Origin of the sequence: Arthrobacter woluwensis (assembly GCF_900105345.1) — a bacterium.
GTDB lineage: Bacteria > Actinomycetota > Actinomycetes > Actinomycetales > Micrococcaceae > Arthrobacter_E > Arthrobacter_E woluwensis.
The window spans coordinates 1,305,956-1,361,750 of record NZ_FNSN01000003.1 but is presented as its reverse complement, the minus strand read 5'-3'; the positions used below and the strand labels follow the sequence as shown (position 1 = coordinate 1,361,750).

Genomic DNA, 55,795 nt, shown 5'->3' with positions numbered 1-55,795 from the left:
TGGCCGTACTGGGGAGCCTGCGGCGGCTGCTGCGGCTGGCCGCCGTTGTTGTTGTTCTGCCAATCGGGTTGCTGCGTCATGGTCCTGTCTTTCCCTCAACTGGGTGCGCTTGATGCTTCTTTACCGTACAGTGTCCACCACTTCCGCCCTTCGCTCAATGGGGAAAACTCCCCATTGAACAGGCTTAATATCCGTACTTCATCCCTTCGGGGCTGCTCTCCATGGCCAGGAGCGCCAGGATGATCACCGAACCGAACGGCGCGAGGCTCAGCAGGATGAACCAGCCGCTGTAGCCGGCATCATGCAGGCGGCGCACCCGCAGGGCCAGCCCGGGGATGAGCAACGCGAGCGCCACGACGACGAAAAGGACGCCCAACACGATTCCGGCCACGAGTGGAGCGCTCCAGATGAAGTCGACATCCCGGCTGCGGTACCCGGTCCGCGAGTAGTCCGACAACGCCCCGCCCAGCGACGTCATGAAGCCGACGAACAGGAAGAAGTACGCCACGTAGCCGAGGATCCCGAGGACCAGGTACTCGAAGACGAACCACCACCAGAATTCGGAGTTGACGGCCCGGCCGTTGAAGGTGGCGTAGTTCCGGAAGCCGGACTTGATGGCGTCCACGAACCCCACCTTAGGGCGGATCACGAAGGGAGCGGGCTGGCCCCAGCCCGGCGCCTGCCATGCCGGAGGCTGCCAAGCGGGGCCGGCCTGGGGGTATGCCGGCGGGTGAGGCTGCGGATACGGCTGCGCGCCGGGCTGGGATGGGAAGTCGCCGGAGTGGTTCGGAGGCTGGCTCATGATCACGCTTTCGCTGGAGGTGTCCTGTTCTCCCGCCAGTCTCGCCCACCATCCGTGTCAGGGAAAGTAACGGCCGCCACGGACAAACTCCGTGGCGGCCGTTCCAGGCTCAGTTCAGATTGTCGACGACGGCGTCAGACGCGGACGTCGAAACGCGCGCCTTCCGGCTTGGGCGCCTGAGCCCACAGGAACAGGAGCACCAGGTTGCCGATCGGGACCAGGTAGAGGAAGAGGAACCAGGCGCTGAAGTTGGCGTCGTGCAGGCGCCGGGCCCCGACAGCGATGGTCGGCACGAGGACCGCCAGCGAGAACAGCCCCGCGATGCCCCAGAAGATGAACCCGATGATCATCAGGGCATTGGTGTTCACCTGGGCCTGGCCGGTGCCCGGGATCTCCGTGTAGTCACCGTCGGCGACCGCCTGCGACAGGCCGGTGCCGAAGAAGATCGCCGCAAGGGTGCTGAGGACCGCCGCGATCACGGCCACGAAGACGAACCACCACCAGAATTCCGGACGGCCCGCACGCCCGGTGAACGTGGCGTACTTCCGGAACACGGTCTTGATGGCGGCCATGAAGCCGAGGTTCGTTCCCGGATCGAGGGGGCCGGGCAGCGCGGCGGACTGACCGCCGTAGACCGGCTGCTGCTGATTGCCATACTGCGGCTGAGCATACGATCCGCCGGCCTGTCCGTACTGCTGAGGCGCGGCCTGGCCCGGCTGCTGGTACTGGCCCTGCTGCTGCGCGTACCCCTGCTGGGGGGACTGCTGATACTGCTGCGGGTACCCCTGCTGCTGAGTGGGCTGGCCCTGCCCGTACTGCTGTTGGTTGTACTGCTGGCCGTACTGCTGCTGGTTGTACTGCTGGGGCTGGTTGTACTGCTGAGGCTGACCGTACTGCTGCTGGTACGGACTCTGAGCCTGCTGCTGCCCGTACTGCTGGGGCTGTCCGTACTGCTGCTGGGCCTGGTTCCAGTTCTGCTGACCAGACTGCTGCCCCTGCTGGGTCGGCTGCTGGGTCGGCGCACCCTGCGGGGGCTGCGGGGGACCGGCGGCTGCTGGGGATTCGGCTGATGGGACTCGGGCTGATTCGTCATGGCTTGCCCTGCTCCTGACTGGCCACTGACGGCCGTGACACGCGGTGATGATTTTGCAGTCAGTATGCCAGAAGCGGGACTCGGCGGGATGTCGGAGAAGCCGGGAGACCGCCCGGGGGCTAGCCTGTGAGCGTGACGAACACATGGATCCCCAGTGGCGCCCAGGGCGTTCAGGACGGTCTCGCCGAGGCGCTCACCGCACTGCGCGAAGAACTCGAAGTCCCCCGGGCCTTCCCGCCTGACGTCCTCGACGAGACCGAGCGCGTCATCCGCACCCGGGAACTGCCGTCCTGGGACCGCACCGATCTGGACCTCGTGACCATCGATCCGGCGTCCTCCACGGACCTGGATCAGGCCGTGTTCATAGAACGTCACGGCGACGGATACACCGTCTACTACGCCATCGCGGACGTGCCCTCCTTCGTCACACCCGGCGGGGCGCTGGATGCCGAATGCCGGCGTCGAGGGCTCACCCTGTACGCGCCGGACGGCCGCATCCCCCTGCACCCTGAAGCGATATCCGAGGACGCGGGCAGCCTGCTGCCCGACGTCGACCGGGGCGCCTTCCTCTGGGAGTTCACGCTCGACTCCACCGCCGCCGTCGTGAACGCCACGGTCCGCCGGGCCCGCGTCCGATCGCGCGCCAAGCTGAGCTACCAGGGTGTTCAGGAGGCCATCGACGACGGGACCGCCAGCGAGTGCCTGCGCCTCCTCAAGGAGGTGGGGCTGAAACGGATCGAGCTCGAACGCCTCCGGGGCGGCGCCTCCCTGAAACTCCCGGCGCAGGTGGTCGAACAGGACCCCGAGACCGGGGCCTACCGCCTCATCACCGAAGTCCCGCTCCCGGTGGAGGACTGGAACGCGCAGATCTCCCTCATGACCGGGATGGCCGCCGCGGACCTGATGGTGCGCGGCTCCGTAGGCATCCTGCGGACCATGCCGGCTCCGGACGCGCGGTCCCTCGAGACCTTCGAACGCCAGACTGCCGCTCTCGGCAAGCCCTGGAGCGCCGACGGCCCAGGTGGCATGAGCTACGGCCAATACCTCAGGACACTCGACCCCGCCCAGCCGAAAGACCTCGCGATCATCCACGCGGCGGCCGCCCTCTTCCGCGGGGCGGGCTACGTGGCCTTCGACGGCGAGGTCCCTGCCGACACCGTCCAGGCCGCCATCGCAGCCCCGTACTCCCATGCGACCGCGCCGCTGCGACGGCTCGTCGACCGGTGGGTGCTCGTGGTGTGCGAGGCGCTCAGCCAGGGCACCGAGGTCCCCGCGTGGGCGAGAGAGAGCCTGCCCCAGGTGCCGGACCTCATGAAGGCCGCCGAGCAGCGCTCGTCCCGTCTGGACCGTGCCGCGATCGACACCGTCGAGGCCGCCGTCATGCTGCCCCGGCTCGGGGAGGTCTTCGACGCCGTGGTCATCTCGACCGGCAACGGCAAGAACGCCACCGCCCCGGTCGCCACCGTCCAGTTGCTCGATCCCGCCGTGTCGGCGCGGTGCACCGGCGCCATGGAACCCGGGACGCGGGTGAAGGTGCGCCTGGACGCCGCCGACGTCCAGCGCCGTACGGTCACGTTCAGTCTGGCCGGGGAGGCGCCTTCGGGGTCAGCCCAGGGAGGAAATCCAGGGAATCAGCCCTCCATCCCCTAGAATGAGGGGGTAGTCATGGATGCCCGGTCGTTGATTGACCATTGATTTCCCCCGCCCCGCCCGTTCTTCACGGGCCCGGCACCCCTGATGGCCGCCAGTGCGGCCCACGCAGACCGCGATCGGCTTCCACCCGTACTCCGCCTTCTCCGGGACCTTTCCTGGAACGACCGGTGCCGTCGCCAAGGTTGGCAGACGCCCGTCCCGGCGCTGGCGGAGCAATGCCAAGGAGGCACGCGTGAGCGAAACCCACAGTCATGAAGTCCTGGTCGACACCAGCGGCACGGAGAGTGTCGAGCCGGAGGAGACCATCACCACCACGGCGGAACCGCATGCCGAGGTCCAGAAGACCTTCGCGGACTTCGGTGTCCGCACCGAGATCGTCGATTCCCTGGCCCAGGCCGGGATCATCCACCCCTTCCCCATCCAGGCGCTGACACTCCCCGTCGCTCTCGGCGGGCACGACATCATCGGCCAGGCGAAGACCGGCACCGGCAAGACCCTCGGCTTCGGCGTCCCGGCGCTGGAGCGCATCGTGACCAGCGATGACCCGAAGTACTCGAAGCTGCAGGTCCCGGGCGCTCCGCAGGCCCTCGTGATCGTCCCGACCCGCGAGCTCGCGGTGCAGGTCGCGAACGACCTCGCCACCGCCAGCCGGCTGCACCAGGTCCGCATCGCCACCATCTACGGCGGCCGTGCGTACGAGCCGCAGATCGAAGCGCTCCAGAACGGCGTCGACCTGGTGGTCGGCACGCCGGGCCGCCTGATCGACCTCTACAAGCAGCGCCACCTGAACCTCTCCAACATCAAGATCGTGATCCTGGACGAGGCCGACGAGATGCTGGACCTCGGCTTCCTGCCGGACGTCGAGACGCTGATGGCCGCCACCCCGGCCGGCACGCGTCAGACGATGCTCTTCTCCGCCACCATGCCCGGCCCGGTCATCGCCATGGCCCGCCGGTACATGACGCGCCCCACCCACATCCGCGCGGCGGACCCGGACGACGAAGGCCTGACCAAGCGGGACATCCGCCAGCTGGTGTACCGCGCGCACTCGCTCGACAAGATCGAGGTCGTCTCGCGGATCCTGCAGGCCCGTGGCCGTGGCCGCACCGTCATCTTCACCAAGACCAAGCGCACCGCCGCGAAGGTCGCGGAGGAGCTCGTGGACCGCGGATTCGCCGCTGCCGCGCTGCACGGTGACCTGGGCCAGGGCGCCCGCGAACAGGCCCTGCGCGCCTTCCGCAACAACAAGGTGGACGTCCTGGTCGCCACCGATGTCGCCGCCCGCGGCATCGACGTCGACGATGTCACCCACGTCATCAACTACCAGTGCGTCGAGGACGAGAAGATCTACCTCCACCGCGTGGGCCGCACGGGCCGTGCCGGCAACAAGGGCACCGCCGTGACCTTCGTGGACTGGGAGGACATGCCCCGCTGGGCCCTGATCAACAAGGCTCTGGGCCTCGACTTCGCCGAGCCGGTCGAGACCTACTCCTCCTCCGCCCACCTCTACACGGATCTGGACATCCCGGAGGGCACCAAGGGCCGCCTGCCCCGCGACAAGCGCGTCCTGGCCGGCGTGGATGCCGAAGTTCTCGAGGATCTGGGCGAGACCGGAAAGCGCGTGACCAAGCGCCCGTCGTCGTCCTCCCGTGGTGACCGTCAGCGCAGCGGCGAGCGCCGCTCCGAGGGCCGGCGCAGCGAGGGGGCTTCCGGAGACGGCGAGGGCCGCCGTCGTCGGACACGTCAGCCTGCCGCGGAGACCACCGAAGCGCCTGCCGCCGAGAAGAAGAGCGACGACGACTCCCGTCGCCGCCGCCCGCGCAACCGCACCCGCCGCCGCAACGGCGAGGTCGTGGCCCGCGAGGCCGGCGCCCCCGCCCAGGAATCCTGACGGGATCCATGGCCCGGACCGCTGAACAGCTCTGGCAGCCGGACGGCGGGAACCTGGTGGTCCAAGCGGACAACGCCGGGTTCCTGCCGTCCCTGCCGGATGACTCGTTCACGCTCATCTACATCGATCCCCCGTTCAACACGGGTCGCACCCAGCGCCGCCAGCAGACCACCATGGTCCGCAGCGCGGAGGGCGAAGGTGACCGGATCGGCTTCCAGGGGCGCTCGTACCAGACGCTCCGGGGGGACCTGCATCGCTACGACGACGCCTTCGAGGACTACTGGGCGTTCCTTGAGCCCCGCTTGCGTGAGGCATGGCGTCTCCTGGCCCCGGACGGAACGCTGTACCTTCACCTGGACTACCGCGAGGTGCACTACGCCAAGGTGATGCTCGACGCGATCTTCGGGCGCGAGTGCTTCCTCAACGAGATCATCTGGGCCTACGACTACGGCGCCCGCGCCCGTCGCCGCTGGCCCGCCAAGCACGACAACATCCTGGTCTACGTCAAGGACCCGGAGGCGTATCACTTCGACGCGGCCGAGGTGGACCGCGAACCGTACATGGCCCCCGGTCTCGTGACCGAGGAGAAGCGCCAGCGCGGGAAGCTCCCTACGGACGTCTGGTGGCATACCATCGTCTCCCCCACGGGCAAGGAGAAGACGGGCTATCCGACGCAGAAACCGGAAGGGCTCCTGCGCCGCATGGTCATGGCGTCCACCCGGCCTGGCGATTGGTGCCTGGACTTCTTCGCGGGCTCCGGAACCCTCGGCGCGGTGGCCGCGAAGACCGGTCGCCGCTTCGTCTGCGTGGACGAGAACCCGTCCGCCGTGTCGGTCATGGCGACCCGGCTCGCGGACTCCGCCACGGTTCACACGCTGGACTGAGTCCTGCGGCGCGCCCTCAAGGCTTGCCGGCGAGTGCGTCGAGGAGACGCCCCAGCCCTGCGGGGTCCTCCAGATGCGCAAGGTGACCCACTCCGGCGAGCTCGTGGACCCGCGCGCCCGGCACCCGGCCCACGACGGCGTCGAACGCCGTTCCATAGGGCTCGCCGTGTCGGTTGAGTTCCCCGACGATGAGATCCACTCGGTCGGCTTTCCGCGCCAGTGTCTCCGGCAGCGCCACTGCGTTCAGCGCCGTCAATTCGGCGGCCAGGGGCGCACTGAACCGCCGGAGTTTCTCCCAGACGGCGGGATCCGCCCGGAGCCCCGCGACATAGTCGGCCGTGAAGCCTGAGATGTCTCGGTTGACGATCTCGACGCTCCGGTCCCAGTCCTGTGCCTGCTCCGCCGTCCGCAGGCCCGGAAGGGCCTCCGCGGCGAACGGTCGACCGACAGGCTCGTAGGCGATCACCTGCTCCATCGTGTGCCGGCCGGCGGCGAGCAGGGCGATCAGGCCCCCGTAGCTCCAGCCGAACACGGCCTTCACGGGACCGAGGACTTCCAGCACCGCCAGCAGATCGCCCACCTCGACGTCCAGGGAGTAGTCCGCGGTGAGCGGTCCCGACGGCGCTCTCCCCCGGCGATTCAGCACCGCGACCGAAGGCCAGGCCGTGATCGCCCGCGCGACGGCGCCCCAGGAGTGCGCGTCGCTCATCACGCCCGGCACCATCACGAGACCGGGCGCGCCGGGGTCGCCGTAGACATCGACCGTCAACCAGCTGCCGTCGTCACGCTTCACTGTTTTTTGAATCGTTTGCTCCATAAATCAATTATGGAGCAAACGATCTATAATTCCAGGGTGTCTTCCACCACCCGGGGCCGTCCCTCGACGTTCAGCCGCGATCGCGCCATCCTGGGTGCCGCGCGCCTCTTCTGGCGCCACGGCTATTCCGGGACCTCCACGCGGGCGCTGACCACGGAACTGGGGATCTCGACGTCGAGCCTCTACGCCGCGTTCGGCAGCAAGGCCGGCCTCTTCGAGGAGGCCGTGCGGACCTATGCCGAGCGCTACCGCGAGATCTATCAGAGCGCCGTGACCGAACCGGAGGCTCTGGGGGTCATCGAGCGGGTGCTCGTCGATTCGGTGGGCGAGTTCACCCAGAGCAGCGATGTTCATCCCGGCTGCCTCATCAGCAGTGCCGCTCTGGCGGACAGCACGAGCACCCTCGACGCACGGGCCTATGTCGCGGACCTACAGGCCTCCAATGCGGAGGCCCTGCTCACGCGGCTCCGCCAGGCGGCAAACGACGGTGAACTGCGCCGCGGCATCTCACCGGAAACGCTGACCTCCTTCATTCAGTCGGTGTGGCACGGGCTGTCCGCGCAATCGAATCTCGGAACGGGACGGGACGAACTCCTGGAGACGGCTCGCCTCGCCCTCCGGCTGATCGCCGGGCAAGCACTCAGCGCACCTTCCCGGGGCTGACCCCTCAGCCCCGGATCACGCTGCCGCGGCCCTGGTCCTCGATCCGGGCGAACTGCTCCGGCGACGTGAGGTTCTCGCCCAGCAGATTGGGTTTGCCCTTGCCGTGGTAGTCGCTGGAGCCGGTGACGATGAGGTCGTGCTTCGCGGCGAGGCCCAGCAGGTATTCGCGGCCTTCGCGCGGATTGTCCCGGTGCCAGACCTCCAGGCCGCCGAGTCCGGCGTCGATCATCTCGTGGAAGGTCTGCTCCCCCACCACACGGCCGCGCGCGCTGGCCACCGGATGAGCGAACACGGGAACGCCGCCTGCGTCCCTGACGAGCTCGACGGCGAGTGCCGGTTCCACGGCGTAATGCTGCACGTAGTACCGCGAATGCGACGTCAGGATGGTGGCGAAGGCCTCGGTCCGGTCACTCACGATTCCCGCGGCCACCAGAGCGTCCGCGATGTGCGGCCGTCCCACGGTGGCGCCCGGCGCCAGGTGCTGGGTGACGTCGTCCCAGTTGAGCGGGTAGTCCTCCGCGAGCAGCGCGACCATGTGCTCGGCCCGGCTGAGCCGTGCGTCGCGGGCCTTCGAGATCTCCTCCAGTAGGCCGGGGTGGGTGGGATCGTGCAGATAAGACAGCAGGTGGACGCTGATGCCCTCGGAGGTGCGGCAGCTGATCTCCATACCCGGCACGAGGGCGACGCCCAGAGCCTTCGCCGCTGCGGCCGCCTCAGCCCACCCGTCGGTGGTGTCATGGTCCGTCAGCGCGACGACGTCGAGCCCGGCCTGCGCGGCGGAGGCCACGAGGTCGGCGGGCGGCTGAGTGCCGTCCGAGATGTTCGAGTGTGCATGCAGGTCGATCCTCACGCTCCCAGCGTAGTCCCGGCGGACCCGCGGAGCTCACCCGTCGCCGTCGTCGCCCCTCGCAGGGCGGGGCTCTCCCGCTTGGCCGGTCTCCCGGGTGAGCCACCACGCGACGCCACAGAGGACAACCGCGATCACCCCCGACACGATCAGCGCCGGACGCGCCCCGAAGAACCCCACCGACCAGGCGGCGGCCAGCAGGACGATGATTCTCAGCGCGTTGTCCACCGACACGTCCAGACCCTCGACGCGCCCCAGGAACTTCTCCGAGATCGACTTCTGGAACAAGGTCGTGACGGCCACGTTGTACGGGGCATTGACGCTCGCGCTCACCGCCACGCCCACCAGCAACAGGATCACGTTCGGCGACAGCCCCATGATCACTTGGGAGGTGGCGAGCAGGAGCAGACAGGCGAGGAAGCACCGGCGCAGGGCCTCGGTGCGCAGGAAGACGCCGGTGAGAACCGCGGCGGCCACGGCCACGATGCCATTGAGTGACAGCACGAAGCCGAAGACCTCGGCGGGTAGCCCGAGATCGGATGCGATCAGGAAGATCAGGCTGAACGAGTTGACGGCGGCGGTGATGGTGACCCCATAAGAACCCAGGAGTATCCCGAGAGCTGGACGGTGTCCTGCCAGATACCGCACCGCGGGAGGAATGCCCAGCACCAGTTCCCGCAGCTCCTCCCTGAAGACCCGGAGCCGGTCCGCCAACGGCACGCGTTCAGTCCCCGCTTCAGGCGTCTTCCGGACGACTTTGGAGAACAGGTACGCGGCGGCCATGAAGGACACCCCATCGATGAGGAAGGCGGGCGCCGCACCCCAGAGCGCGAAGGCGCCCGACGCCAGGGCAGGCCCGACCGAGCTCACGGCCCAGGTGGCCGACTCGAGGTAGCCGTTCGCCCGGGAGAGCAGACCTTCCTTGACCAGCCGGGGAAGGAAGACGAACGCCGACGAAGCGAAGAACACCGACGAGATCGCCGAGGCGGTCACGATCAGCACGGCCAGATACCCCGGCCCGGCGAGCCATGCCGGAGCGGCAAGTCCGAAACTCAGAAACCCTCGCAGCACGTTGGTGACGAGGAAGGTCCGCCGCAGGTCCCACCGGTCCGCAACGGCGCCGGCGAGAGGGCCCAGCACCAAAGCCGGGAGGATCGTCATCAGCAGCAACGTGACCCGGGCTGCCTCCTTGTCCGCTGATGCCTCGTAGAACCACAGATCAAGGGAAAGCGACCGGAAACTGTCCCCGATGTTCGAGATGCTGACCGCGGTGAGGAAGCCGAAGAAGGCAAGGGGCAGCCCGGCGCTGCGGGCCGAATCCGTGATTTCCGCGCTCATCGATGACCTGACCTCGAAGGGTGTGGCGGGCTGAGCACACCGGGGATCGGCGTGAAGTACGACATATACAGCGGACTCCGCCGTGAAGCGAGTCAAGCCCCCGGAGCGGCACTCCCCGGCCCGGCTCCTGCCTTCCCCGGATCAGTGAGACGATAGGAGGGTGAATGACGCAGAACACACCACTGATGCCAGCACCCAGCCGTTGGAGGACCGTGTGAACAACCGTTCGCAGCGCCCCTCCTCCGATGCCTTCAAAGCCTTCATGGCCAGCAGCTGGGCTCCCGCCTCGCAGGAGCTCCCGGCCGAGGAAGCCGTCGCCGCACACGCCGCCCGCCGTCGTCGTGCGATCTCGGAGCAGTTCAAGGGCGAACGCCTGGTGATCCCCGCCGGTCCGCACAAGGTCCGCAGCAACGACACCGACTACCGCTTCCGCCCTCACTCGGCCTTCGCGCACCTGACGGGCCTGGGCGTGGACCACGAGCCGGATGCGGTCCTGATCCTCGAACCCACCGATGACGGCCAGGGCGACGACGGCGGCCACCACCACGCCACCCTGTACTTCCGTCCCATGGCCGGCCGCGACACCGAGCAGTTCTACGCGGACGCACGGTCCGGCGAGTTCTGGATCGGCCCGCGCCCGAGCCTGGCCGATCTGAAGGCCCGCCTCGACCTGGCGACCGCGCACCTCGACGAGCTCGAGGTGGCGATCACCAAGAACGTCGGCGCGTCCGAGATCGGCGGCATCTCCATCCGTCTGCTCCGCAAGGTCGACGAGAACATCGACGCCCTGGTGGACACCGCCCGCTACAACACCGCCCAGGACCCCGAGAACCTGGATCTCTCCCAGCTCGACGCCCTGGACGAGAAGCTGGCCGAGGCCCTGTCCGAGCTCCGCCTGATCAAGGACGAGTGGGAGGTCGAGCAGCTCAAGCTGGCCGTCGCCGCCACCGTCGAGGGCTTCCACGAGGTCGTCAAGGCTCTGCCGCGCGCCGTCGCCCACCACCGTGGTGAGCGCGTCGTGGAAGGCGCGTTCTTCGCGAAGGCCCGCGAGGAAGGCAACGACCTCGGCTACGACACCATCGCCGCCTCCGGCAACAACGCCACCATCCTGCACTGGATCAACAACAACGGTCAGGTGAAGGAGGGCGACCTCCTCCTGCTCGACGCCGGCGTCGAGGCCGAGAGCCTCTACACCGCGGACATCACCCGCACCCTGCCGGTCAACGGCACCTTCTCCGAGGTGCAGCGCCGCGTCTACGAAGCCGTGCTGGACGCCGCCGACGCGGCCTTCGCGGCGGCCCGTCCGGGCCTGAAGTTCCGCGAGCTGCACCAGATCGCCACCCGCGTCCTGGCCGAGCGCCTGGCCGAGTGGGGTCTGCTGCCCGTGACCGTGGAGGAGGCCGTCTCGGAGAGCGGTCAGCAGCACCGCCGCTGGATGCCGCACGGCACGAGCCACCACCTCGGCATGGACGTCCACGACTGTGCCCAGGCCAAGCGTGAGCTGTACCTGGATGCCGAACTCGCCGAGGGCATGGTGTTCACCATCGAGCCGGGCCTGTACTTCAAGTCCGAGGATCTCGCGATCCCGGAGGAGTACCGCGGCATCGGCGTCCGCATCGAGGACGACATCCTCGTGACCGCGGACGGCGCCGTGAACCTGAGCGCCGCACTGCCCCGCACGGCCGACGACGTCGAGGCCTGGATGGCGAGCCTGCGCGCCTGAGCGTCACGCATCGCCGTCGTGGCGCGCTGAGCGCGACAGCGTGAGCACCGCGCCCCGGGCATGAGAATGGCCCCGCACCGGAATCCCGGTGCGGGGCCATTCGTCCTTCCAGACCCGTGCGACGCACGGCGTCACACTTCGCGGTCCCGGCGGAACCGGCCGGGACTACTCGCCCCGGGGATCCTTGGTGGGCTGCTCGCCATGCTGGTCCTGCTGCGGCTCGTCGTGCTGCGCCTGGCCGTCCGAGTGCTGGCCTTCACCGTGCTGGCGCTCCTGGTGCTGCCCGTGCTCACCCTGCTGCTCCGCCTGCGGAGCGCCGTCGTGGGGCTGCTCGGCGTCGTGCGGCCGGTCGGCCCCGTGCTGCGGCTCAACGTGCTGCGGCTCAACGTGCTGCGGCTCTCCCTGCTGCTGTTCCTGAGCCGGCGCGGCGGGAGCGGCCGGGGGTGTCTGGTTCAGGCGGACGCCGTACTGCGGGCGACCGTCCGGAAGATCACGGTAGTCCGAGGACACGGTGGACGGGGCCTGCTGTTCCGGAGCCTGAGCCTGCTGGCCGGAGTCCTCGGCGCGCTGTCCGTACGGGTTGCCCCAGCCCTCGGGCCGCTGCGGTTCCTGCGGCGCCTGAGGCTGGCCGTAACCCTGCCCGTAGCCGGGGTGCTGGCCACCCTGCGGACCCTGCTGCTGACTGTGCTGGCGGGCGCCGCCGTCGTTGCCCCGCATGGGAAGCTGCAGGAGCAGCCGGCTCGCCTCCCCCGCGACCTCGGGGGCCACGATGACGTCATAGCTGCTGGCCAGCACCTGGCTGGTCGAGGTGAAGTCACGCTTGCCCCGCTGCATGGCGTAGCTGACGATGCCGAAGAGCGCGAAGAAAGCAGCGCCCATCAGCACCGAGGTCACCACGGAGAACGCGCCGCCGGGAGAGAACAGGGACAGCAGCAGACCGATGAAGAGACCGAACCACACGCCGCTGAGCAGGCCGGACATGGCCACGCGCGGGTAGCTCAGACGGCCGGTCACGCGCTCCACGAGTTTCAGGTCGTTGCCCACGATCGAGACGTACTGGACGGGGAACTGCTGGTCCGCCAGGTAGTCCACGGCCTTCTGGGCATCGAGGTAGGAGTTGTAGGAGCCCACCGTCACGCCCTGCGGCACGGAACGGAGCTCCTCGGGAATCCTGGGTGCACCAAACAAGTTCGACATACCCACATTCTTGCCTATTCAGCCGGGCTGCAACCGGAATTCAGCCAAACGTGGACGAAGTGGATAGCCTAGTCGGGTGAGCAACCCTACTTCCCGCGTCTTCGTTGCCCGCCTCCTCGGTCTGGATGTCTTCGACCCTTTGGGTGACCGGCTCGGACGCGTCCGCGACGTCGTGGTGCTGGCCCGCGCCAACAACGCGCCTCCGCATGCGGTCGGCCTGGTGGTGGAAGTCCCGGGCAAGAAACGCGTGTTCGTGCCGATGACGCGCGTGACGAGCATGGACCAGGCCCAGGTCATCAGCACCGGGCTGGTCAATCTGCGCCGCTTCGAACAGCGCGGCATGGAGACCCTCGTGGTCGCCGAGATGTTCGACAGCCGGGTCACCCTCACGGACGGCTCGGGCTCGGCCACGATCGAGGACATCGCGATCGACCAGCACCGCTCCGGCGACTGGTTCGTCTCCAAGCTCTTCGTGCGCCGCGGGCACTCGTTCTCCCCGCTCGCCCGGCTGCGCCGCAACGAGACCATGATCATCAACTGGACGGACGCCGTCCCGGCCGCGGCCACCGAACCGCAGGCCGCCACGGCCTTCGTCGCCAGCCACGAGGACCTCAAGGCCGCCGACTTCGCCGAGGCCCTGCAGGAGATGAGCGACAAGCGCCGCTTCGAAGTGGCCAGCGAGCTTCAGGACGAACGTCTCGCCGACGTCCTCCAGGAACTCCCGGAGGAGGACCAGGTGGAGATCCTGTCCTCCCTGGACCGCGAACGCGCCGCCGACGTGCTCGAGGAGATGGACCCGGACGACGCCGCCGACCTCCTCTCCGAGCTCCCCGAAGCGCAGCAGGAGGAACTCCTGCAGCTCATGGAGCCCGAAGAGGCCGAGGACGTCCGCCGCCTCCTGGAGTATGACGAGGACACCGCCGGCGGTCTCATGACCCCGGTCCCCGTGATCCTCCCGCCGGAGGCCACCGTGGCCGAGGCCCTGGCCCACGTGCGCCGCGAAGAGCTGACCCCGGCCCTCGCGTCCTCCATCTTCATCGCCCGCCCGCCGCTGGAGACCCCCACGGGCCGGTTCCTCGGCGTCGTGCACATCCAGCAACTTCTGAGGTATCCCCCGCCCGAACCGATCGGCAATCTCGTGGACAAGAACCTGGAGCCCGTCCAGGATCAGGCCCACATCAGCGAGGTGGCCCGCATCATGGCGGTCTACAACCTCAACGCCCTGCCCGTGGTGAACGACACCGGCCGCCTGGTCGGCGCCGTCACCGTCGATGACGTCCTGGATCACCTCCTACCCGAGGACTGGCGCGCCCACGCCGAGGACGTCCCGTTCAAGAAGCTGAGGGGTCGCAATGGCTGACAACAGGGATCGCCGCCCCGGAGCGGAGAAGAACAGCCTGGACACCCCCCGCGCCGCACGGGGCCGGTTCTTCCCCCGGTTCTCCCCCAACCCGGACGCGTTCGGCAAAGCCACGGAAGGCTTCGCCCGCTTCATGGGCACCCCGCAGTTCCTCGTCTACATGACGATCTTCTGTGTGTTCTGGCTGGCCTGGAACACCTGGGCCCCTGCGGATCTCCAGTTCGACCAGCAGGCGCTCGGTTTCACCCTCCTGACGCTCATGCTCTCCCTTCAGGCCTCCTACGCGGCCCCACTGCTCCTCCTCGCCCAGAACCGGCAGGACGACCGTGACCGCGTGGCCCTGGAACAGGACCGCCAGCGCGCCGAGCGGAACCTCGCCGACACCGAGTACCTCACCCGTGAGCTTGCCGCGCTGCGCGTCGCGCTGCGCGAGGTCGCCACCCGTGACTACGTCCGCGCCGAGATGCGGTCCCTCCTCGAGGACATCATCGAGGCCCAGGAGGAGTTCCACTCGGGTGAGGACGGCGCCGGCGACGGTGAGACGACGGCGGACAAGGTCAAGGAGAAGATCCGCGACAAACGGGACCGTCAGCGCGGTCCCCGCACTCAGCAGATCCCGAAGATCAAGAAGCCCAGCCGGGAACCGGGAGCATGACACCTCCCGGCACTGAACAGCTGCAGCGCGCCCTGGACACGGTGATCGACCCGGAGCTCCGGCGCCCCATCACGGAGCTCGGCATGGTCGACGCGGTCTCGATCGACGACGACGGCGCGGTCCGCCTGCGCGTGCTCCTCACCATCCAGGGCTGCCCCCTGCGGGACACCATCACGGCCGACGCGACGGCGGCGCTGCTGACCGTCCCCGGGGTGACGTCCGTCGACGTGGAGCTCGCCGTCATGACCCCGGAACAACGGCAGGCGCTCAAGGATCAGCTCCGCGGTCCCGGCGACACCCGCGGCATCCCGTTCAACCAGCCGGGCAACTTCACCAAGGTGTTCGCCGTGACGAGCGGCAAGGGCGGAGTCGGCAAGTCCTCGGTGACCGTGAACCTCGCGTGCGCCCTGGCCGCCCGGGGCCTCCGGGTGGGCATCGTCGACGCCGACGTGCACGGATTCTCCGTCCCCGGCCTCATGGGCATCACGCAGTCCCCGACCCGCGTGGACGAGCTGATCCTGCCGCCCGTGGCCCACGGGGTCAAGGTCATCTCGATCGGCATGTTCGTGGAGGGCAACGCCCCCGTCGCCTGGCGTGGCCCCATGCTGCACCGCGCCCTGGAGCAGTTCCTCTCCGAGGTGTACTTCGGCGACCTGGACTACCTGTTCCTGGACCTGCCCCCGGGCACCGGCGACATCGCCATCTCCGTCTCGCAGCTCCTGCCGTCCGCCGAGGTCCTCGTGGTCACCACCCCGCAGTCGGCGGCGGCCGAGGTCGCCGAACGATCCGGCACAGTCTCCACACAGACCGGCCAGCGGGTGGTCGGCGTGGTCGAGAACATGTCGTACCTCGACACCCCCGGCGGTGAGCGGCTCGAAGTGTTCGGCTCAGGAGGCGGTGAGACGCTCTCCCAGCGCCTCACGGAAGCTCTGGGCTACCAGGTCCCACTCCTCGGAAAATTGCCGCTGGAGATCGCGCTCAGGGAGGGTGGGGATTCCGGGATGCCGGTCGTCCTGGCCCACCCGGACGCCGCGGTCTCGCGGGCACTCCTCTCGGTGGCGGACGCTCTGGCCGCCAAGCCACGCGGGCTGAGCGGGCTCTCCCTCGGCGTCACCCCCCGGGGGTGACCGAGAGCCCACCCTCGGCCACGGCTCACCCCGGAGACGACGACGGCGCGCCGACCATCGGATGGTCGGCGCGCCGTCGTCGTACGGCAGCTGTGCTCAGGTGGCCTCGGTGTCGAAAGGCGCGCTCTCGCCCTCGGCCAGTCGCGGGATCTCCCGCTCCGGCATGGCGGTCGCGACGGCGGCCGCACCCACGGCGGCGGAGGCAGCGGCCGGGGCCTCCGGCTCCAGCAGGGCTTCGCGGATGATGCGGCGGGGATCGTACTGACGGGGGTCGTACTTGCGCCAGTCGACCTCGTCGATGTCGATGCCGACCTCGTCCTTGATCTGTTCCCGGGCGCCCGACGCCATCTTCCGGACGCCACGGACCAGATTCATCAGGCCCTGGGTGTATTCGGGCAGACGCTTGGGGCCGATCACCAGAACGCCGATGATCAGCAGGATCAGGAATTCTGGCCCATTAATACCGAATATCACGTTGGAAAGACTACCCTCTCCCCCGCCTCCCGGACGATCCCGGACGTGGGGCCGATCTTCAGTGACACGGAGCGGATCCGGTCAGTGGATTCCCGCCACGCGAGGGAGCTTGAGCTGGGGCCGTCCGGTGGCCGGGCGACGCGGATCACGGTCCGCCAGTGCGGTCCGCAGAAGCGCACGACCACGGTGGATCCGGGAACGCACGGTGCCGAGCTTGATGCCGAGCGCGGTGGCGACCTCGTCGTAGGAGAAACCCTCGATGTCACACAGGATCACGGCCGTGCGGAACTCGATCGGCAGCTTGTCCAGCGCGGCCTGGATGTCGGAGTCCAGGTTGTTGAATTCGAAGCTGCGTTCCGGGCTGGTCTCGTTGCCGGGGATCCGCTGATCGGCATCCTCGGGCAGTCCGTCGAAACGGATGCGGGCCTTGCGGCGCACCTGGTCCAGGAAGAGGTTCGTGGTGATCCGGTGCAGCCAGCCGTCCAGGGTGCCCGGCTTGAACTTGTCCAGCGATTTGAAGGCACGGACGAAGACCTCCTGCGTGAGGTCCTCGGCGTCGTGACGGTTTCCCGTGAGACGGAAGGCGAGACGGAACACCTTGGCGGAGTGGTTGGTGACCACTTCCTCCCAACTGGGGCGCTTCCATTCCTCCAGCGGCGTCTCCACCTGGCCGGAGTCCTCGACTGCCACCGCGGTGGCAGGATTGTCAGCCATGTTCAGCATGTCCTGCTCCCTTCCGATCCATCCCCCGATGGCGGGTATGCGCCATACCGAGCCCCGGCTTCAATCGCCAGCACTTTGACCGTTATCATGTCAAGGTTCCCTGTGAAATATCTGGGGAGCTTCTTCCAGATACATCTTTTCCGCAGAGGGCGAACCACATGAGCACCGACAAATCCACCAGCTGGTCCTTCACTGAAGGCCTGCCGGAGGAAGACCAGGTGCTCCTCCGGGCACGGGAACGTGCCTTCGACCTGGGTGTTCCCGCCGTCTCCGCGGGCACCGGCACGGCGCTCTCCGTCCTCGCCGCCACGGCGAAGGCCCGGACCGCCGTGGAGATCGGCACCGGCGCGGGCGTCTCCGGCGTCTACCTGCTGCGCGGGCTCTCGCCGCAGGCGGTGCTGACGTCCATCGACCACGACGTGGAACACCTCCGTGCGGCTCGCGTGGCGTTCGCCGAAGCCGGTGTCCCCGCCAACCGCACCCGCACGATCTCCGGCCGCGCGCAGGACGTTCTGCCGCGCCTCACCGATTCCGCCTACGACCTCGTCTTCATCGACGCCGACAAGGCCCAGGCCCCGTTCTACGTCACCCAGGCGCTCCGGCTGCTCAAGCCCGGTGGGGTCCTCCTGCTCAACGACGCCCTCGACCGCGACCGCGTGAGCAATCCCGCCAACCGCGACCAGACCACCGTCGCCCTGCGCCAGCTCATCAAGAGCCTGCGCGAGGACGAGGGCGTGCTGACGACCGTGTTCACCACGGGCGACGGCCTCCTCGCCGCGGTCAAGCGCTGAGTCCTCCGGCGCTCGGCCCGGAGCGGCCGAGGCCTTAAATACCGCAGCGCGGCCGCTTTCCAGCAGCCGCGCTCCGTGCTTCAGGCCTGCGTCACGCCCTCCAGGCAGTTCTTCAGCTCAGCGGCCTCATCGGCGTTGAGCTCCACTACCAGCCGGCCGCCGCCTTCCAGCGGAACCCGCATGATGAGACTGCGTCCTTCTTTGGTCACTTCCATGGGTCCGTCCCCGGTCCGGGGCTTCATGGCGGCCATAGGAGATTCTCCTTGCGTTCGTCGAGTGCGTCCTGCCTATTATCCCCTGAGTCGCGGGTCACAGGCTAATCGATGGACCAACCCGCACACCGGGAGAGCCCCAGGTCACGGAGGATAGTCGCCACCGCCCGGCAACTGGGCCCACGCCCAGAGCCAGACGATCCACACGATCTGGAGCAGGGAGAACATCAGGACGACCGTCCAGCGGTAGGCACGCGAACGCGAGACGAATGCCGTCGCGAGAGCCAATGGGAAGAGGGGCAGCAGCATCCGGAAGGTGCTGGTCTGAGGGTGCAGGAAGGCCAGCAGGTAACCGAAGTAGCAGGCGCACCACAGGCGGAGTTCGACGCCGATCGCGCGGACCGCAGGCGCCTTCAGCAGGGCCCACGCGAACACGCCCACGAACGCCAGGAGCGCGACCGGGCCCAGCCCGGGTCCTAGGAGCCCGACGGCCATGTCCCACCACGGCTTGAAGGGCACCAGGTCGGTCCCGCGCCAGACGGTCTCGGTGCGGGTGTAGGCCTGAGGGTCCCCGGTCTTCAGCCAGGCGAGCGCCGGCCAGGTGAGGGCGGCCGCGCAGGACACCACGGTCAGCGCGGCGTGCCGCAGCAGCGAGCCGAGCTCGTCGGGGGCCGGCCGGCGTCGTGCGCGGAAGAGCAGCCAGAGACGGTGGACCAGCAACAGTCCCACGAGCGCGCCGAAAGGCACCCCCGTGGGCCGGGACAGCGCTGCGAGGATGACGAACGGGATCGCGGCGAGGTACCGCTGCCGCACGAGGGCCAGCAGGGACGCGGCCAGCAGCAGGAGGTTGAGTGACTCCGCGTACGGCACCTGCAGGATGCCGGAGACCGGGAACACCGCCACGAAGGCCGCGCCCCAGAAGGCCGTGCGGTGGGACGCGAAACAGAGGAAGAGGCGGAAGATCACCAGCACGGCGCACAGGCCGGCCACCATCGCGATCACCGTCATGGACGCCAGGACCGGAATCCCCAGGACCCCGGAGAGGGCCTTCCCCAGCAGCGGGAACAGCGGGTAGAAGGCCCACGCGTTCTCCTGGACGTTGCCGAGGGCGTCGACCGGGAGCTGCGACGGGTACCCCTGTTCGGCGGCCGTCTGGTACCAGCGGCCGTCCCAGATGGTGATGAAATCCCAGTACCCGGGGCTCGCGGGCATCCAGGGATTCATGCCCTGCTTGAAGGCCGCGCCGGAGAAGACGATGAAACTGAAGACGCGGGCCGCCACGTAGACCGCGCTGAGCTGCGCCCACCAGGGCCACCTCCGCGGCGCGGTGATCATGCCCCGGGCGCGCGACGCCGCTTCGGACCCGCCCCGGCGCAGCTCCTCGGAGACCGGTTCACTCATGCGGACGATCACCGGTCGCCGGCCCGACGACGGCGGACCCCGCCGTCAGTTCCGCGAGCCGGCCACGCAGCTGATTCAGTTCGCTCTGCTGGACGGCGAGCTGATCCCGCAGACGGTCGAGCACCTCATCGACCTGGTCCATCCGGTACCCGCGCAGGCCGAGCGAGAACCGCAGGCGGTCCACATCCGCGGGCGTGGGGCGTTCCGGGAGCAGCACGGCCGGCAGGTTCGCCACTGGTTCCTCGAACCCGTCCTCCAGATCGGGGGCGCTCACCGAGCGTCCTCCCACCCTGATCCTGCGCAGCAACGGCGTGGCCATGACGAAGGCCGCGCCGAGCACCACGATCGCAAGGAACACCAGGAGGAAAGTCATGCCTCCATGGTGCCAGAAAGCCCCGCCCCGGCCGACAACGGACCAGGACGGGGCTTCCCGCGCGCGGACTACTCGGGACGCTCGTCCGAAGTGCCCGGGTGGACGTCGTGGAGCACCCGGCGGACGGCGTCGTCGGGGTCATCCACCAGCTGGATGAGGTTCAGATCCTGCGGCGACACCATGCCCTCGGCCACGAGCGTCCCCTTGATCCACTCGATCATGGGTGTCCAGTAGTCCACGCCCACGAGCACGATCGGGAAAGAGGTCACCTTGTGGGTCTGGACCAGCACCATGGCCTCGAACAGCTCGTCGAGAGTCCCGAGGCCGCCCGGCAGCACCACGAAGCCCTGGGCGTACTTCACGAACATGGTCTTCCGGGCGAAGAAGTACCGGAAGTTGACGCCGAGGTCCACCCACTCGTTCATGCCCTGCTCGAACGGCAGCTCGATGCCGAGGCCCACCGAGACGCCGCCACCCTCGACGGCGCCCTTGTTGGCGGCCTCCATCGAACCGGGCCCGCCACCCGTGATCACGGCGACGCCGCTCTCGGCGAGCTTGCGGCCGATCTGCACCCCGAGCTCGTAATACCGGGAGCCTGGCTTGGTGCGAGCCGAGCCGAACACGCTGATGGCGGGTCCGAGGTCCGCCAGGGCGCCGAAGCCCTCGACGAACTCGCTCTGGATCCGCATGACGCGCCACGGGTCGGAGTGGACGAAGGCGCCCGGCGTGCCGCTGTCCAGCAGCCGCTGGTCCGCCATCTCGATGCCGGCCTGCCCGCGCCGCAGTTCCACGGGGCCGCGACGCCGGGGTTCGTTGTGCCGGGGGGAAGTGAAGTGCGTGCTCATGGTCTTAGGCTAACGGGATCAGCCCAGCTCAGCGTGGATCACAATCCGGCAGAGATTGTGCGCTTGAGTTCACATTGCCCAAAAGATGTGACTAAGGTCATGGCATGACCGCACATGAGGAAGGGGAGGCCCTCGTCTCCCTCAAGGGCGTTAACAAGCACTACGGCGCATTGCACGTTCTGCAGGACATCAATCTGCAGGTGAAGCGCGGCGAGGTGGTGGTGATCATCGGGCCGTCCGGGTCCGGGAAATCCACTCTGTGCCGGACCATCAACCGCCTGGAGACCATCGACGACGGTGTCATCACCATCGACGGCAAGGAGCTCCCGGCCGAAGGCAAGCAGCTCGCGAACCTGCGCGCTGATGTCGGAATGGTGTTCCAGTCCTTCAACCTCTTCGCGCACAAGTCCATCCTGGACAACGTGACCCTGGGCCCCATCAAGGTCAAGAAGCAGGACAAGGCCACCGCCGAGCGCGATGCGAGCGCACTTCTGGAACGGGTGGGGGTGGGCAAGCAGGCCCCGAAGCTCCCCGCCCAGCTTTCGGGAGGCCAGCAGCAGCGCGTGGCGATCGCCCGTGCTCTGGCCATGAAGCCCAAGGTCATGCTGTTCGACGAACCCACCAGCGCCCTGGACCCCGAGATGATCAACGAGGTCCTGGATGTCATGGTCCAGCTGGCCAAGGAGGGGATGACCATGATCGTGGTGACCCACGAGATGGGCTTCGCCCGGAAGGCCGCGGACCGGGTGGTGTTCATGGCCGATGGGCAGATCGTGGAGGATTCGGAGCCCGAGGCGTTCTTCACGAATCCCCAGAGCGCCCGGGCCAAGGACTTCCTGTCCAAGCTGCTCACCCACTGACCCACCCACCACTGACGCTGTCGGCATCCGATGGCTCGGTGACCGATTTCTACTCGATTGCTCAGTACCGAGCCACGCACCCGGCTCATCTCCATCTCCCCGGTCTGCCGACCGGACACGGAAAGGGAAGAACAACCATGAGGAAGCTTTTCACCGGCCGCACTGCGGCACTGGGCGCCGCAGCCGCGGCACTCGCCCTGACGCTCTCCGCCTGTGGCGGCTCGAGCGGCAGCTCCCCGAGCGACGGCGCCGCAGGCGGCGGTGACGCCCCCTACACCGTCGCCAAGGACGTCTCCCTGACGGGCAGCGCCACCTTCGACAAGATCAAGTCCAATGACAAGATCCGCATCGGCGTCAAGCAGGACCAGCCCGGCCTCGGCTTCAAGGATGCAGCCACCGGCGAGTTCAGCGGCTTCGATGTGGAGATCGCCAAGTGGATCGCCGCCTCGCTCGGTTACGACAAGAGCAAGATCGAATTCAAGCCGATCCCCTCCGCCAACCGTGAGTCCGCGATCCAGAACGGTGACATCGACTACTACGTCGGCACCTACTCGATCACCGACAAGCGCAAGAAGCAGATCGACTTCGCCGGACCCTACTTCGTCACCGGCCAGGGCCTGCTGGTGAAGTCGGACAACACCAGCATCAAGAGCGAGAAGGACCTGGACGGCAAGAAGGTCTGCTCCGCCACGGGTTCCACCCCGATCCAGAACATCAAGGAGAACTTCAAGTCCGCCAAGCCGGTCGAGTTCGAGAACTACTCGCAGTGTGTCGCCGCGCTCAAGGACGGTTCCGTGGACGCGGTCACCACGGACCAGGCCATCCTCCTCGGCTACGCCTCGCAGGACCCTGACAAGGCCCTCAAGGTGGTGGGCGAGCCCTTCACCACGGAGAAGTACGGCGTCGGCATGGCCAAGGGCGACGCGGCGCTGCGCCACTTCGTGAACAAGCTGTTCACGGACGGCAAGGACACCTGGACGAAGATCTACGACTCGACCCTCGGCAGCACCGGCACCAAGGTGCAGCAGCCGGCGGTGGACGACTATAAGTGACACCTCTCGTGGGGCGGGAAACCGCCCCACGAGCCGTCCCTGTCCCTGCGAGCGAAAGCGATCTGAGACGTGAACACGCTGCTCGACAACCTCGACCTCTTCACCGAGGGATTCAAGAACACCATCATCCTGTTCTTCTTCTCGGCCATCTTCTCCCTGATCATCGGATCAGTGGTCGGCGCCATGCGCGTCTCGCCCGTCCCGGCGGCCCGAGCGGTCGGCACGGTGTACGTCAACCTGGTCCGCAACACCCCGCTGACCCTGATCCTGTTCTTCTTCGCTTTGGGCTATCCGAAACTCGGTCTCCCGCAGATCAGCTTCATGGTGGCCGCGATCATCGGTCTGAGCCTCTACACGGCGACCTACATCGCGGAGACGATCCGCTCGGGTATCAACACGGTCCCGATCGGTCAGGCTGAAGCGGCCCGCGCCATCGGCCTGGACTTCGGACAGACCCTGAGCCTGGTGGTCCTCCCCCAGGCCGTGCGGGCGGTGATCCCCCCGCTGTTCAGCGTGCTGATCGCCCTGCTGAAGAACACCACGGTCGCCGCGGGCTTCTCCGTCATGGAGGCCGGCGCCATCCGGGCCAACCTGTCCGAACGCGGGGAGCCCGCGATGGCCGGACTGCTGTGGGTGGCTCTCGGCTTCATCATCCTGGTCGCTCTGCTCTCCCTGCTCCAGCGGCACTTTGAGAAGAAGTGGAAGGTGGCACGATGACCTCGGTACTCTTCGACGCGCCCGGCCCCAAGGCCAAAGCCCGCTACCTGGTCGGCGGCGTCGTCACGCTCCTGGTGGTCCTGGGCGTCATCGCCTTCGTCATCATCCGTCTGATCGACACCGGCCAGTTCACCGCGGCCAAATGGAGGATCTTCACCTTCCCGCTGGTGCAGCAGACCATCGTCCAGGCCGTCGGCGCCACGCTCTCGGCATTCGCCCTGGCCGCGGTGCTCAGCATCGTGCTGGGCATGCTGCTCGCCGTCGGCAAGCTCTCGGACCACCGCTGGGTCTCCGTGCCCTGCTTCTGGTTCGTGGAGCTGTTCCGTGCCGTGCCGCTGCTGATCCTCATGATGATGATCTACTACGGCCTGCCGACGATCGGCGTCCACGGGGTGACGCCGTTCGCGGCCGTGGTCGGCGGCCTCACCCTGTACAACGGCTCGGTCCTCGCGGAAGCCTTCCGCGCCGGCATCGAGTCACTGCCGAAGGGCCAGAAAGAGGCCGGTATGGCGATCGGCCTGCGGAAGAGCCAGGTCATGAGCCTGATCCTCTTCCCCCAGGCGTTCCGCGCGATGCTGCCCCTCGTCCTGGCACAGCTCGTCGTGATCCTGAAGGACACGGCTCTGGGCTTCATCGTCACCTACAACGAGATCCTGTTCCAGGCCAAGTACTTCGGCTCGCAGGCGCTCTACGGCTCGCCGATCATCCCGGCCGCCATGGTGGCCGCGGTGATCTACATCGGCCTGTGCCTCATCCTGTCCGGCATCGCCAAGCTGGTGGAGATCCGCCTGCGGAAGGGCCGCAAGGGCAAGGTGCTGGACGCGAACCCGGCACCGGGTTCCACGCTGGAAGGCGGGAGTGCCGGCGCCTGACGCCGGCATCCTGAATCCGCGTAGCAGAGAGGCCGTGACCCCCAGGGGTCACGGCCTCTCTGCTGTTCCGCCGAACTCTGTCGTTCCGCCGGTCTCAGTCCGAGAGCCAGGCGGTGAGTGCTGCCAGGCACGTCCGGACGGCCTGCGCGTCCACGCGCTCATCGTCCTTGTGAGCCAGCAGCGCGTCCCCTGGCCCGAAGTTCACGGCGGGGATGCCGAGCTCGGAGAAGCGTGCGACGTCGGTCCAGCCGTACTTGGGTTTCGGCTCGCCACCGACCGCGGCCACGAAGCTCGCGGCCGCCGGGTGGTTGAGGCCGGGCCGGGCGCCCGGCGCGGCGTCGGTCCGCACCACGTCGAAGCCCTCCATGAGCTGCTTGACGTGCAGCTCGGCGTCGTCCGCGGTCTTGTCCGGGGCGAAGCGGTAGTTGATCTCCACCACGCAGCCGTCCGGGATGACGTTCCCGGCGGTGCCACCGTGGATGAGCACAGCGTTCAGGCTCTCGCGGTAGTCCAGCCCGTCCACCGCGACGGTGCGGGGCTGGTAGGCGGCGAGCCGGGTCAGGACCGGGGCCACCGCATGGATGGCGTTCTCCCCCATCCAGGCCCGGGCGGAGTGCGCGGCCACGCCACGGGTGGTCACTTCGAAGCGGCTCGTGCCGTTGCAGCCACCCTCCACCACGCCGTTGGTGGGTTCGAGCAGGATCGCGAAGTCACCCGTCAGCAGCTCGGGGTGGTTCTTGACGAGCCGGCCCAGACCGCTCTTGGAGGCTTCGACCTCTTCGTGGTCGTAGAAGACGAACGTGACATCGCGCTGCGGGACCAGCTCGCCGCGTCCGATGGCTGCGGCGAGAGCCAGCTGCACCGCCACGCCGCCCTTCATGTCGACGGCGCCGCGTCCGTGGAGCACTCCCTCGCCCGGAGTGCCGTCCCAGCTGCTGGGCACCGTGCCGCGGGCGCCCTCCGTGCCCGGCAGGGGCACGGTGTCCAGGTGGCCGGCGAGGATGACACGTTCGGCGTGGCCCGCCGTCGTGCGCGCGACGATCGAGTCGCCGTCGCGCGTCACCTCGAAGTGGTCCAGGGCCCGCAGGGCCTGTTCCACCGCGTCGGCGATGGCGGTCTCCTGATCGGAGACGCTGTTGATGTCGATCAAGGCGGCGGTGAGGAGCGAAACGTCCTGCTGAAGGTCCAGAGCGGTCATTTTTTCACTCTACCGTCACGCGGAGCCGCTGCTTTTGAGGCCGCACGACGCGCCGATAAACTGCTCGCATGACTTCCGCAGCCCCTGAGAACGCTTCCGCCCAGAGCCGGACCGCCCACGGTTTCGGCATCGCCACCATCGCCGTCCGCGGCGAGGACGCCACCGTCCTGGACGTCTGGTTCCCGGCTCCCGCCCTGGGTGAGGCCGCCGGGTCCCTGCGGTCCGTGGAGAACGCCCCGCAGGACCTGATCGAAGCGGCTGCCGCCGGGGACGACGCCGACCGCGGCACCCAGCAGCAGGTGGTCTTCGTCCAGATCGACCTGGACGAGGCCCCCGCGGACACCGCCGACGCCTACCTGCGGCTGCACCTGCTCTCCCACCGCCTCGTGGCCCCGAACACCATCAACCTGGACGGCCTCTTCGGCAAGCTCGCCAACGTCGTGTGGACCAACTTCGGCCCGGCCCTGCCCGAGGGCTTCGAAGGCGTGCGCGCCAAGCTGCGCAAGCGCGGAAACGTCACGGTCTACGGCGTGGACAAGTTCCCCCGCATGGTGGATTACGTGGTCCCCACCGGTGTGCGGATCGCCGACGCCGACCGCGTCCGCCTGGGGGCGCACCTCGCCGACGGCACCACGGTCATGCACGAGGGCTTCGTGAACTTCAACGCCGGCACCCTGGGCACCTCCATGGTGGAGGGCCGCATCTCGGCCGGCGTCGTGGCGGGCAACGGGACCGACGTCGGCGGCGGCGCCTCGATCATGGGCACCCTGTCCGGCGGTGGCAAAGAACGCGTCGCGCTGGGCGAGCGGGTCCTGCTGGGCGCCAACTCCGGCGTGGGCATCAGCATCGGCGACGACTCCGTCGTCGAGGCCGGCCTGTACGTCACGGCCGGGACGCGCGTCCGCGTGCACGGCCCCAAGGACGCCGATGGCGAGGAGCAGCAGCAGATCGTGAAGGCCGTGGAACTCTCCGGCGTCCCGAACCTCCTCTTCCGCCGCAACTCCAGCACCGGCGAGGTCGAGGTGCTGCCCCGCAAGGGCCAGACCGTCGAGCTTAACGAGGCGCTGCACGCCAACTAGTCAGGAACGCCATTTACCATGGAGGGGGCGGGGCCAGTGGTCCCACCCCCTTTCCTGTCCCCCAACGGAAGCTTCTCGTGTCTCGACGTCGCCACCTCAGGCTCTGGATCACGCTCGTCCTCGTCGCCAGCCTCGTGGCCGGGGGCATCTGGGTCGCCGTCCAGCTGACCCACACGATCAGCGCCGACGGCCCTGAGCTGTGCACGGCCGACGTATCCGGCCAGAAGTTCCAGCTGACCCCCGAGCAGTCGGCCTATGCTTCGCTGATCTCCGCGGTCGGGGTCAGCCGAGAGCTCCCGCCGCGAGCGTCCTCGATCGCGATCGCCACGGCCATCCAGGAATCGAATCTGCGGAACCTCAACTACGGTGACGCGGCCGGTCCCGATTCCCGCGGGCTCTTCCAGCAGCGTCCCTCCCAGGGCTGGGGCACCGAAGCCCAGATCATGGACCCCTATTTCTCCACGGCCACGTTCTACAAGGCCCTGGTGAAGGTGCCGAACTACCAGTCGATCCCCCTGACGGAAGCCGCGCAGACCGTTCAGCGTTCCGCCTTCCCCGAGGCCTACGCCGATCACGAGAGCGAGGGCCGCGCGTTCGCCTCATCCCTGACCGGACAGTCCCCGGCGTCGTTCAGCTGCAGCCTCGCCCCCGCTTCCGGAGCCGGTGACCCCCAAGCGGTTCGGAAGGAACTCGCGAAGGCATTCCCGCATCTCGGGCTCGAGGGGTCGGGACGGGAGGTCCGGGTGGATGTCTCCGGGACCACCGGCTGGGCCGTGGCGCACTGGGCCGTCGCCCACGCCAAGACCTACGGCATCGACCGCGTGGACTACAACACCCAGACTTGGCTGCGCGAGAACCGGGATGGCTGGCGTTCCACGCATTCGCTCGGCCAGCAGGTGGTCATCACCCTGGCCTCGGGTCCGGGGGCCTGAGCACTCCCAGGTCAGCACAGGCTCCTCCCTGACCAGCACCGCGTGCTCGTCAGACGAGCAGCTCCACGATCGGTTCCAGGTAGCTGCGCAGGAGCGGCGGGTCCCCCACGAGGTGATGGCTGAGGAGCACGAGCTCCGGCTCCGGGTACCAGGCCCGCGGCTCGGCGAACGGCAGCACCACGACGTTGAGACTGAACGCCCGCGCCCGTCGCCTGACGGCCCTCTCCCGGGCCTTCACGACGGCTTCCACCTCGGCTTCCAGCACCCCGGAATGCCGTGCCTGATGCTGCGTGTGCTCACGGACCCGCGCCTCGGCCCAGCTGTAGGCCGCGCCGCGATGCGCGCTGGCGATGCGGTGCAACGCCGGAGAACCCACGAATTGCGCGGTCTCCAGGATCACGGGAGCCTGTGTGTGGCTGTGGTGGGTCCTGAGCAGGTGTTCCCACCAGGCCTCCCATTCGATCCGGAGCGCGTCGCGGCCGCCCACCTCGGAGATCAGGTGGTGATGCTCACTGCCGTGGACGCGCGGTTCGATGGGCGCCAGGGTCGGGATGCCGGCGTCGTGCATACCTGAGCTGTCCCGCAGATACAGAGCGACGAGCAGTGGGAAGGAGGTGCCCACGGTGATGTTCCATGGAGCAGGCTCGTCCGCCCCGGACCGTCCGGGGCCGATGGGTTCATCGACGCTCATGCAGACCTCCTGGCCATGCCGCTTCAACGGCTCATGGCCCCGGCTCTCAGTGTAGATCCGCGGGCGCGTCGTGTTAATGGCCCCAGGCCCTAAATCTCCCGCGATTCCAGGCTCGCCAGATGGGCCAGCAGAACGCTCCGGCACATCGCGGCGTCCAGCCATCGGGTGTGCACGAGCGCGTGCAGGGAAAGGCCGTCCAGCAGCGACATGAGGCGTTCCGCCTCCACCACCAGGTCCTCGAGCCGTCCCTCCGGCCGGAAGGCCTGGATAAGCTGCCCGACGACGGCGGCCGCCGCCCGGTACCCACGCTCGGCCTCCGCCTGGAGCCCGGCGTTGCCGCGGGAGGCCAGGCGGAACTCGGTCCTGGCGCTGCACTCGGCGGCGCTGTTCCCGTCCAGGGGCAGGAACTCCGCGAGCAGCGCCAGCGAGGCTTCGCGGAGACCGTCTGCATCGTCGCGTTCCGCGGCCGCCTGCACGGCGGGAAGGCGAGCGGACAGCCGCAGCTCCAGCCGTTCGTTGGCCGTGGCGAACGCGTGTTCCAGGAGCTCGGCGCTGTCGGTGAAATAGTGCCGCACGGATCCGACCACGAGGTCGGCCTCGGCGGCGACTTCCCGGAGGGACACCCTGGCGAGGCCGTCGGTGGCGATGATCCGGAACACCGCATCGGCGACGTCTGCTCTACGGGCTGCTGCATTCACGACTTTCGGCACCCTTAGTTTGTAGCACACCTGCGCTTCTTCTGCCCGCTGCGATACGGTGAAGCCATGACGATTTTGGTTACCGGCGGTTCCGGCTACATCGGTTCGCACACTGTCCTGGCTCTCCAGGAGGCCGGGCACGACGTGGTGGTGATGGACAATCTGTCCAACTCCAGCGAGGAGTCCCTGCGCCGGGTGGCGCAGCTCAGCGGCAAGCCCGTGCCCTTCCACCAGGTGGATCTGACCGATCCGGAAGGCCTGGAGCGCCTCTTCAGCACGTATGACTTCAGCTCCGTCATCCACTTCGCCGGCCTCAAGGCCGTGGGCGAGTCTGCGAGCATCCCGCTGGAGTACTACTACCGGAACGTGGCCGGCACCATCAACCTGCTCCGCGCCATGGACGCCCACGGCGTGCGCAGCATCGTCTTCAGTTCCTCCGCCACCGTGTACGGGGATCACAACACTGCGCCCTTCGTCGAGAAGATGGAGATGGGCGCCAACAACCCGTACGGCCGCACCAAGGAGCAGATCGAGGACATCCTCGCGGACCTCGGCGCCTCGGACGACCGCTGGTCCATCGCCCTTCTCCGGTACTTCAACCCGGTCGGCGCCCACGAGTCCGGCCTCATCGGCGAGGACCCCAGCGGCATCCCCAACAACCTCATGCCCTTCATCGCCCAGGTGGCCGTGGGCCGGCGCGAGAAGCTCATGATCTTCGGCAACGACTACCCCACGGTGGACGGGACCGGCGTCCGCGACTACATCCACGTGGTGGATCTCGCCGCGGGCCACGTCGCCGCCCTGAACTACATCTCCACCCACGGCGGCACGCACCGCTGGAACCTGGGCACCGGAAATGGCGCGAGTGTGCTGGAAGTCCTCACCGCCTTCTCCCGGGCCGTGGGTCGCTCCCTGCCGTACGAATTCGCTGCGCGCCGGCCTGGCGACGTCGCCGAGAGCTACGCGGATGCCAGTGCCGCCCTGGCGGATCTGGGCTGGTCCACGACGAAGACCCTGGACCAGATGTGCGAGGACCACTGGCGCTGGCAGAAGAACAACCCGAACGGCTACGCCTCCTGACGGGAGCATCTCTGACGCTCCGACGCTCTGACGACGACGGCGGCCACTCACCGGAAAGGTGAGTGGCCGCCGTCGTCGTTGATATGAAGATCAGACCGCCGGGTAGTTGCGCTCCGGGTAGCCCGTGTAGAGCTGACGCGGACGGCCGATCTTGGTGGCGGGATCGTTGATCATCTCGCGCCACTGGGCGATCCAGCCCGGCAGGCGGCCGATGGCGAAGAGCACGGTGAACATCTTCTCCGGGAAGCCCATGGCCTTGTAGATCAGGCCGGTGTAGAAGTCCACGTTCGGGTAGAGCTTGCGCTGGATGAAGTAGTCATCCGCCAGGGCCTTCTCCTCCAGGCGCATCGCGATGTCCAGCAGTTCGTCGTTGCCGCCGAGCTTGCCAAGGACCTCATGAGCAGTCGCCTTGATGATCTTGGCGCGCGGGTCGTAGTTCTTGTACACGCGGTGGCCGAAGCCCATGAGGCGGACGCCGTCCTCCTTGTTCTTCACCTTTTCCATGTAGTCCTCCGGCTTGATGCCGTCGGCCTGGATCTGGCGGAGCATCTTCAGGACGGCCTCGTTGGCGCCGCCGTGGGCGGGACCGAAGAGGGCGTTGATGCCGGCCGAGACGGAGGCGAAGAGATTGGCGTTGGCCGAGCCCACGAGACGCACCGTGGAGGTGGAGCAGTTCTGCTCGTGGTCCGCGTGCAGGATGAGCAGCAGGTCCAGGGCCTTCACGATGGTCGGGTCCAGCTCGTACTGCTCCACCGGGAGACCGAAGGACAGGCGCAGGAAGTTCTCGACCAGGTTCATCGAGTTGTCCGGGTACAGCATCGGCTGTCCGATGGACTTCTTGTGGGCGTACGCCGCGATGACCGGGACCTTGGCCAGGAGGCGGATGGTGGAAAGCTCCACCTGCTCCTGGTTGAAGGGGTCCAGGGAGTCCTGGTAGAAGGTGGACAGCGCGGAGACGGCGGAGGACAGCACCGGCATCGGGTGCGCGTCGCGCGGGAAGCCTCCGAAGAAGCCCTTGAGATCCTCGTGCAGCAGCGTGTGGCGGCGGATCTTCTGATCGAACTCCTCGAGTTCGGTCGGGGTCGGCAGTTCGCCGTAGATCAGGAGGTAGGAGACCTCGAGGAAGCTGGAGTGCTGCGCCAGCTGCTCGATCGGGTACCCGCGGTACCGCAGGATGCCGGCATCGCCGTCGATGTAGGTGATGGCGGACGAGGTGGCCGCCGTGTTCATGAACCCGGGGTCGTAGGTGACGGCGCCCGTGGCCTTCAGGAGCTTGGAGACGTCATACCCGTCGTTGCCTTCCACCGCGGCGATACGGGGAAGTTGCAGCTCGCCGTTGTCATGGCGGAGCGTTGCGCTCTTGTGCTCAGTCATGGAGTCTCCTTCATGGGGGCGTCGCCCCGGTAGAACTCGTGATCCAGTGGCTTCAGCGGCTGCGGGTTGGCCGTATCCGACAAAGCCAGGGCGGATTTCCCGGAGGAATCGCCAGGTTTCCAGTAACAAACTACAACCACCGGCAAGCGCTACCCTAATCGACAGCTTTTTCCCAGCAAGCCTTGCGCGGCGTTCCCCCGCGGAGTAGAAGGACGACGCCGGACCTCAGGCGAGCAGGCGCTCCACCGCGGCGTCGACGCGCTCGTCCGTGGCCGTGAGGGCGATCCGGACGAAGCCTTCGCCGCGGCGGCCGTAGAAGACGCCGGGGCCGCACACGATGCCGCGCTCGGCCAGGCGGTCCACCGTCGTCCAGGTGTCCTCGCCCGCGGTGCTCCACAGGTACAGGCCGGCCTCGGAGTGCTGGATGTCCAGGCCGAAGTGGCGGAGCGCGGGCAGAAGACGCTCGCGGCGGCCACGGTAGAGGTCCTTCTGCGCCTGCACGTGGGCGTCGTCCCCCAGGGCGATCCGCAACGCGGCCTGCACGGGTGCCGGAACGATCATGCCGGCGTGCTTGCGGGCGTTCACCTGGTTGGCGATCAGCACGGGATCACCGGCCGCGAACGACGCCCGGTAGCCGGCCAGATTGGACTGCTTGCTGAGGGAGTACACGGCGAGCAGACCGGACACGTCTCCCCCGCTGACCCTCTCGTCCAGCACGCTGGGGACGGCCTCGCCGCCCCGCTGTGCGTCCCAGGCGTCCCATCCCAGTTCGGCGTAGCACTCGTCGGAGGCGACCACGGCGCCCTGTGCACGCGCCTGGTCCACCACCTTCTTGAGGCGCTCGGCTGACCGGACCTCTCCCGTGGGGTTGCCCGGCGAGTTCAGCCAGACCAGACGGACCTTGGCGCGCGTGGCGGCGTCCAGCTCATCGAGGTCATCGGCGGCGATCGGCGTGGCGCCCACCAGCTGGGCGCCGATGTCATACGTGGGGTAGGCGACGCTCGGCCGCACCACGACGTCGCCGGGCTTCAGGCCCAGGAAGAACGGCAGCCAGGCGACCATCTCCTTGGACCCGACGGTCGGCAGGACGGCGTCGGGATTCAGCCCCGAGACGTTCCGGCGGCGGGCGAACCAGTCGACCACGGCCTCGCGGAGCGCCGGGGTGCCGTGCACCGTGGGGTATCCATGGGCGTCGGCGGCTGCCGCCAGGGCGTCCTGGATGAAGGCCGGCGTGGGGTCCACCGGGGTGCCGATGGACAGGTCCACCACACCGCCCGGGTGCTGCGCGGCCTTGGCCCGGTAAGGCGCCAGAGCCTCCCAGGGGTATTCAGGAAGGCTCAGACCGAAGGTCTCCGAGGGAAACGCCATCGTCGCGGAACTCAGTCCTGGTTCTGCGGCGGAAGAGCTGAGATGAACGGGTGATCCGTTCCGGTGTTGCCGACCTTGGCGGCGCCGCCGGGAGAACCGAGGTCCACGAAGAACTCGACGTTGGCCTTGTAGTACTCGCTCCACTCGTCGGGGACGTCGTCCTCGTAGTAGATGGCCTCGACGGGGCAGACCGGCTCGCAGGCGCCGCAGTCGACGCACTCGTCCGGGTGGATGTAGAGGGAACGCTCGCCTTCGTAGATACAGTCGACCGGGCATTCCTCAATGCAGGCCTTGTCCTTCACGTCCACGCAAGGCTGCGCGATTACGTACGTCACGTTCCCATATTCCTTCCGATAACGGTGCCCGTGTCCCGCAGGCGTTCCTCCGTTGGACTCCACTGTATTACCCCGGAGGTCACTTCACCGAAGAGGATGACGTCGCTCTACGATGGAGGCGTGTCGTTCTCCACACTCCGGGGCGTTCCCCTGCTGCTCAGCGCCCCCTTGGGCACCCGGGTGGTCGTGCGCTTCCGGCTCGACGACGGAGCCCTCAGCGACGCTCTCGGCGAGCTGACCGCGCGGGACGACGTCGCCGTCGTGAGTCCGCGCATCGTCGTCACCGGGCGGAGCGGCGAGATCAGCATCCCGCTGGACCGCGTGACCCTGGCCAAGCCCGTCCCGCCGCCGCCCGCGCGCCGCGCGCCGCGGTTCTGACGCCGTTCCCGGACGGCATCCTGGAGCGCCGGCCCGTCAGCCCAGGAGGATCCTGAGGAAGAAGAACGATCCGATCAGGAAGACCACCGCGAACACCAGGGTGCAGCCGAGCAGGACCTTGCTCGTCTTCTCGATCACATAGGACTCGCTGGGCTTCTGCGGATTGACGCAGATCTCGAGCGCACTTCCCAGCGGGTACGGGCTCGGCCCGCCCCGCAGGGCACGCCCTTGGAGCACCCGGCCGTCAGGGCCTTGGAACTGGTAGATCGGGAAGTACCGTGCCGGGCCGTCACCGGCGTCACCGACGCCGGGGCCCTCCTTGTGCCCGACCACCACGGCCTGGACCCGTGGCCATTCGCGCATGCCCCGCTCCCGCCGTCGCAAAGCGAGCACTTGGACCACGGAGACGACCACCATCAGGAGGACGAAAGCTCCCCAGATGCCCCAAGCGACGGTCTGAACGGTCGACATGTGCGATTCCTCTCCTCACCGGGTCCCAGGTTCACCCTGGGGCCCCTTGACGGGCGGACGGGCAGGGCTCCCCATTCTGCTGACATGCGCGGGCCGGGCGGTCCCGGTAGCGTGGCCCACAGTACCGCACCGCCCAGACCACGACCGGCAGAAAAGGCACCATGAAGAAGACCCCGATCTGGCCCGCAATCGCACTCATCCCCCTGCTCGCGGCCTGTGCCCCGACGATACCGCTCCCCGCTCCGGCCTCCAGCGGGCCGAGCGAGGCCGCCACCACGCCGGGCGACGGATCCTCGCCATCCGACAGCGCCGGCAGCCCCTCCGCGAGCACCGGCGCCCTCAGCCTGAAGGAAGGCTGCGAGAAGTTCAACACCCTCGATGAGAAGCTCGCCGGTCTGCAGCCGACGGACAAGAAGGGGCTTCTCGACCTCTGGGACGAATTCGATCGGGCTTCGGACGCCGTTCCCTACGATCTGCAGGGGTTGTACAAGTCCATGAGCGTCGTGGTGCTGGCGTATCAGGGCAAGGCCGCCGGTGAGGGCGACGGCCCCAGCAAACAGGACAAGGACCTCGTGTCGCAGCACTTCCTGCGGGCCTCCGGGCTCTGCACCCCGGAGGGTGTCACGCTCACCCTGAAGGTGCTCTGACAACCCCGTCCAGGGCCGGCACGGGCCAGGATCCGACGAGCCGCCGCAGGACATGACAAAGGCGCCGTGCGCCATGGAGACTCGCCTCCATGGCGCACGGCGCCTCAGCTCAGACCGTGATCAGGAACGCGCGCGGGCGCGGGCGGCCTTCAGACGCTCGTTGGAGTCCAGGATCACCTTGCGGATGCGGATGTCCTCGGGAGTGATCTCCACGCACTCGTCCTCGCGGGCGAACTCGAGGGATTCCTCCAGGGTCAGCTCACGCGGCGGCGTGAGGTTCTCGAAGGAGTCCGAGGAAGCCGCACGCATGTTGGTGAGCTTCTTCTCCTTGGTGATGTTGACGTCCATGTCGTCGGCGCGAGAGTTCTCGCCGACGATCATGCCCTCGTACACCTCGGAGGTGGGCTTGACGAAGAAGGAGCCACGCTCCTGCAGGTTGATCATGGCGAACGGCGTCACCACACCGGCACGGTCGGCCACCATGGAACCGTTGGTGCGGTACTCGATCGGACCGGCCCACGGCTCGTAGCCCTCGGCGATGGACGACGCGATACCGGCGCCGCGGGTGTCGGTGAGGAACTTGGTGCGGAAACCGATCAGGCCACGGGCCGGGACGATGAACTCCATGCGGCACCAGCCGGTGCCGTGGTTCGCCATGTTGGTCATGCGGCCCTTGCGGGCGGCCATGAGCTGGGTGACCGCGCCGAGGAACTCCTCGGGCACGTCGATGGTCATGTGCTCCATCGGCTCGTGGACCTTGCCGTCGATGGTCTTGGTGACCACCTGCGGCTTGCCCACGGTCAGCTCGAAGCCTTCGCGGCGCATCTGCTCCACGAGGATGGCCAGCGCGAGCTCACCACGGCCCTGGACCTCCCAGGCGTCCGGACGCTCGGTCGGCAGGACGCGGAGAGAGACGTTACCGATCAGTTCCTTGTCCAGCCGGTCCTTGACCTGGCGGGCCGTCACCTTGGCGCCCTTGACCTTGCCGGCCAGCGGGGAGGTGTTGATACCGATGGTCATGGAGATCGCGGGGTCGTCCACCTTGATGAGCGGCAGCGGCTGCGGGTTCTCCAGATCGGTCAGGGTCTCACCGATGGTGATGTCCTCGATACCTGCGACGGCGACGATCTCACCGGGGCCTGCGGACTCGGCCGGAACGCGCTCCAGGGCCTTGGTGGCGAGGAGTTCGGTGATCTTGACGGTCTTGAGGGTGCCGTCCTGACGGGCCCAGGCGACCTGCTGGCCCTTGCGGAGGGTGCCGTTGTAGATGCGGAGCAGTGCAAGACGGCCGAGGAACGGGGAGGCGTCCAGGTTGGTCACGTGGGCCTGCAGCACGCCGTCCGGGTTGTAGGTCGGCGCCGGGATGTGATCGATGATCGTCTTGAAGAGCGGCTCCAGGTCCTCGTTCTCCGGAGCGGTGCCGTCGGCGGGCTGCTCGGTGGAGGCGCGCCCCACCTTGGCCGCGGCGTAGACGACGGGGACTTCGAGGACCTTGTCCAGGTCCAAGTCCGGAACCTCGTCGGCCAGGTCGGAGGCGAGGCCCAGGAGGAGGTCCATGGACTCGTGGACGACCTCTTCGATGCGGGCATCGGGACGGTCGGTCTTGTTGACCAGGAGGATGACCGGCTTGTGGGCGGCCAGAGCCTTGCGGAGCACGAAGCGGGTCTGCGGCAGCGGGCCCTCGGAGGCGTCCACGAGCAGCACGACGCCGTCGACCATGGACAGACCGCGCTCCACCTCGCCACCGAAGTCGGCGTGACCCGGGGTGTCGATCACGTTGATGGTGATGGTCTCGCCGTTGGAGGCGGGACCGTTGTAGGCCACCGTGGTGTTCTTGGCCAGGATGGTGATGCCCTTTTCACGTTCAAGGTCACCAGAGTCCATGACGCGGTCCTCGACCTCGCCGTGGGAGGCGAAGGAGTTCGTCTGACGGAGCATGGCGTCCACGAGCGTGGTCTTGCCATGGTCAACGTGGGCGACGATTGCGACATTGCGCAGATCAGAACGCGAGGCAGTGTTTTCGGACATGCGGTTTTCGACTCGTTTCAACGACGACAAGACAGTGAATTCCGTGCCCGCGGATCACTTGTCCAGCGACGGGGCACAAAGCAGGGGGAGGACACCACAGCCCTTCCACGACAATTCTACCGGTTTGCACAAGGGCTGTCGGACAAGCCGGAAATCCCGCGGCTGAAGGGGCTGCGAGGGGCCTCTCCAGCCGGTCGGTTCCCTCGCCGCGGCGTCCTCCGACGTCAGGCGCTTCCCGCCCCAGGTCGAGGCGGACAGGATGTGATCATTTCGATACGCCCAACGACTGGTCAAACCTCATCCGCGGGCCTCACACTGAATTGCAGGCCACCCCCCATCTAAGGAACACCGTGAACATCGCCTTCCGCCGCGTCGCCCTTTCCGCGGCCGCACTCGCCCTCGTGGCGGGCTCGAACATCGTGAGCGAGAAGGCCCCCCTCTCCCCCGCCCACACCTCGTCGGCCCAGGTGGCCGGGAGCGGGGTCAGCGCAGGCCGGGGCACCGCCGTCGTCGACCTGCCCGGGCCCGACGGCGTGCGGAAGGGCACTGCGCTTCTGGTCGGTGATTCGCAGTCCGCCGGCGCGGCGGGCGTTTCCGGCGAGGACACGTGGCCCCGTCGGGGCCTCGCCAGCCTGGGGTACTCGGTCACCTGGGTGGGCGCGGGTGGCACCGGCTACGCCGCGAGCAGGCCCCGCGCCGCGAACTACCTCCAGTCGTACCGGCGCGGTGTCTGGAAGCTCCCGCCCTTCGCTCCGGAGCTGATCGTCCTCCAGGGTGGCGGCAATGACGCGAATCAGGGGAAGCAGCTGTCGGAGGTCTCGCAGAACGCCCGACAGCTCGCATACCTGCTCCACCACCGCTACCCCGGGTCCCGTCTGGTGATGGTGGGGGTGCTCTCCCGTTCGGCGAACGACGGCGGCGGGCGGCGGCTCGTGGTCGACTCGCTGCTCGCCAGAACCGCCGAAGAGCTCAAGATCCCCTTCGTCGACGCCGGCGGCTGGGTGTCCACCTACGGCCTCAAGAACGACATGGCCGACGGCGTGCACCTGAAGCCGAGTGGGCACCAGCGTCTGACCCCGGTGTTCGCGGAGCACCTTTCGCGGGCGCTCGAAAACCGCTGACCGCGGCGGCACGGGCCGCCGAGCACATCACGCCGTGACAACGGCAAAGGACGGGGTCCCACCGAAACCGGTGGGACCCCGTCCTCTCTCAGGCCGTGACTGGTCAGGCGACCTCAGGCGGCAGCAGCAGACGGGCGCCGGGAATGGCGTCCAGCAGCTTCTGCGTGTATTCCTTCTGCGGGTTCTCGAACACGCTGTCCGTGGTCCCCGTCTCCACGAGCTTTCCGCGCTCCATGACGCAGACGTCGTCGGCGATCTGACGGACCACCGCGAGGTCGTGCGTGATGAAGAGGTAGGTCAGGCCCAGGTCGGACTGCAGGTTCGCGAGCAGGTTCAGCACCTGATCCTGCACGAGCACGTCCAGGGCCGACACGGCCTCGTCGCAGATGATCACTTCGGGATCCAGTGCCAGAGCACGGGCGATCGCCACGCGCTGGCGCTGACCACCGGAGAGCTCGTTCGGGTAGCGCCGCATCATGGATGACGGAAGCGCCACGGCGTCCAGCAGCTCACGGACCTTCTTCTCCCGGCTCGCCTTGTCCCCCACCTTGTGGACCCGGAGCGGCTCCTCGATGGTGCGGAAGATGTTGAACATCGGGTCCAGCGAACCGTACGGATCCTGGAAGATCGGCTGCACGCGGCGACGGAACTTCAGCGCGCCGGAACCCTTGAGGGTGCTGACGTCGACGCCGTCGAAGGTGATGCTGCCGGAGGTGGGCGTCTCGAGACCGAGGATCATGCGGGCCACGGTCGACTTGCCCGAACCGGATTCACCGACCACGGCCGTGGTGGTCCCACGGGTGACCTCGAAGCTGACATTGTCCACCGCGGTGAAGTCGGTCTTGCGTCCGAACGCGCCTTCGCGCAGCTTGAAGACCTTGGTCAGGTCCTTGATCTGCAGCACAGCATCCGGCTTGCCCTTCTCGTGGACGGTCTCCGAGCCACTGAGCAGTTCCTCGGACTCGAGGCCCGCCTCCTTGGCCACCTGGATGCGGCGGGACGCGAGCGACGGCGCCGCGGACACCAGGCGCTTGGTGTACGGGTGCTGCGGGTTGCGCAGCAGCTCAAGCGCCGGTCCGGACTCCACGACCTGGCCCTTGTACATCACGACGACCTTCTGAGCGCGCTCTGCGGCGAGACCCAGGTCGTGCGTGATGAGCAGGACGGCGGTGCCCAGCTCCTCGGTCATGTTCTCCAGGTGATCCAGGATCTGGCGCTGGACCGTCACGTCGAGAGCCGAGGTGGGCTCGTCGGCGATCAGGAGGCGCGGCTGGCAGGACAGGCCGATGGCGATGAGGGCGCGCTGGCGCATACCGCCCGAGAACTCGTGCGGGTACTGCTTGGCACGACGCTCGGCATCGGGCAGTCCGGCGTTCGACAGAGCCTGAGCCACATCCTGAGGTCCGCTCGGCAGGCCGTTGGCCTTGAGCGTCTCCTTGACCTGGAAACCGATCTTCCAGACCGGGTTCAGGTTGGACATGGGGTCCTGGGGCACCATGCCGATGGAGTTTCCGCGCAATTCGATCATGCGCTTCTCCTCCACATGGGTGATGTCCTCACCGTCGAAGATGATCTGTCCGCCGGACACGCGGCCGTTCTTGGCCAGCAGGCCGATGGCGGCCAGGGCGGAGGTGGACTTGCCCGAGCCGGACTCGCCCACGATCGCCACGGTCTCGCCCGGCATCACGGTGAAGTTGACCTTGCGGACGGCCTTGGCCGTGCCACCGGCGGTGGTGAACTCGATCTCCAGATCCTTGATCTCAAGGAGCGGACGGTCTTCCTGTCCGCCGGAGGTGTTCGGCACCTCGTTCATGTTGATCTCCGGAGTCACTTCTTCCTCGCTTTGGGGTCAAGGGCGTCCCGCAGAGCGTCGCCGAGCATGATGAAGCTGAGCACGGTGATGCAGAGAGCTGCCGACGGGTACAGGAGCACCGAGGGGTTGGTCCTCAGCTGGGTCCGGGCGTCAGAGATGGCCTGGCCCCAGGACAGCAGCTCCTGCGGGAGACCGATACCGAGGAAGGACAGCGTCGCCTCGGCCACGATGAACGTGCCCAGGCTCACCGTGGCGACCACGATGATCGGCGCGAGGGAGTTCGGCAGCGCGTGGCGGATGAGGGAACCCCAGCGGCTCACACCCAGGGCGGTCGAGGCGGTGATGTAATCGGCGTTCCGCACGGACAGGACAGCACCGCGGGTGATGCGGGCGATGTTCGGCCAGCCGAGCAGGGAAAGGACCGCGACGACGGACAGGATTCCGCGGTGATCCCGGAAGAGAGGCATCTGGAAGACCACCAGGGCGCCGAGTACCAGGGGCAGAGCGAAGAAGATATCACCCAGACGGGCGAGCACCGAGTCCACCCAGCCGCCGAAGAAGCCGGCGATGGCGCCCAGGATGCCGCCGATGATCACCACGAACAACGTGGTCAGGATGCCCACGGAGACCGAAGCCCGGGCACCGTAGATGGTCTTGGCGTAGATGTCACAGCCCTGGCCGTCCGTGCCGAACGGATGTCCGCCGGAGGGTCCCTGAAGGGCGGCTCCCAGATCACAGAAGTTCGGCTTGCTCGGGTCGAGAGAGGTGAACAGCTGCGGGAAGATCGACACGACGGCGATCAGGACGATCAGGATCGCCGAGACGATGAAGAGCGGCCGGGTCCGGAGATTGACCCAGGCCTCCTTCCACAGGCTGCTCGGAGCGGCGTCCGCCACTGTGCTGTCGACGGCCGCCAGGGGCGTCTCATCCAGCGGGGCGACGTAGTGCTCGATCACGCGGTGGTTGTTCTTATTTGTCATAGCGAATCCTCGGATCAAGCCAGGCGTACAGCAGGTCGACGATCAGGTTGGAGATGACGAAGACCAGGACGAGGAGGCTCACGATGGCCACGATCGTCGGCCCCTCACCACGGATGATGGACTGGTACAGCTTGTTGCCGACACCCGGGACATTGAAGATGGCCTCGGTGACGATCGCGCCGCCCATGAGGTTGCCCAGATCCGCGCCCAGGAAGGTCACGACGGGGATGAGCGAGTTACGCAGCACGTGCACGGAGATGACCCGGCCGCGGGACAGACCCTTGGCCGTGGCCGTCCGGACGTAATCCGCGTCCATGCCTTCCGCCACGGAGGTCCTCGTCAGGCGAAGGACATAGGCGAAGGAGACGGAAGCGAGCACGATGGCCGGCAGAATCAGCGAATTGAAGTCCACCGTCGACCCCACGGTGGGGCGTGCCCAGCCGAGTTGCAGACCGATCACCAGCTGCAGGACGAAGCCGATCACGAACGTCGGAACGGAGATCAAGAGCAGGGAGAACACCAGCAGCGTGGCGTCGAAGAACTTGCCCTTGTTCAGACCGGCGATGAGACCCGCGGCGATGCCGAAGACGGCCTCGATCACAAGGGCCATGATGGCCAGCTGCATGGTCACGGGATAAACCTGGGCCAGGATGTCGGCGATGGGGCGGCCGGTGAAGTCCACGCCGAGGTTGAAGGACAGCAGGTTCTTCAGGAACAGGAAGTACTGGACGAAGAAAGGCTGATCGAGGTTGTACTGCGCACGCAGTGCGTTGATGACGGCGTCCGAGGGCTGCTTGTCCCCGAACATGGCACGGATGGGATCACCGGGGACCGCGAAGACCATGGCGTAGACGAGCAGCGTCACGCCGAAGAAGACGGGGATGATCTGCAGGAGGCGTCGTCCTAGATAACGGAGCATGAGCGCCACCTGAACTTGATCGAAGTCGTGTTTTTCATAAGGGAGTTCTCCGTAGATGAACGCCAACAAGCGAGCGCAACCAGACAACAGCAGTCAGGTTACGCTCGCTTGCGGCGTTGGACTACATCAGATGATGGATTCCTACTTGTTCTTGGTGACCTTGTAGTACTCGATCACACCGTGCCAGTCGGTCTCAACGTTGTTCACGCTGGTGCTCCAGCCGATGGGCTGGTTCTGGGACCACAGCGGGATGTTCGGGAGGTCCTTGAACAGGATCTCCTGAGCCTTGTTGAAGACCTTGGCGCCCTCTTCAGGGGTCTTGGCCGCTTCGCCTTCGAGGAGCAGCTTGTCGAACTCGGGGTTCGAGTACTTCTCGTAGTTGGAGCTGCCGTTGGTGCCGAGGGTCGGCTCGAGGAAGTTGTAGATCGACGGGTAGTCGGCCTGCCAGCCGGCGCGGACGGCACCGGTCAGCTTGCGGCTCAGGCGATCGTCCAGCATGGTGGCGAACTTGGGGTACGGCTTGCCTTCGGCCTTGATGCCCAGGTTGTTCTTCAGCTGGTTGGCGACGGCGTCGACCCACTCCTTGTTTCCACCGTCGGTGTTGTACGCGATGGTGAAGGTCTTGGAGGCGTCCCACGGCTTGACCTTGTCGGCCTGGGCCCACAGGTCCTTTGCCTTGGCGGCGTCGAAGTTCAGGACATCGCTGCCCGGGATGTTCGCGTCGTAGCCGAGCATGGACGGAACGGTGAATTCCTTGGCCGGGGTACGGGTGTCGTGGAAGATCACCTTGGTGATCTGCGCACGGTCGATCGCGTGGGAGATGGCCTGGCGGCGGAGCGAACCGGCCTCACCCTGGAACTCCGGCAGGTACACCGGGATGTTCAGCGTGCCGTTGAGGGCGCTGGGCTTGTTGGCCGCGCGGCCGTCGAGGTCCTGCTGGAAGGTGGCGAGAGCGGTGGACGGGATGACGTCCAGCACGTCCAGGTTGTTGCCCTGGATGTCGGTGTAAGCCGCGTCGGAGTTCGTGTAGAACGCGAAGGTCACGCCGCCGTTCTTGGCTTCACGCGGGCCCTTGTAGTCGTCGTTCTTGACGAGGGCGATCTGCTTGTCGTGCTGCCAGGCGTCGGCGCCGGCCATCTTGTACGGGCCGTTGCCGATGGGGCTCTGACCGAACTTCTTGGGGTCCTTCATGGCCTCGGAGGGAAGCGGGAAGAAGACGGTGTAACCGAGACGCTGGGTCCAGTCGGACTCCGGCTGCTTCAGCTTGACGGTGAAGGTGGTGTCATCGACGACCTTCAGGCCGGACATGGTCTGGGCCTTCGGAGCGGGCTTGGCGTTGTCACCGGTGCCGGTGGTCGCGGACACCGCGTCGTAGCCCTCGAGGGAGCTGAAGAAGCTGCCGTTGGACTGGCCGTTGGTGCTCAGTGCCTCGAAGTTCCAGGAGTCCACGAAGGTCTTGGCCGTGATCGCCTCACCGTTGGTGAACTTCTGACCCGACTTGATCTTGATGGTGTAGTTCTGCGAGTCGGAGGACTCGATCGACTCGGCCAGCTCGTTCACGGTCTTGCCGCTGCTGTCGTAGCTGACGAGACCTGCGAAGAGCAGATCGACCACGCGGCCACCGAAGACCTCGTTGGTCTGGCCGGGGAGCAACGGGTTCTGCGGCTCGTTGCTGTATGCCCGCACGATGCCCTTCGGATCCGCATCGCCGCCGGTGGACCCGCCACCGTTGGTGCTGCCGCCGCCACACGCCGACAGAGCCAATGCAGCGAGGACCGCCAGGCCCAGTGCCTTGGAAGTGCGCGAGAAACGCATTCCGCCTCCTTTGGAGTTCCTGAGTAGAGATGGGGAATCTCGCGGATTCCCATGAACGAGGTCCAGGACACACAGGTGTGACTTGGCCTACATAACGTGAAAGCTTAGCTTGATTTTGTCCACCCAGTGGGCATCCGTTGCCAAACCGTGATCCTCAGACCGGCCGATTGTTACGCGCGAATGGGTTGTTGACTTGATTGTCACCTCGAGTGACGCAATGCGTCCGTATGCCGCAACATCTCGACCGCTCCCCCGGCATCTTGTCGAATGCGCAGTTCAGCGTCTCGAGGCGTCTCAGACCCGTGTCAAAGGAAAGTGCTCGCCGGCCGGCAGCCGCACTTCGAAGGCGTCCCCGGTCGAGACCTCGCCACCCCGCGACACGATGCCCATGACCCCGGCCAGACGGACCGGACTGCCCTCCCGGTCGACCTTCAGAACCTGCTTCAGGAGTCCGGTCTGGAAGCCGTTGATCTGCTGACAGGGGTTACGCAGACCCGTGACGGTGACGACCGCCGCCCCCATGACGAGCCGCGTGCCCACCGGAAGGGACAGGAGATCCACACCCCTCGTGGTCAGGTTCTCCCCCAGATCCCCCGGCTTCACGGCGAAGCCCGCGGCACGCAGCTCATCGAAGAGCTCGGCGTGGATCAGATGCACCTGCCGGAGGTTCGGCTGGGAGGGGTCCGCCGCCACCCGCGACCGGTGCTGAACGGTCACCCCGCAATGGGCATCCCCCTCGACACCCTGCCCCTCCAGCAGCCGCAACGACTCCACCGTCTCCTTGGAGAAGCCGTGCACCGGGCTGCGATGCAATGCCTCGAGGTGTCCGACGGCGCTCATGCGCGGCCACCCCGTTCGTTTCCCCGCCGGTAATTGCCCGTGGCCCGCGCCAGGAGCTGCTGCCGGCCCTCATCGTCGGCACGGGCCAGCCGTGAGGCGAGGTCCTGCGCCCGGCCTCCGGCGACGGTCACCACGAGTCGCCCGCCGCGGCGGATCAGGATCTTCCCGTCCTTGGTCTCGGCGTAATCGAAGGGGTCATCGAGGAGGCTCACGGCTCCAGCCTAGGGTCTGGGGCCACAGCCCGGAAGAGGTCCGACGTCCGGGCCCCGGCCGGCAGGGTGGCCACCCGCTCAGGCTTTCAGCAGGTCATCCGCCAGCGAGGTACGGCGGTAGAAGACCTCCCGCCCGCGCCGGTAGGCCTCCAGCAACCGCGCGGCCGAGAGCACTTTGAGGTGTTCGCTCACCGTGGCAGGAGAGATGTCCAGGTGCTGCGAGAGGTACTTCGTCGTCATGGGGATGTCCAGCTGGGCCAGCACGGCGGCCCGGGTGCCGCCCATCAGATCGGAGAGCGCGCAGTCGTCCCGGCCGCCGTCGCGCACTTCCCACAGCGACCCCACTCCGCGCGGGGCGTAGCTGACGGTCGGCGTGTAAGGGCGAGCGTTGAGGAGCACCGTGCCCGGCCAGGCGAACACGCAGGGGATCAGGATCAAGCCTGGGCCCGCCGCGTCGAAGGTGGAGTCGCAGCCCGTGCCGGAGAAGACGTCGCAGCTCTTGCCCACGAAGTCGAGCCCTTCCTCCACCCGGAGCACCTGCGGATGGAGCGTCCTGAGGACCTCGTCCAGACCGCCCCGGGCGAGCAGCCGGAGGCGGTAGTCGATGTCGGCCACCTGAAGCGCGTGAATGCGCTCCCAATGGGGTTCGACGGCGAGTTTCCACACCCACTCGACGGCATCACACAGCTCTTCCACCACGCGATGGGGCTCCGCTTCGAAGGCGTCGAGAATGGCGGGGGCGGCCGGGTGATCGGCCACGGACCGCATGATCCGCATGTCATGCAGCAGCAGGTTCGCGTCCTGGTTCAGCACGCGGTCCTTACTGTCCTGGAAGCTCTCGTCCCGCGAGGGCGTGGGGGTCAGCCCGTCCAGGATGTGGCCGTTGGCCGTGATGAAGGTCCGCAGGACCTCCCACTTGCGGGCCGCGCCGGGGCTCGCCGTGAGGACCTCTTTGGAGTCCGTGATCCATCGGCGGTGCATCGGTACCCCCTTGGCGAGCGTGAGCACCGAGGTGACCGCTTCCCACCACGGGGAGACGCAGAATCGGATCCGGGTCAGGTCCGCGGGGGTCAGCTGCAGCAACATGGTTTGAGATTACTGCCGAGGGTCGCCGGCATCGATGATTCGGTCTGCGCCGAATCGACGACGGCGGCGTCCCGCCCCCGAACACTGGGGACATGGTCACTTCACCGCTCCCCTGCAGCCCCACCGTCCGCCGTCGTCTGCTCCCGTCCCTGGTCCGTCTCATCCCCCGCCGCCGGGTGCGGCAGCCGCTTTCACCCTGTGAACAGGTTCTGCTCCGCGACCGCCTGGAGCTGGAGTATCGAACCCGCCGAGAGGCCGATCTGGTCCATCGCGAAGTCGAGCTGGCGCGTGCGCAGGCGCACGGCATCATCCACTGAGATCCACCAGCTGAAGTTCACCGGTCCCGGCTCCGGACGCCACCTGTTCTACTATCGAACATGTGAGCGACACGAGCACTCCCGGATCTCAGACCCTCAGCCGCGGTATCCGCTTGCTGGAGATCATCGCCGCGTCCGACCGGCCTCCGACCATCGCGGAGCTGGCAGGCGCGCTGGAGGTCCACCGCTCCGTCGCCTACCGGCTCCTGCTCACGCTGGAAAGCCATGGCCTGGCCTTCCGGGACGCCTCCGGACGGGTGGCCCTCGGCGCCGGTCTGGCAGCACTGGCCGCGGGGGTGTCCCGCGACCTCCAGCAGGCCGCCCTCCCCGAACTCAACGCGGTCGCCAACGAACTCGGGATGACCTGCCTCCTCGCCGTCCAGCTGGACCACGAGGAGGCGGTCACCCTGATCAGCGCGTCCCCGCGCCAGACCGTAGCCGTCGTCTCCTACCGCCCGGGACACCGCCACCCGATCACGCGTGGCGGCCCCGGGAAAGCGATCCTGCTCTCCCTCCCGGCCGAAGCCTGGCCCGACGACGTCGACGAACAGCTCCGCGCCGAGATCGACCTCAGCCGCCGACGCGGGTACGCCCTCAGCCATGACGAGGTGGTCCCGTCGCTGTGGTCGGTCGCCGTCCCGCTGACCCTGCCGGGCCAGCCGCCGGCGTCGATCGCGGTCATCCACGTCTCGCTCCCCCATGAGGAGGAGTCGATCGCCGAGCGGCTCAAAGCCGCCGGCGAGCGGATCTCGCGGGCCTACGGCGCCTGAGCACGCTCGGCGGCCCGGGCCGTCGACGACGTCGGCCGCCTCAGGCCCCCGAGGATGCCCGTGCGAAGAACGCGCTCAGTTCCTCGCGGGCCGTGAGCGGCAGGACCTGGGCGACATACTGGTCCGGCCGCACGACCACGATGACCCCGTCCCGGTCGACCCCGCGGGCCTCGAAGAGATCATGCCGCGGGTCAGCGGCGTAGACCTTCTCATAGTCGGTGACCTGGAACGGGCCGGTACGGGGCAGGAAGACCTCCGGCACCGTGGTGATGTCCACGTCCAGATGGGGCTGCTGGTAGATCACCTTGACGTCGAACCAGGCGTCCCGGTCGAGGCCGGCCGGGGTGGCGGCGAGCGGTGAGTCCGGCGACTCCGCCAGCCAGCGCCCGAGGGCGGCGGTCTCCGACGCCGGATCCAGACCGTCCCGGCCCGCGAACACGTAGATGCGCCACCGGCCATCGGCCCGGGCATGGTGTCCGAGGTGCACCGGGTTGCCGTCACACACCCGGGTGACCTCGGCGGACTTGAACCGCTTGCCCAGCGGGAAGCCGGTGGCGAGATCCTGATGATCAGCGGTCCCGACGATCAGCGACGGCGTGTACTCGGTCATGAAGCCAGCGGGGAACTCCGCGGTCTGGACGTAGAAGCGCTCCAGTTCGGCGGGATCGGCCATCTCGTCCGGGCGGGCCGCCATGAGGCTGGACCACTCCTTGTCGAAGTCGATGAGATTCTGCGCCACCACCTGACGTTCGGCGGAGTACGTGTCGAGCAGGGAGAGCGGCGCCCGGCTTTCCAGCACGTGCCCGAGCTTCCAGCCCAGGTTGAAGCCGTCCTGGATGGACACGTTCATGCCCTGCCCCGCCTTGGCGCTGTGGGTGTGGCAGGCGTCGCCCATGATGAACACGCGCGGCGTCCGCGTGCCGACCTCCTCGGCAGGGACGTCGTCGAAACGGTCCGTGACCCGGTGCCCCACCTCGTAGACGCTCCGCCAGGCGACGTGCCGGACGGTCAGCGTGTAGGGGTGCAGGATCTGATTGGCGCGGCGTTCCACTTCCTCCTGGCTCGTCAGCCGGACCTTGCCGGAGTCGTCGTGCGGCACCTCGCCGAGGTCGACGTACATGCGGAAGAGGTGGTTGCCTTCCCGGGGAATGTGGAGGATGCTGCCGCCGTCGTGGGACTGGATGGCGCACTTGCGGCGGATGTCCGGGAAGTCGGTGTCCGCGAGGACGTCCATGACGCCCCAGGCGTGGAAGGCCTGGTCCCCCACGGGTTTGCGGCCGATGGCCTCGCGGACCTTGCTGCGCGCGCCGTCGCCGCCCACCACGAACTTGGCCCGGATCACGCGCTCCGCGCCCTCGTCTTCGCCCGCCGTGCGGCGCAGCGTGACCGAGACGGGGTGCTCACCGCCGTCGTGGTCGATGTCGAGGCCCACGAACTCCCAGCCGTAGTCGGGCCGACTGCGGGTGGGAGAGTTCTTCATGAATTCCAGGAAATAGTCCTGGACGCGGGCCTGGTTCACGATGAGGTGGGGGAACTCGCTGACCCCGCTAGGGTCGTCCGGCGCCACGGCGGTGCGGATGATGTCGCCGGGCTGCTCGGGGTTCGGCTTCCAGAACGCCATTTCGGTGATCCGGTACGCCTCTTCGGTGATCCGTTGCGCGAAGCCGAACGCCTGGAAGGTCTCGACGCTGCGTGCCTGGATGCCGTCCGCCTGCCCCACCTCGAGACGGCCCGGACGGCGCTCGATGACGCGGGTGGTGACGTCCGGGAACTGGGAGAGCTGCGCGGCGAGGGTGATGCCCGCAGGCCCCGTGCCGACGATGAGGACGTCCACCTCATCCGGCAGCTCCTCCGGGCGGTCGAGCCCGACGCCGGCGGCCGGCTGGATGCGCGGGTCGCCGGAAACGTACCCATGATGGTGGAACTGCACGGTGGATCTCCTCACGTCGCTGTGTGGTGACAGACGTTGCCGATAGTCGAAGTTCGATAATAGAACTAGCAATTCCTTTATCGAATGAAGTGAGCATAACCGCCGAAAACCGGCGGGACAAGAGAACGTATACGATCCGCATCTTTGGGTATGATGTGTGACGTCCGGCACAGCACGCCCCTCCAGGCGGCTGAGCCCGGTGCCCGAAAAAGGGGCACGAAGCCGTGCGGGCAGCACGCGCGAGACACATACGGACCCCAACTCTCCGTCTGTCTCGAAAGGCACGACCATGCCCACCGTCTCTCAGCACGTCGCGATCGCCCTCTCCCGCCACATCGATCAGGTCTTCGGCCTCATGGGCAACGGGAACGCGTACTTCCTGAACTCGATCCTGTGCGACACCAAGGCCACCTTCACCGCGGTCCGCCACGAGGCCGGCGCCGTGGTGGCCGCGGACGCCCACTACCGCGCATCCGGCCGCATCGCCGCGGCCACCACCACGTATGGCGCCGGGTTCACCAACACCCTGACCGCCCTCGCGGAAGCGGCCCAGGCCCGCATCCCCCTCGTCCTGATCGTCGGGGACGAGCCGACATCCGGCCCGCGCCCCTGGGATGTGGACCAGATCGCCCTCGCGTCCGCCGTCGGCGTCCGCACGTACACCGTGGGGCGCCTCGACGCCGCGGCGACCACCATCATCGCGATCGAGCACGCCCTCGCGTACCGCCTCCCGGTGGTCCTCGCCATCCCCTACGACGTGCCCACGCTCGAAGCGGGCGACGTGCCCGCCACTCCCCCGCTGCGGCTCCCACAGCCCCAGGCGCCGGCCCCCTTCACGCAGGCCGCCATCGCCCGCGTGGCCGAGACCCTCGCCCAGGCCGAACGGCCGCTCCTGATCGCGGGGCGCGGAGCGCATCTCGCCGGCGCCGGCCCTGCCCTCGGAGCCCTCGCGGACGCCACGGGCGCCGTCACCTCCTCCAGCGCGCTCGGACGCGGCGTCTTCCCCGACGAACGGTTCGACCTCGGGGTGACCGGCGGCTTCGGAGCGCCGGGCGCCATGGAGCTCATCCACGAAGCGGACGTCGCGATCGTCTTCGGCGCGTCACTGAATCCCTTCACCATGCGATTCGGCGAGCTGTTCGCGCCGGGCACCCGCGTGGTCCAGGTGGACATCGCCCCTGCCGCGACCCATCCTCGCGTGGGTGATTATCTGCAGGGCGACGCGCGGCTGGTGGCGGAAGCGCTCACCGCGGCTCTCGACGGCGCCCGGCCGTCGGGCTGGCGGGAGACCGTCGACGTCACAGCCCTCCGCGCCCAGGATCCCGGAGAGTCCGAGCTGGCCGACGGCCGGCTCGATCCCCGGCTGGCAGCCGCGCGGATCGCCGAACTGCTGCCGGAGGACCGGATCGTGGTGAGCGACGGCGGGCACTTCATCGCGTGGGCCAACATGTTCTGGCCGGTGGCGTCGCCCACGCGCATGATCATGGTCGGCACCGCCTACCAGTCGATCGGGCTGGGCTTCCCCAGCGTCGCGGGCGCGGCTCAGGCCGACCCGGACGCGACGATCGTCCTCACGACGGGCGACGGCGGCGGCCTGATGGCGCTGTCCGATCTGGAGACGGCCGTGCGGACCGCCGGCGGCCGGGGCCTGTGCGTGGTCTGGAACGACGGCGCGTACGGCGCCGAGGTCAACCTCTACGGCCTCAAAGGCCTGGCAGAGGATCCCATGCTCATCCCGGACGTGGACTTCGCCGCTCTGGGCAGTGCCGTGGGCGCCGAGGGCGTGGTCGTGCGGCGCATCGAGGATCTCGACCGGCTCGCCGAGTGGACCTCCCGACCGGCGGGAGAGCGCCCCTTCCTCGTGCTCGACCTGAGGATCTCGCGCTCCGTGATCGCTCCCTACCAGCGCGAGGTCATCCGCGTGAACAGCTGACGCCGGGGGCGGCGTCGTCGTCGAGATGGCACTTTCTCGGGGAATCCCTGAGGTTCCGCCCGAGAAAGTGCCATCTCAACCACGCACGACGTCAACGCCGGGCCTCGCGCTCAGCTCACCGCCCTGCTCAGCGCTGTTCAGCGCTGCCAGGCGTAGACTCCGCGCGCCTGCTCCTCCTCCGCAGCGGGGCTGAGGTCGATGCCCCGCCGGTCCCGGAGGAGCAGCGTGGCGATCAGACCCACGACGGTCATGCCCAGCAGGTACCAGGTGACCGACTGGGACGTGCCCGTGGTCTGCTGGAGCCAGGCCGCGATGGTCGGAGCGAAGGCGCCACCCACGATCGCGCCGATGGCGTAGGAGATCGAGACCCCGGAGAACCGCACCGAGGCCGGGAACATCTCCGAGTACCAGGCCGATTGCGGGCCGTACGTGAAACCGAGTCCGAGCGTGAGCAGGATGAGTCCCAGGGCCAGCAGGCCGGGGGTCGCGGTGTTGACCAGCGGGAACAGGGCCAGGACCGCCGATCCTTGCAGCACCCACCCGATCAGATAGGTGTTCCTGCGGCCGATGCGGTCGCTCAGCCAGCCGGCCACGAAGGTGGACACGAGCCAGGTCACCGACGACGCGGTCACGGCCCACAGCACCGAACCGCGGTCCAGACCCACCGGCCCGTCCGGATTGGTGGCGTAGTTCTGCACATAGCCGCCGGTGGTCATGTACCCCGCGGCGTTGTTGCCGGCGAACACGAGCGCGGCCAGGAGGACCAGCGGCGTGTACCGGGCGAACAGCCGCACCACGGGCATGCCCGTCTGCTCCTTGCGCGCGGCGATCTCGGTGAACACCGGGCTCTCCTCCACCCGGCGCCGCACCCAGTAACCCACGAGGATCAGGACCACGGAGAAGAGGAACGGGATGCGCCAGCCCCAGCCGAGGAAGGCTTCGCCCGGGAAGAGCGCGTTCATGATGGCGAGCATCGCGCTCGCGAGCAGCAGCCCGATCGGCACACCGATCTGCGGCATGGCCCCGTAGAGCCCCCTCCGGTTCCGCGGGGCGTGCTCGACCGCCATCAGGACCGCGCCGCCCCACTCGCCACCGGCCGAGATCCCCTGAAGGATCCGCAGGATGATGAGCAGGATCGGCGCGAGCAGGCCGGCCTGGGCGTATCCCGGCAGCAGGCCGATGAGCACGGTCGAGACGCCCATCAGGATCAGCGTCACCACGAGGACGATCCGGCGGCCGTACTTGTCACCGAAATGGCCGGCGAGGAAGGCTCCGAGCGGGCGGAAGAGGAAGCTGATGCCCACCGTGAGGAAGGCCAGGATGGTCCCGATGCCTTTTCCGGCGGGCTCGAAGAACAGATGTCCGAAGACGAGCCCCGCGGCGGAGGCGTAAATGAAGTAGTCGTACCACTCGACGGTCGTCCCGACGACGGTGGCGAAGAGGACCCGCCTGCGGTCCGTGGCGGACGCTTCCGGGCGGGTGAGGACAGGGGATTTCTCGTTCATCTGGTGCTCCAGGGGCGAGTTCGGGCGATGCACCATCGCATTGCACCAGAAAATATACGATTTCAGATATGACCTGACAACCCCCTTGTCAGGAAATCCAGATCGTATATGATTTGGTGTACGACCTCCGTCAGCGAGTGAAGGGACGCCCGTGCCGACCAAGGAATCCACACCGTTCCAGGTGACTCCCGGCAAGATCATCGCCGTGCATCTGAGCTATGCGTCGCGTGCCGCGCAGCGCGGCCGGACGCCCGCCTCTCCCTCTTACTTCCTCAAGCCGTCGAGCTCCCTGAGCGCGTCCGGCAGCACGGTGGAGCGGCCCGCCGGCACCGAACTGCTCGCCTTCGAGGGCGAGATCGCGCTCGTCATCGGCGAACCCGCGCACCGGATCTCCGTGGGCGAGGCCTGGAACCACGTCGCCTGGGTGACGGCGTCGAACGACTGGGGGCTCTACGACCTCCGGTCCAACGACAAGGGGTCCAATCTGCGGAACAAGGGACGGGACGGCTACACCCCCGTGGGCCCAGAGCTGATCGACGCCCGCACGGTCGACCCCGCCGCGCTCCGCGTGCGGGCCTGGCGCAACGGCGACTTGGTGCAGGACGACACCTCGGGGGCCATGATCTTCCCCTTCTCCCGGCTGATCGCCGATCTCTCCCAGCACCTCACCCTCGAGACCGGCGACGTGATCCTCACCGGCACCCCGGCCGGCTCCTCCGTGGCCGTGCCGGGTGACGTGATCGAGGTCGAGGTGGACGCGCCCACGGTGGAGGGCGCGCCGTCGAGCGGGCGCCTCGTCTCCCGCGTGATCGAGGGCCCGGGGGGCTTCGACCCCGCCCTCGGCTCGTTGCCCTCCGTGGACGACCACCAGCGCGAAGAGGCCTGGGGCTCCCGTGAGGCCGCCGGTCTCGGCGAACCCGGTCCTGCCCTCTCCCCCGCCTTGCGCGCCAAGCTGCTGGAGACCCCGGTGGCGGGCCTCTCGCAGCAGCTGCGCAAGCGCGGTCTGGACAATGTGGCGATCGACGGCGTCCGGCCCTCCGTGCCCGGCACCAAGATGGTGGGCGTCGCGAAGACGCTCCGCTTCGTTCCGAACCGCGAAGACCTCTTCCGCAGCCACGGCGGCGGCTTCAACGCCCAGAAACGCGTCTTCGACTCCGTCGGAGAAGGCGAGGTCATCGTCATCGAGGCCCGCGGTGAGCGCGGCTCCGGCACGCTCGGGGACGTGCTCGCACTGCGCGCGCAGGTCCGGGGAGCGGCCGGCGTCGTGACCGACGGCGGCGTTCGGGACTACGTGACCGTGGCGGAGACCGGCCTCCCGGTCTTCAGCCAGGGCCCCCACCCCGCAGTCCTCGGACGCAAGCACGTGCCGTGGGACAGCGACCTGACCATCTCCTGCGGTGGCGCCACCGTCCAGCCCGGCGACATCATCGTCGGCGACGACGACGGCGTGATCGTCCTGCCGCCGTCGCTCGCCGAAGAGGTGGCCGACGCGGCCCTGGCCCAGGAAGCGGAGGACGCCTGGATCGCGCGTCAGGTGGCCGACGGTCATCCCGTGGACGGGCTGTTCCCCCTGAACGCCGAGTGGCGGGCCCGCTTCGAGGCCGACCACGGCACGGGAGAATGACGTCATGAGCAGCACCGTGACCTCCCTCAGCAAGTCCCAGATCGCTTACGAGTGGATCCGCGAGCGCATCGCGCGCCACGAGTTCGGGCCCGGCTACCGGCTCGTGCTCGGGTCGATCGCGTCCTCCCTGGACATGAGCGTGGTCCCGGTGCGCGAAGCCGTCCGTCGGCTCGAGGCCGAGGGGCTCGTGGAGTTCGAGCGCAATGTCGGCGCCCGTGTGACGCTGGTGGACGAGCAGGAGTACGTGCACACCATGCAGACGCTCGGCGTCGTGGAAGGTGTCGCGACCTCGCTGTCCGCGCCGCACCTCGCCTCGATCGACCTGGACCGGGCGGCGGAGATGAACGAACGCCTGCGCCGGCTCCTCGACGACTTCGACCCTCACCTCTTCACCGTGGTGAACCAGCAGTTCCACACCTTGCTGTTCGAGCCGTGCCCGAACCCGCACATCCTGGACCTGGTGCACCGGGGCTGGGCCCGCATGGCCGGGGTCCGCGACTCCACCTTCTCCTTCATCCCCGGCCGCGCCCGCGAGTCGGTGGAGGAACACGACCACATCATCGAGCTCATCCGGAGCAACGCCAGCCCTCTCGAGATCGAGATGGCTGCGCGGGACCACCGCTGGGCCACGATGAACGCCTACCTCGCCCAGCGCCATCCCGGCGACGGGCACACCGCCTGAGCACCCATCCGGGTGTCACGATCACAACCTTGGAGGAGAGCATGACCCCCACGGCCCTGGACCGCCGGCACGTCCCCGCGGACCTGCCCGAGCGCATCCGTCACTACATCGACGGGGAATTCGTCGACTCCCTCGACGGAGACACCTTCGACGTCCTCGAACCCGTCTCCAACGAAAGCTACGTCTCCGCGGCAGCGGGCAAGAAGGCCGACATCGACCGCGCCGTCGCGGCCGCCCGTCGCGCCTTCACCGAGGGGCCCTGGCCCCGCATGCTCCCCCGCGAGCGCTCCCGGATCCTGCACCGCATCGCGGACATCGTCGAGTCCCGGGACGAGCGCCTCGCCGAGCTGGAGTCCTTCGACTCGGGTCTGCCCATCACCCAGGCCCTCGGCCAGGCCCGCCGCGCGGCGGAGAACTTCCGCTTCTTCGCGGACCTGATCGTGGCCCAGGCGGATGACACCTTCAAGGTCCCCGGCCGCCAGATCAATTACGTGAACCGCAAGCCGATCGGGGTCGCGGGGCTCATCACGCCCTGGAACACCCCGTTCATGCTGGAGAGCTGGAAGCTCGGCCCCGCCCTGGCGACCGGCAACACCGTGGTGCTCAAGCCCGCCGAGTTCACCCCGCTCTCCGCCTCCCTCTGGGCCGGGATTTTCGAGGAGGCCGGCCTGCCGAAGGGCGTGTTCAACCTCGTCAACGGCCTCGGCGAGGACGCCGGCGACGCCCTGGTGAAGCACCCGGACGTGCCCCTCATCTCCTTCACGGGCGAAAGCCGCACCGGCCAGATCATCTTCGGCAACGCCGCGCCGTTCCTGAAGGGCCTGTCCATGGAACTGGGCGGCAAGAGCCCGGCCGTGGTGTTCGACGACGCCGACCTGGACGCCGCGATCGACGCCACGATCTTCGGCGTCTTCTCCCTGAACGGCGAGCGCTGCACCGCAGGCTCGCGCATCCTGGTCCAGCGCGGGATCTACGACGAATTCGTGAAGCGCTACGCCGCCCAGGCCCAGCGGGTCAAGGTCGGCTACCCGCACGATCCCGCCACGGAGGTCGGCGCGCTGGTGCACCCCGAGCACTTCGAAAAGGTCATGAGCTACATCGAGATCGGCAAGGGCGAGGGTCGCCTCGTGGCCGGCGGCGGACAGCCGGAAGGTTTCGCCTTCGGCAACTTCGTGGCGCCGACCGTGTTCGCCGACGTCGCACCGGACGCGCGGATCTTCCAGGAGGAGATCTTCGGCCCGGTCGTGGCGATCACCCCCTTCGACACCGACGAGGAGGCGCTCGCGCTGGCCAACGACACCAAGTACGGGCTCGCCGCCTATGTGTGGACGAACGATCTGAAGCGCGCCCACAACTTCTCGCAGGCCGTGGAGGCCGGCATGGTCTGGCTGAACTCGAACAACGTCCGTGATCTGCGCACCCCGTTCGGCGGCGTCAAGGCCTCCGGCCTGGGTCACGAGGGCGGCTACCGTTCGATCGACTTCTACACCGACCAGCAGGCCGTGCACATCACCCTCGGCAAGGTCCACAACCCGACCTTCGGCAAGCAGGAACCGCCTCACGAGAACGATCTAGACGACCCGGACCCCCGCTGAACCG

55 protein-coding genes (1 of these 55 only partly in view) are annotated in these 55,795 nt (G+C 67.9%); 25 read left to right on the top strand and 30 right to left on the bottom strand.

The annotated features are described in order from the left end of the window. From BLV63_RS06895 to BLV63_RS18110, 3 genes are all read right to left on the bottom strand, one after another. Window positions 1-80, bottom strand: the start of a protein-coding gene (locus BLV63_RS06895; protein WP_066211194.1) for a DUF805 domain-containing protein. Its footprint begins 610 nt before the window's first position; only the first 80 of its 690 coding nucleotides appear in the window; its start codon is at window positions 78-80; its stop codon lies beyond the left edge, outside the window. 104 nt (window positions 81-184) lie between these two features. Continuing rightward, a complete protein-coding gene (locus tag BLV63_RS06890) occupies window positions 185-802 on the bottom strand; it encodes a DUF805 domain-containing protein (protein WP_074784515.1) in 618 nt (205 codons plus the stop codon). Window positions 803-936: 134 nt separating this feature from the next. Then, a complete protein-coding gene (locus tag BLV63_RS18110; protein ID WP_066211197.1) occupies window positions 937-2,040 on the bottom strand; it encodes a DUF805 domain-containing protein in 1,104 nt (367 codons plus the stop codon). Here BLV63_RS18110 and BLV63_RS06880 point away from each other — a divergent pair. The 3 genes from BLV63_RS06880 to BLV63_RS06870 all read left to right on the top strand — a co-directional run bounded on the left by BLV63_RS06880 (window position 2,028) and on the right by BLV63_RS06870 (window position 6,323). Then, complete coding sequence (locus BLV63_RS06880; RefSeq protein ID WP_074784108.1) at window positions 2,028-3,545, top strand: RNB domain-containing ribonuclease; 1,518 nt, start codon at window positions 2,028-2,030, stop codon at window positions 3,543-3,545. The genes BLV63_RS18110 and BLV63_RS06880 overlap by 13 nt on opposite strands. A gap of 235 nt (window positions 3,546-3,780) precedes the next feature. Next, window positions 3,781-5,439: a DEAD/DEAH box helicase gene (locus tag BLV63_RS06875; RefSeq protein ID WP_066211199.1), complete on the top strand. Its 1,659-nt coding sequence runs from the start codon at window positions 3,781-3,783 to the stop codon at window positions 5,437-5,439. Window positions 5,440-5,447: 8 nt separating this feature from the next. Continuing rightward, window positions 5,448-6,323 carry a DNA-methyltransferase gene (locus BLV63_RS06870; protein ID WP_066211202.1) on the top strand — a complete coding sequence of 292 codons (876 nt, stop codon included), beginning with the start codon at window positions 5,448-5,450 and terminating at the stop codon, window positions 6,321-6,323. Window positions 6,324-6,339: 16 nt separating this feature from the next. On the opposite strand, the gene BLV63_RS06865 is transcribed toward BLV63_RS06870, so the two are convergent. Next, window positions 6,340-7,140, bottom strand: coding sequence for an alpha/beta fold hydrolase (locus BLV63_RS06865; RefSeq protein WP_066211205.1), 801 nt, complete (start codon window positions 7,138-7,140; stop codon window positions 6,340-6,342). A gap of 36 nt (window positions 7,141-7,176) precedes the next feature. Here BLV63_RS06865 and BLV63_RS06860 point away from each other — a divergent pair, with 36 nt between their 5' ends. Beyond that, window positions 7,177-7,803: a TetR/AcrR family transcriptional regulator gene (locus tag BLV63_RS06860; RefSeq protein ID WP_066211207.1), complete on the top strand. Its 627-nt coding sequence runs from the start codon at window positions 7,177-7,179 to the stop codon at window positions 7,801-7,803. A 4-nt stretch (window positions 7,804-7,807) separates the two neighbouring features. Here BLV63_RS06860 and BLV63_RS06855 read toward each other — a convergent pair whose 3' ends face one another. Together BLV63_RS06855 and BLV63_RS06850 are read right to left on the bottom strand one after the other, a co-directional pair. Next, window positions 7,808-8,653 carry a PHP domain-containing protein gene (locus tag BLV63_RS06855; protein WP_066211209.1) on the bottom strand — a complete coding sequence of 282 codons (846 nt, stop codon included), beginning with the start codon at window positions 8,651-8,653 and terminating at the stop codon, window positions 7,808-7,810. A gap of 33 nt (window positions 8,654-8,686) precedes the next feature. Then, window positions 8,687-9,988: an MFS transporter gene (locus BLV63_RS06850; protein WP_066211211.1), complete on the bottom strand. Its 1,302-nt coding sequence runs from the start codon at window positions 9,986-9,988 to the stop codon at window positions 8,687-8,689. 160 nt (window positions 9,989-10,148) lie between these two features. Between BLV63_RS06850 and BLV63_RS06845 the strand changes: the two genes are divergently transcribed. Continuing rightward, entirely contained in the window at window positions 10,149-11,711 is a 1,563-nt protein-coding gene (locus BLV63_RS06845) for an aminopeptidase P family protein (RefSeq protein ID WP_066211213.1), read from the top strand. A gap of 165 nt (window positions 11,712-11,876) precedes the next feature. On the opposite strand, the gene BLV63_RS06840 is transcribed toward BLV63_RS06845, so the two are convergent. Beyond that, on the bottom strand, window positions 11,877-12,908 hold the full coding sequence (locus tag BLV63_RS06840; RefSeq protein ID WP_254780494.1) for a YflT domain-containing protein: 1,032 nt from the start codon (window positions 12,906-12,908) through the stop codon (window positions 11,877-11,879). A 76-nt stretch (window positions 12,909-12,984) separates the two neighbouring features. Here BLV63_RS06840 and BLV63_RS06835 point away from each other — a divergent pair, with 76 nt between their 5' ends. The 3 genes from BLV63_RS06835 to BLV63_RS06825 are packed head-to-tail and all read left to right on the top strand — an operon-like array spanning window position 12,985 to window position 16,050. Beyond that, a complete protein-coding gene (locus BLV63_RS06835) occupies window positions 12,985-14,268 on the top strand; it encodes a magnesium transporter MgtE N-terminal domain-containing protein (RefSeq protein ID WP_066211215.1) in 1,284 nt (427 codons plus the stop codon). Further along, window positions 14,261-14,923 carry a DUF1003 domain-containing protein gene (locus tag BLV63_RS06830; RefSeq protein WP_066211216.1) on the top strand — a complete coding sequence of 221 codons (663 nt, stop codon included), beginning with the start codon at window positions 14,261-14,263 and terminating at the stop codon, window positions 14,921-14,923. The genes BLV63_RS06835 and BLV63_RS06830 overlap by 8 nt, the downstream gene beginning before the upstream one ends. Beyond that, window positions 14,920-16,050: an Mrp/NBP35 family ATP-binding protein gene (locus BLV63_RS06825; protein WP_066211219.1), complete on the top strand. Its 1,131-nt coding sequence runs from the start codon at window positions 14,920-14,922 to the stop codon at window positions 16,048-16,050. Before BLV63_RS06830 ends, BLV63_RS06825 begins: the two co-directional genes overlap by 4 nt. A 96-nt stretch (window positions 16,051-16,146) precedes the next feature. On the opposite strand, the gene BLV63_RS06820 is transcribed toward BLV63_RS06825, so the two are convergent. Then, complete coding sequence (locus BLV63_RS06820) at window positions 16,147-16,521, bottom strand: twin-arginine translocase TatA/TatE family subunit (RefSeq protein ID WP_066211984.1); 375 nt, start codon at window positions 16,519-16,521, stop codon at window positions 16,147-16,149. An 84-nt stretch (window positions 16,522-16,605) separates the two neighbouring features. Beyond that, window positions 16,606-17,238: an RNA polymerase sigma factor SigE gene (gene sigE, locus BLV63_RS06815; RefSeq protein ID WP_066211986.1), complete on the bottom strand. Its 633-nt coding sequence runs from the start codon at window positions 17,236-17,238 to the stop codon at window positions 16,606-16,608. A gap of 167 nt (window positions 17,239-17,405) precedes the next feature. Here sigE and BLV63_RS06810 point away from each other — a divergent pair, with 167 nt between their 5' ends. Further along, entirely contained in the window at window positions 17,406-18,038 is a 633-nt protein-coding gene (locus BLV63_RS06810; protein ID WP_066211223.1) for an O-methyltransferase, read from the top strand. A gap of 80 nt (window positions 18,039-18,118) precedes the next feature. On the opposite strand, the gene BLV63_RS06805 is transcribed toward BLV63_RS06810, so the two are convergent. From BLV63_RS06805 to BLV63_RS06790, 4 genes are all read right to left on the bottom strand, one after another. Beyond that, window positions 18,119-18,289: a DUF3117 domain-containing protein gene (locus BLV63_RS06805; protein WP_074784102.1), complete on the bottom strand. Its 171-nt coding sequence runs from the start codon at window positions 18,287-18,289 to the stop codon at window positions 18,119-18,121. Between the two features lie 105 nt (window positions 18,290-18,394). Next, window positions 18,395-19,651: a hypothetical protein gene (locus BLV63_RS06800; protein ID WP_066211988.1), complete on the bottom strand. Its 1,257-nt coding sequence runs from the start codon at window positions 19,649-19,651 to the stop codon at window positions 18,395-18,397. Beyond that, window positions 19,644-20,024 (bottom strand): DivIVA domain-containing protein, encoded by a 381-nt coding sequence (locus BLV63_RS06795; RefSeq protein ID WP_066211225.1) that lies wholly within the window; start codon window positions 20,022-20,024, stop codon window positions 19,644-19,646. Before BLV63_RS06795 ends, BLV63_RS06800 begins: the two co-directional genes overlap by 8 nt. A 68-nt stretch (window positions 20,025-20,092) precedes the next feature. Next, on the bottom strand, window positions 20,093-20,869 hold the full coding sequence (locus tag BLV63_RS06790; protein ID WP_066211227.1) for an LOG family protein: 777 nt from the start codon (window positions 20,867-20,869) through the stop codon (window positions 20,093-20,095). A gap of 104 nt (window positions 20,870-20,973) precedes the next feature. On the opposite strand from BLV63_RS06790, the gene BLV63_RS06785 reads away from it, so the two are divergent. The 4 genes from BLV63_RS06785 to BLV63_RS06770 all read left to right on the top strand — a co-directional run bounded on the left by BLV63_RS06785 (window position 20,974) and on the right by BLV63_RS06770 (window position 24,370). Beyond that, window positions 20,974-21,729, top strand: coding sequence for an amino acid ABC transporter ATP-binding protein (locus BLV63_RS06785; protein ID WP_066211228.1), 756 nt, complete (start codon window positions 20,974-20,976; stop codon window positions 21,727-21,729). Between the two features lie 137 nt (window positions 21,730-21,866). Next, window positions 21,867-22,781: a glutamate ABC transporter substrate-binding protein gene (locus BLV63_RS06780; protein WP_066211230.1), complete on the top strand. Its 915-nt coding sequence runs from the start codon at window positions 21,867-21,869 to the stop codon at window positions 22,779-22,781. A 69-nt stretch (window positions 22,782-22,850) separates the two neighbouring features. Then, window positions 22,851-23,498 carry an amino acid ABC transporter permease gene (locus BLV63_RS06775; protein ID WP_066211231.1) on the top strand — a complete coding sequence of 216 codons (648 nt, stop codon included), beginning with the start codon at window positions 22,851-22,853 and terminating at the stop codon, window positions 23,496-23,498. Next, window positions 23,495-24,370: an amino acid ABC transporter permease gene (locus tag BLV63_RS06770; protein WP_066211232.1), complete on the top strand. Its 876-nt coding sequence runs from the start codon at window positions 23,495-23,497 to the stop codon at window positions 24,368-24,370. Before BLV63_RS06775 ends, BLV63_RS06770 begins: the two co-directional genes overlap by 4 nt. Before the next feature lie 94 nt (window positions 24,371-24,464). On the opposite strand, the gene dapE is transcribed toward BLV63_RS06770, so the two are convergent. Next, window positions 24,465-25,568, bottom strand: coding sequence for a succinyl-diaminopimelate desuccinylase (dapE, locus tag BLV63_RS06765; protein WP_066211234.1), 1,104 nt, complete (start codon window positions 25,566-25,568; stop codon window positions 24,465-24,467). A gap of 68 nt (window positions 25,569-25,636) precedes the next feature. Between dapE and dapD the strand changes: the two genes are divergently transcribed. Together dapD and BLV63_RS06755 are read left to right on the top strand one after the other, a co-directional pair. Then, the gene (gene dapD, locus BLV63_RS06760; protein ID WP_066211236.1) at window positions 25,637-26,647 is read left to right on the top strand and encodes a 2,3,4,5-tetrahydropyridine-2,6-dicarboxylate N-succinyltransferase; all 1,011 of its coding nucleotides are present in this window, start codon (window positions 25,637-25,639) and stop codon (window positions 26,645-26,647) included. 77 nt (window positions 26,648-26,724) lie between these two features. Then, on the top strand, window positions 26,725-27,579 hold the full coding sequence (locus BLV63_RS06755; RefSeq protein WP_066211238.1) for a hypothetical protein: 855 nt from the start codon (window positions 26,725-26,727) through the stop codon (window positions 27,577-27,579). A gap of 49 nt (window positions 27,580-27,628) precedes the next feature. Here BLV63_RS06755 and BLV63_RS06750 read toward each other — a convergent pair whose 3' ends face one another. Both BLV63_RS06750 and BLV63_RS06745 read right to left on the bottom strand, forming a co-directional pair. Beyond that, entirely contained in the window at window positions 27,629-28,270 is a 642-nt protein-coding gene (locus BLV63_RS06750) for a hypothetical protein (RefSeq protein WP_066211240.1), read from the bottom strand. 89 nt (window positions 28,271-28,359) lie between these two features. Next, a complete protein-coding gene (locus tag BLV63_RS06745) occupies window positions 28,360-28,968 on the bottom strand; it encodes a TetR/AcrR family transcriptional regulator (protein WP_254780492.1) in 609 nt (202 codons plus the stop codon). 66 nt (window positions 28,969-29,034) lie between these two features. Between BLV63_RS06745 and galE the strand changes: the two genes are divergently transcribed. Beyond that, on the top strand, window positions 29,035-30,048 hold the full coding sequence (gene galE, locus BLV63_RS06740; RefSeq protein WP_066211244.1) for a UDP-glucose 4-epimerase GalE: 1,014 nt from the start codon (window positions 29,035-29,037) through the stop codon (window positions 30,046-30,048). A gap of 90 nt (window positions 30,049-30,138) precedes the next feature. On the opposite strand, the gene BLV63_RS06735 is transcribed toward galE, so the two are convergent. The 3 genes from BLV63_RS06735 to fdxA all read right to left on the bottom strand — a co-directional run bounded on the left by BLV63_RS06735 (window position 30,139) and on the right by fdxA (window position 33,125). Continuing rightward, window positions 30,139-31,422 carry a citrate synthase gene (locus BLV63_RS06735; protein ID WP_066211246.1) on the bottom strand — a complete coding sequence of 428 codons (1,284 nt, stop codon included), beginning with the start codon at window positions 31,420-31,422 and terminating at the stop codon, window positions 30,139-30,141. A gap of 225 nt (window positions 31,423-31,647) precedes the next feature. After that, window positions 31,648-32,790 (bottom strand): succinyldiaminopimelate transaminase, encoded by a 1,143-nt coding sequence (dapC, locus tag BLV63_RS06730; protein WP_066211248.1) that lies wholly within the window; start codon window positions 32,788-32,790, stop codon window positions 31,648-31,650. Between the two features lie 11 nt (window positions 32,791-32,801). Next, window positions 32,802-33,125: a ferredoxin gene (gene fdxA / locus BLV63_RS18775; RefSeq protein ID WP_066211251.1), complete on the bottom strand. Its 324-nt coding sequence runs from the start codon at window positions 33,123-33,125 to the stop codon at window positions 32,802-32,804. A 120-nt stretch (window positions 33,126-33,245) separates the two neighbouring features. On the opposite strand from fdxA, the gene BLV63_RS06720 reads away from it, so the two are divergent. Further along, window positions 33,246-33,503 (top strand): putative acetyltransferase, encoded by a 258-nt coding sequence (locus BLV63_RS06720; RefSeq protein WP_254780490.1) that lies wholly within the window; start codon window positions 33,246-33,248, stop codon window positions 33,501-33,503. A 36-nt stretch (window positions 33,504-33,539) separates the two neighbouring features. Here the strand turns inward: BLV63_RS06720 and BLV63_RS06715 are convergent, their stop codons facing one another. Beyond that, on the bottom strand, window positions 33,540-33,974 hold the full coding sequence (locus BLV63_RS06715; RefSeq protein ID WP_066211255.1) for a DUF3592 domain-containing protein: 435 nt from the start codon (window positions 33,972-33,974) through the stop codon (window positions 33,540-33,542). A 161-nt stretch (window positions 33,975-34,135) separates the two neighbouring features. On the opposite strand from BLV63_RS06715, the gene BLV63_RS06710 reads away from it, so the two are divergent. After that, on the top strand, window positions 34,136-34,621 hold the full coding sequence (locus BLV63_RS06710; RefSeq protein ID WP_066211260.1) for a hypothetical protein: 486 nt from the start codon (window positions 34,136-34,138) through the stop codon (window positions 34,619-34,621). A gap of 120 nt (window positions 34,622-34,741) precedes the next feature. On the opposite strand, the gene typA is transcribed toward BLV63_RS06710, so the two are convergent. After that, window positions 34,742-36,649, bottom strand: coding sequence for a translational GTPase TypA (gene typA / locus BLV63_RS06705; RefSeq protein WP_066211262.1), 1,908 nt, complete (start codon window positions 36,647-36,649; stop codon window positions 34,742-34,744). A gap of 350 nt (window positions 36,650-36,999) precedes the next feature. On the opposite strand from typA, the gene BLV63_RS06700 reads away from it, so the two are divergent. Next, window positions 37,000-37,770: an SGNH/GDSL hydrolase family protein gene (locus BLV63_RS06700; RefSeq protein WP_066211265.1), complete on the top strand. Its 771-nt coding sequence runs from the start codon at window positions 37,000-37,002 to the stop codon at window positions 37,768-37,770. A 103-nt stretch (window positions 37,771-37,873) separates the two neighbouring features. On the opposite strand, the gene BLV63_RS06695 is transcribed toward BLV63_RS06700, so the two are convergent. The 7 genes from BLV63_RS06695 to BLV63_RS06665 form a co-directional block, all read right to left on the bottom strand. Further along, window positions 37,874-39,583: a dipeptide ABC transporter ATP-binding protein gene (locus tag BLV63_RS06695; protein WP_066211989.1), complete on the bottom strand. Its 1,710-nt coding sequence runs from the start codon at window positions 39,581-39,583 to the stop codon at window positions 37,874-37,876. A gap of 14 nt (window positions 39,584-39,597) precedes the next feature. Continuing rightward, window positions 39,598-40,563 (bottom strand): ABC transporter permease, encoded by a 966-nt coding sequence (locus BLV63_RS06690; RefSeq protein ID WP_066211267.1) that lies wholly within the window; start codon window positions 40,561-40,563, stop codon window positions 39,598-39,600. Next, window positions 40,553-41,482, bottom strand: coding sequence for an ABC transporter permease (locus tag BLV63_RS06685; RefSeq protein ID WP_066211991.1), 930 nt, complete (start codon window positions 41,480-41,482; stop codon window positions 40,553-40,555). Before BLV63_RS06685 ends, BLV63_RS06690 begins: the two co-directional genes overlap by 11 nt. A 141-nt stretch (window positions 41,483-41,623) precedes the next feature. Beyond that, window positions 41,624-43,297, bottom strand: coding sequence for a peptide ABC transporter substrate-binding protein (locus BLV63_RS06680; protein WP_066211269.1), 1,674 nt, complete (start codon window positions 43,295-43,297; stop codon window positions 41,624-41,626). A gap of 294 nt (window positions 43,298-43,591) precedes the next feature. After that, window positions 43,592-44,137, bottom strand: a complete 546-nt coding sequence (locus BLV63_RS06675; RefSeq protein WP_066211271.1) for an MOSC domain-containing protein — start codon at window positions 44,135-44,137, stop codon at window positions 43,592-43,594. Beyond that, window positions 44,134-44,349, bottom strand: coding sequence for a hypothetical protein (locus BLV63_RS06670; RefSeq protein ID WP_066211274.1), 216 nt, complete (start codon window positions 44,347-44,349; stop codon window positions 44,134-44,136). The genes BLV63_RS06675 and BLV63_RS06670 overlap by 4 nt, the downstream gene beginning before the upstream one ends. 78 nt (window positions 44,350-44,427) lie before the next feature. Further along, window positions 44,428-45,435 carry an ArsR/SmtB family transcription factor gene (locus BLV63_RS06665; RefSeq protein WP_066211276.1) on the bottom strand — a complete coding sequence of 336 codons (1,008 nt, stop codon included), beginning with the start codon at window positions 45,433-45,435 and terminating at the stop codon, window positions 44,428-44,430. A gap of 92 nt (window positions 45,436-45,527) precedes the next feature. On the opposite strand from BLV63_RS06665, the gene BLV63_RS18335 reads away from it, so the two are divergent. After that, window positions 45,528-45,752, top strand: a complete 225-nt coding sequence (locus tag BLV63_RS18335; RefSeq protein ID WP_139244657.1) for a hypothetical protein — start codon at window positions 45,528-45,530, stop codon at window positions 45,750-45,752. Between the two features lie 62 nt (window positions 45,753-45,814). After that, a complete protein-coding gene (locus tag BLV63_RS06660) occupies window positions 45,815-46,522 on the top strand; it encodes an IclR family transcriptional regulator (protein ID WP_066211278.1) in 708 nt (235 codons plus the stop codon). Window positions 46,523-46,562: 40 nt separating this feature from the next. Here BLV63_RS06660 and BLV63_RS06655 read toward each other — a convergent pair whose 3' ends face one another. Then, on the bottom strand, window positions 46,563-48,452 hold the full coding sequence (locus BLV63_RS06655) for an FAD-binding monooxygenase (protein ID WP_066211279.1): 1,890 nt from the start codon (window positions 48,450-48,452) through the stop codon (window positions 46,563-46,565). A gap of 289 nt (window positions 48,453-48,741) precedes the next feature. Between BLV63_RS06655 and BLV63_RS06650 the strand changes: the two genes are divergently transcribed. After that, window positions 48,742-50,385 carry a thiamine pyrophosphate-binding protein gene (locus tag BLV63_RS06650; protein ID WP_066211280.1) on the top strand — a complete coding sequence of 548 codons (1,644 nt, stop codon included), beginning with the start codon at window positions 48,742-48,744 and terminating at the stop codon, window positions 50,383-50,385. A 137-nt stretch (window positions 50,386-50,522) separates the two neighbouring features. Here the strand turns inward: BLV63_RS06650 and BLV63_RS06645 are convergent, their stop codons facing one another. Beyond that, window positions 50,523-51,890 (bottom strand): MFS transporter, encoded by a 1,368-nt coding sequence (locus BLV63_RS06645; RefSeq protein WP_066211282.1) that lies wholly within the window; start codon window positions 51,888-51,890, stop codon window positions 50,523-50,525. Window positions 51,891-52,041: 151 nt separating this feature from the next. Between BLV63_RS06645 and BLV63_RS06640 the strand changes: the two genes are divergently transcribed. Genes BLV63_RS06640 through hpaE form a run of 3 tightly spaced genes read left to right on the top strand, consistent with a single transcriptional unit; the run spans window position 52,042 to window position 55,791 of the window. Then, a complete protein-coding gene (locus BLV63_RS06640) occupies window positions 52,042-53,514 on the top strand; it encodes a fumarylacetoacetate hydrolase family protein (protein WP_066211284.1) in 1,473 nt (490 codons plus the stop codon). 4 nt (window positions 53,515-53,518) lie between these two features. Further along, window positions 53,519-54,196, top strand: a complete 678-nt coding sequence (locus BLV63_RS06635) for a GntR family transcriptional regulator (protein ID WP_066211286.1) — start codon at window positions 53,519-53,521, stop codon at window positions 54,194-54,196. A gap of 41 nt (window positions 54,197-54,237) precedes the next feature. After that, complete coding sequence (gene hpaE / locus BLV63_RS06630; RefSeq protein ID WP_066211288.1) at window positions 54,238-55,791, top strand: 5-carboxymethyl-2-hydroxymuconate semialdehyde dehydrogenase; 1,554 nt, start codon at window positions 54,238-54,240, stop codon at window positions 55,789-55,791. Window positions 55,792-55,795: the final 4 nt, after the last annotated feature.

What these genes read in the sequence shown, in the direction of transcription:
- BLV63_RS06800 (WP_066211988.1), bottom strand. Translation starts at nt 19,651, where the DNA reads ATGAGTGAACCGGTCTCCGAGGAGCTGCGCCGGGGCGGGTCCGAAGCG.
- dapD (WP_066211236.1), top strand. Translation starts at nt 25,637, where the DNA reads ATGACTTCCGCAGCCCCTGAGAACGCTTCCGCCCAGAGCCGGACCGCC.
- typA (WP_066211262.1), bottom strand. Translation starts at nt 36,649, where the DNA reads ATGTCCGAAAACACTGCCTCGCGTTCTGATCTGCGCAATGTCGCAATC.
- BLV63_RS06850 (WP_066211211.1), bottom strand. Translation starts at nt 9,988, where the DNA reads ATGAGCGCGGAAATCACGGATTCGGCCCGCAGCGCCGGGCTGCCCCTT.
- BLV63_RS06810 (WP_066211223.1), top strand. Translation starts at nt 17,406, where the DNA reads ATGAGCACCGACAAATCCACCAGCTGGTCCTTCACTGAAGGCCTGCCG.
- BLV63_RS06840 (WP_254780494.1), bottom strand. Translation starts at nt 12,908, where the DNA reads ATGTCGAACTTGTTTGGTGCACCCAGGATTCCCGAGGAGCTCCGTTCC.
- BLV63_RS06680 (WP_066211269.1), bottom strand. Translation starts at nt 43,297, where the DNA reads ATGCGTTTCTCGCGCACTTCCAAGGCACTGGGCCTGGCGGTCCTCGCT.
- BLV63_RS06750 (WP_066211240.1), bottom strand. Translation starts at nt 28,270, where the DNA reads ATGAGCGTCGATGAACCCATCGGCCCCGGACGGTCCGGGGCGGACGAG.
- BLV63_RS06690 (WP_066211267.1), bottom strand. Translation starts at nt 40,563, where the DNA reads ATGACAAATAAGAACAACCACCGCGTGATCGAGCACTACGTCGCCCCG.
- BLV63_RS06805 (WP_074784102.1), bottom strand. Translation starts at nt 18,289, where the DNA reads ATGGCCGCCATGAAGCCCCGGACCGGGGACGGACCCATGGAAGTGACC.
- BLV63_RS06780 (WP_066211230.1), top strand. Translation starts at nt 21,867, where the DNA reads ATGAGGAAGCTTTTCACCGGCCGCACTGCGGCACTGGGCGCCGCAGCC.
- galE (WP_066211244.1), top strand. Translation starts at nt 29,035, where the DNA reads ATGACGATTTTGGTTACCGGCGGTTCCGGCTACATCGGTTCGCACACT.
- BLV63_RS06795 (WP_066211225.1), bottom strand. Translation starts at nt 20,024, where the DNA reads ATGACTTTCCTCCTGGTGTTCCTTGCGATCGTGGTGCTCGGCGCGGCC.
- BLV63_RS06830 (WP_066211216.1), top strand. Translation starts at nt 14,261, where the DNA reads ATGGCTGACAACAGGGATCGCCGCCCCGGAGCGGAGAAGAACAGCCTG.
- BLV63_RS06635 (WP_066211286.1), top strand. Translation starts at nt 53,519, where the DNA reads ATGAGCAGCACCGTGACCTCCCTCAGCAAGTCCCAGATCGCTTACGAG.
- BLV63_RS18335 (WP_139244657.1), top strand. Translation starts at nt 45,528, where the DNA reads ATGGTCACTTCACCGCTCCCCTGCAGCCCCACCGTCCGCCGTCGTCTG.
- sigE (WP_066211986.1), bottom strand. Translation starts at nt 17,238, where the DNA reads ATGGCTGACAATCCTGCCACCGCGGTGGCAGTCGAGGACTCCGGCCAG.
- dapC (WP_066211248.1), bottom strand. Translation starts at nt 32,790, where the DNA reads ATGGCGTTTCCCTCGGAGACCTTCGGTCTGAGCCTTCCTGAATACCCC.
- BLV63_RS06790 (WP_066211227.1), bottom strand. Translation starts at nt 20,869, where the DNA reads ATGAGCACGCACTTCACTTCCCCCCGGCACAACGAACCCCGGCGTCGC.
- BLV63_RS06645 (WP_066211282.1), bottom strand. Translation starts at nt 51,890, where the DNA reads ATGAACGAGAAATCCCCTGTCCTCACCCGCCCGGAAGCGTCCGCCACG.
- BLV63_RS06870 (WP_066211202.1), top strand. Translation starts at nt 5,448, where the DNA reads ATGGCCCGGACCGCTGAACAGCTCTGGCAGCCGGACGGCGGGAACCTG.
- BLV63_RS06710 (WP_066211260.1), top strand. Translation starts at nt 34,136, where the DNA reads ATGAAGAAGACCCCGATCTGGCCCGCAATCGCACTCATCCCCCTGCTC.
- BLV63_RS06715 (WP_066211255.1), bottom strand. Translation starts at nt 33,974, where the DNA reads ATGTCGACCGTTCAGACCGTCGCTTGGGGCATCTGGGGAGCTTTCGTC.
- BLV63_RS06695 (WP_066211989.1), bottom strand. Translation starts at nt 39,583, where the DNA reads ATGAACGAGGTGCCGAACACCTCCGGCGGACAGGAAGACCGTCCGCTC.
- BLV63_RS06890 (WP_074784515.1), bottom strand. Translation starts at nt 802, where the DNA reads ATGAGCCAGCCTCCGAACCACTCCGGCGACTTCCCATCCCAGCCCGGC.
- BLV63_RS18110 (WP_066211197.1), bottom strand. Translation starts at nt 2,040, where the DNA reads ATGTGTTCGTCACGCTCACAGGCTAGCCCCCGGGCGGTCTCCCGGCTT.
- BLV63_RS06785 (WP_066211228.1), top strand. Translation starts at nt 20,974, where the DNA reads ATGACCGCACATGAGGAAGGGGAGGCCCTCGTCTCCCTCAAGGGCGTT.
- BLV63_RS06675 (WP_066211271.1), bottom strand. Translation starts at nt 44,137, where the DNA reads ATGAGCGCCGTCGGACACCTCGAGGCATTGCATCGCAGCCCGGTGCAC.
- BLV63_RS06865 (WP_066211205.1), bottom strand. Translation starts at nt 7,140, where the DNA reads ATGGAGCAAACGATTCAAAAAACAGTGAAGCGTGACGACGGCAGCTGG.
- BLV63_RS06650 (WP_066211280.1), top strand. Translation starts at nt 48,742, where the DNA reads ATGCCCACCGTCTCTCAGCACGTCGCGATCGCCCTCTCCCGCCACATC.
- dapE (WP_066211234.1), bottom strand. Translation starts at nt 25,568, where the DNA reads ATGACCGCTCTGGACCTTCAGCAGGACGTTTCGCTCCTCACCGCCGCC.
- BLV63_RS06685 (WP_066211991.1), bottom strand. Translation starts at nt 41,482, where the DNA reads ATGCTCCGTTATCTAGGACGACGCCTCCTGCAGATCATCCCCGTCTTC.
- BLV63_RS06665 (WP_066211276.1), bottom strand. Translation starts at nt 45,435, where the DNA reads ATGTTGCTGCAGCTGACCCCCGCGGACCTGACCCGGATCCGATTCTGC.
- BLV63_RS06735 (WP_066211246.1), bottom strand. Translation starts at nt 31,422, where the DNA reads ATGACTGAGCACAAGAGCGCAACGCTCCGCCATGACAACGGCGAGCTG.
- hpaE (WP_066211288.1), top strand. Translation starts at nt 54,238, where the DNA reads ATGACCCCCACGGCCCTGGACCGCCGGCACGTCCCCGCGGACCTGCCC.
- BLV63_RS06770 (WP_066211232.1), top strand. Translation starts at nt 23,495, where the DNA reads ATGACCTCGGTACTCTTCGACGCGCCCGGCCCCAAGGCCAAAGCCCGC.
- BLV63_RS06825 (WP_066211219.1), top strand. Translation starts at nt 14,920, where the DNA reads ATGACACCTCCCGGCACTGAACAGCTGCAGCGCGCCCTGGACACGGTG.